The 49,125-nt window shown below is 63.9% G+C and carries 44 protein-coding genes, 1 tRNA gene and 1 pseudogene; 26 read left to right on the top strand and 20 right to left on the bottom strand.

Annotation, left to right across the window (positions count from 1 at the left end):
* Together G3O00_RS11165 and G3O00_RS11160 are read right to left on the bottom strand one after the other, a co-directional pair.
* The coding region (locus G3O00_RS11165; RefSeq protein ID WP_206142985.1) for a protein kinase at positions 1-1,291 on the bottom strand (1,291 nt) is incomplete at its 3' end.
* A 20-nt stretch (positions 1,292-1,311) separates the two neighbouring features.
* On the bottom strand, positions 1,312-2,313 hold the full coding sequence (locus G3O00_RS11160; RefSeq protein WP_174929730.1) for an FHA domain-containing protein: 1,002 nt from the start codon (positions 2,311-2,313) through the stop codon (positions 1,312-1,314).
* Positions 2,314-3,128: 815 nt separating this feature from the next.
* Here G3O00_RS11160 and G3O00_RS11155 point away from each other — a divergent pair.
* The 3 genes from G3O00_RS11155 (at position 3,129) to G3O00_RS11145 (ending at position 5,096) form a co-directional block, all read left to right on the top strand.
* Positions 3,129-3,839: a PadR family transcriptional regulator gene (locus G3O00_RS11155; protein WP_011356750.1), complete on the top strand. Its 711-nt coding sequence runs from the start codon at positions 3,129-3,131 to the stop codon at positions 3,837-3,839.
* A 37-nt stretch (positions 3,840-3,876) separates the two neighbouring features.
* Positions 3,877-4,698, top strand: a complete 822-nt coding sequence (locus tag G3O00_RS11150; RefSeq protein ID WP_206142984.1) for a siderophore-interacting protein — start codon at positions 3,877-3,879, stop codon at positions 4,696-4,698.
* A 173-nt stretch (positions 4,699-4,871) separates the two neighbouring features.
* A complete protein-coding gene (locus G3O00_RS11145) occupies positions 4,872-5,096 on the top strand; it encodes a hypothetical protein (protein ID WP_011356752.1) in 225 nt (74 codons plus the stop codon).
* A gap of 26 nt (positions 5,097-5,122) precedes the next feature.
* Here the strand turns inward: G3O00_RS11145 and G3O00_RS11140 are convergent, their stop codons facing one another.
* On the bottom strand, positions 5,123-5,704 hold the full coding sequence (locus tag G3O00_RS11140) for an undecaprenyl-diphosphatase (RefSeq protein ID WP_206142983.1): 582 nt from the start codon (positions 5,702-5,704) through the stop codon (positions 5,123-5,125).
* A gap of 442 nt (positions 5,705-6,146) precedes the next feature.
* Between G3O00_RS11140 and G3O00_RS11135 the strand changes: the two genes are divergently transcribed.
* Both G3O00_RS11135 and G3O00_RS11130 read left to right on the top strand, forming a co-directional pair.
* Complete coding sequence (locus G3O00_RS11135) at positions 6,147-6,887, top strand: acetoacetate decarboxylase (protein ID WP_009687317.1); 741 nt, start codon at positions 6,147-6,149, stop codon at positions 6,885-6,887.
* 52 nt (positions 6,888-6,939) lie between these two features.
* Positions 6,940-7,725, top strand: a complete 786-nt coding sequence (locus tag G3O00_RS11130) for a 3-hydroxybutyrate dehydrogenase (protein ID WP_206142982.1) — start codon at positions 6,940-6,942, stop codon at positions 7,723-7,725.
* Positions 7,726-7,844: 119 nt separating this feature from the next.
* Here the strand turns inward: G3O00_RS11130 and G3O00_RS11125 are convergent, their stop codons facing one another.
* Complete coding sequence (locus G3O00_RS11125; protein ID WP_174936132.1) at positions 7,845-9,044, bottom strand: amino acid aminotransferase; 1,200 nt, start codon at positions 9,042-9,044, stop codon at positions 7,845-7,847.
* Between the two features lie 263 nt (positions 9,045-9,307).
* On the opposite strand from G3O00_RS11125, the gene uvrB reads away from it, so the two are divergent.
* The 5 genes from uvrB (at position 9,308) to G3O00_RS11100 (ending at position 14,853) form a co-directional block, all read left to right on the top strand.
* Positions 9,308-11,398, top strand: a complete 2,091-nt coding sequence (uvrB, locus tag G3O00_RS11120; protein ID WP_206142981.1) for an excinuclease ABC subunit UvrB — start codon at positions 9,308-9,310, stop codon at positions 11,396-11,398.
* 220 nt (positions 11,399-11,618) lie between these two features.
* Positions 11,619-12,170, top strand: a complete 552-nt coding sequence (locus G3O00_RS11115) for an iron transporter (RefSeq protein ID WP_011352665.1) — start codon at positions 11,619-11,621, stop codon at positions 12,168-12,170.
* 55 nt (positions 12,171-12,225) lie between these two features.
* A complete protein-coding gene (locus G3O00_RS11110) occupies positions 12,226-12,558 on the top strand; it encodes a cupredoxin domain-containing protein (RefSeq protein ID WP_174941706.1) in 333 nt (110 codons plus the stop codon).
* Between the two features lie 58 nt (positions 12,559-12,616).
* Positions 12,617-13,459: an FTR1 family protein gene (locus G3O00_RS11105; RefSeq protein WP_011352663.1), complete on the top strand. Its 843-nt coding sequence runs from the start codon at positions 12,617-12,619 to the stop codon at positions 13,457-13,459.
* Positions 13,456-14,853: a 4Fe-4S binding protein gene (locus G3O00_RS11100; RefSeq protein ID WP_174936136.1), complete on the top strand. Its 1,398-nt coding sequence runs from the start codon at positions 13,456-13,458 to the stop codon at positions 14,851-14,853. The genes G3O00_RS11105 and G3O00_RS11100 overlap by 4 nt, the downstream gene beginning before the upstream one ends.
* Positions 14,854-15,126: 273 nt before the next feature.
* Here the strand turns inward: G3O00_RS11100 and G3O00_RS11095 are convergent, their stop codons facing one another.
* The 3 genes from G3O00_RS11095 to G3O00_RS11085 form a co-directional block, all read right to left on the bottom strand.
* Positions 15,127-15,378 carry a hemin uptake protein HemP gene (locus tag G3O00_RS11095; RefSeq protein ID WP_175045429.1) on the bottom strand — a complete coding sequence of 84 codons (252 nt, stop codon included), beginning with the start codon at positions 15,376-15,378 and terminating at the stop codon, positions 15,127-15,129.
* 138 nt (positions 15,379-15,516) lie between these two features.
* Positions 15,517-15,999 (bottom strand): SRPBCC family protein, encoded by a 483-nt coding sequence (locus tag G3O00_RS11090; RefSeq protein WP_206142980.1) that lies wholly within the window; start codon positions 15,997-15,999, stop codon positions 15,517-15,519.
* Between the two features lie 99 nt (positions 16,000-16,098).
* A complete protein-coding gene (locus G3O00_RS11085; protein ID WP_206142979.1) occupies positions 16,099-16,971 on the bottom strand; it encodes a pirin family protein in 873 nt (290 codons plus the stop codon).
* A 122-nt stretch (positions 16,972-17,093) separates the two neighbouring features.
* Between G3O00_RS11085 and G3O00_RS11080 the strand changes: the two genes are divergently transcribed.
* Positions 17,094-18,068, top strand: coding sequence for a LysR family transcriptional regulator (locus G3O00_RS11080; RefSeq protein ID WP_206142978.1), 975 nt, complete (start codon positions 17,094-17,096; stop codon positions 18,066-18,068).
* 396 nt (positions 18,069-18,464) lie between these two features.
* On the opposite strand, the gene G3O00_RS11075 is transcribed toward G3O00_RS11080, so the two are convergent.
* The 9 genes from G3O00_RS11075 to G3O00_RS11035 form a co-directional block, all read right to left on the bottom strand.
* Positions 18,465-18,893: a biopolymer transporter ExbD gene (locus tag G3O00_RS11075; RefSeq protein WP_021163407.1), complete on the bottom strand. Its 429-nt coding sequence runs from the start codon at positions 18,891-18,893 to the stop codon at positions 18,465-18,467.
* A gap of 13 nt (positions 18,894-18,906) precedes the next feature.
* Positions 18,907-19,638 carry a MotA/TolQ/ExbB proton channel family protein gene (locus G3O00_RS11070; protein ID WP_011352656.1) on the bottom strand — a complete coding sequence of 244 codons (732 nt, stop codon included), beginning with the start codon at positions 19,636-19,638 and terminating at the stop codon, positions 18,907-18,909.
* Positions 19,639-19,674: 36 nt separating this feature from the next.
* On the bottom strand, positions 19,675-20,406 hold the full coding sequence (locus G3O00_RS11065; RefSeq protein ID WP_206142977.1) for an energy transducer TonB: 732 nt from the start codon (positions 20,404-20,406) through the stop codon (positions 19,675-19,677).
* A gap of 218 nt (positions 20,407-20,624) precedes the next feature.
* A complete protein-coding gene (locus tag G3O00_RS11060; RefSeq protein WP_011352654.1) occupies positions 20,625-20,861 on the bottom strand; it encodes a (2Fe-2S)-binding protein in 237 nt (78 codons plus the stop codon).
* Positions 20,862-21,010: 149 nt separating this feature from the next.
* Positions 21,011-21,871, bottom strand: coding sequence for a glutamate racemase (gene murI / locus G3O00_RS11055; protein ID WP_011352653.1), 861 nt, complete (start codon positions 21,869-21,871; stop codon positions 21,011-21,013).
* 39 nt (positions 21,872-21,910) lie between these two features.
* Positions 21,911-22,387: a bacterioferritin gene (gene bfr, locus G3O00_RS11050; RefSeq protein ID WP_011352652.1), complete on the bottom strand. Its 477-nt coding sequence runs from the start codon at positions 22,385-22,387 to the stop codon at positions 21,911-21,913.
* Positions 22,388-22,581: 194 nt separating this feature from the next.
* Positions 22,582-24,105, bottom strand: coding sequence for a fumarate hydratase (locus tag G3O00_RS11045; protein ID WP_011352651.1), 1,524 nt, complete (start codon positions 24,103-24,105; stop codon positions 22,582-22,584).
* A 34-nt stretch (positions 24,106-24,139) separates the two neighbouring features.
* Positions 24,140-24,772 carry a TIGR00645 family protein gene (locus G3O00_RS11040; protein WP_206142976.1) on the bottom strand — a complete coding sequence of 211 codons (633 nt, stop codon included), beginning with the start codon at positions 24,770-24,772 and terminating at the stop codon, positions 24,140-24,142.
* A 113-nt stretch (positions 24,773-24,885) separates the two neighbouring features.
* Positions 24,886-25,779, bottom strand: coding sequence for a DMT family transporter (locus tag G3O00_RS11035; protein ID WP_011352649.1), 894 nt, complete (start codon positions 25,777-25,779; stop codon positions 24,886-24,888).
* A 313-nt stretch (positions 25,780-26,092) separates the two neighbouring features.
* Between G3O00_RS11035 and acs the strand changes: the two are divergent.
* From acs to G3O00_RS11020, 3 genes and pseudogenes are all read left to right on the top strand, one after another.
* Positions 26,093-28,076, top strand: a pseudogene (gene acs, locus G3O00_RS11030) (acetate--CoA ligase).
* 84 nt (positions 28,077-28,160) lie between these two features.
* Positions 28,161-28,505, top strand: a complete 345-nt coding sequence (locus tag G3O00_RS11025; RefSeq protein ID WP_011352647.1) for a DUF4212 domain-containing protein — start codon at positions 28,161-28,163, stop codon at positions 28,503-28,505.
* A gap of 3 nt (positions 28,506-28,508) precedes the next feature.
* On the top strand, positions 28,509-30,524 hold the full coding sequence (locus G3O00_RS11020; RefSeq protein ID WP_206142975.1) for a sodium:solute symporter family protein: 2,016 nt from the start codon (positions 28,509-28,511) through the stop codon (positions 30,522-30,524).
* A 65-nt stretch (positions 30,525-30,589) separates the two neighbouring features.
* Here the strand turns inward: G3O00_RS11020 and G3O00_RS11015 are convergent, their stop codons facing one another.
* Together G3O00_RS11015 and G3O00_RS11010 are read right to left on the bottom strand one after the other, a co-directional pair.
* Positions 30,590-31,192, bottom strand: a complete 603-nt coding sequence (locus tag G3O00_RS11015) for a hypothetical protein (protein WP_206142974.1) — start codon at positions 31,190-31,192, stop codon at positions 30,590-30,592.
* Positions 31,193-31,340: 148 nt separating this feature from the next.
* Positions 31,341-31,949: a DUF2939 domain-containing protein gene (locus G3O00_RS11010; protein ID WP_206142973.1), complete on the bottom strand. Its 609-nt coding sequence runs from the start codon at positions 31,947-31,949 to the stop codon at positions 31,341-31,343.
* 183 nt (positions 31,950-32,132) lie between these two features.
* Here G3O00_RS11010 and G3O00_RS11005 point away from each other — a divergent pair, with 183 nt between their 5' ends.
* Positions 32,133-32,291: a hypothetical protein gene (locus G3O00_RS11005; RefSeq protein WP_206142972.1), complete on the top strand. Its 159-nt coding sequence runs from the start codon at positions 32,133-32,135 to the stop codon at positions 32,289-32,291.
* A gap of 337 nt (positions 32,292-32,628) precedes the next feature.
* Here G3O00_RS11005 and G3O00_RS11000 read toward each other — a convergent pair.
* Both G3O00_RS11000 and G3O00_RS10995 read right to left on the bottom strand, forming a co-directional pair.
* A tRNA-Ser gene (locus tag G3O00_RS11000) sits at positions 32,629-32,719 on the bottom strand.
* 57 nt (positions 32,720-32,776) lie between these two features.
* Positions 32,777-34,957 carry a TonB-dependent siderophore receptor gene (locus G3O00_RS10995; RefSeq protein ID WP_206142971.1) on the bottom strand — a complete coding sequence of 727 codons (2,181 nt, stop codon included), beginning with the start codon at positions 34,955-34,957 and terminating at the stop codon, positions 32,777-32,779.
* A 347-nt stretch (positions 34,958-35,304) separates the two neighbouring features.
* On the opposite strand from G3O00_RS10995, the gene G3O00_RS10990 reads away from it, so the two are divergent.
* The 11 genes from G3O00_RS10990 to G3O00_RS10940 all read left to right on the top strand — a co-directional run bounded on the left by G3O00_RS10990 (position 35,305) and on the right by G3O00_RS10940 (position 49,003).
* Positions 35,305-35,934 carry a LysE family translocator gene (locus tag G3O00_RS10990; RefSeq protein ID WP_206142970.1) on the top strand — a complete coding sequence of 210 codons (630 nt, stop codon included), beginning with the start codon at positions 35,305-35,307 and terminating at the stop codon, positions 35,932-35,934.
* 45 nt (positions 35,935-35,979) lie between these two features.
* Positions 35,980-36,405 carry a hypothetical protein gene (locus G3O00_RS10985; RefSeq protein ID WP_206142969.1) on the top strand — a complete coding sequence of 142 codons (426 nt, stop codon included), beginning with the start codon at positions 35,980-35,982 and terminating at the stop codon, positions 36,403-36,405.
* 231 nt (positions 36,406-36,636) lie between these two features.
* A complete protein-coding gene (locus G3O00_RS10980) occupies positions 36,637-39,414 on the top strand; it encodes a type VI secretion system tip protein VgrG (protein ID WP_206142968.1) in 2,778 nt (925 codons plus the stop codon).
* A 23-nt stretch (positions 39,415-39,437) separates the two neighbouring features.
* The gene (locus tag G3O00_RS10975; RefSeq protein ID WP_206142967.1) at positions 39,438-41,702 is read left to right on the top strand and encodes a hypothetical protein; all 2,265 of its coding nucleotides are present in this window, start codon (positions 39,438-39,440) and stop codon (positions 41,700-41,702) included.
* A complete protein-coding gene (locus G3O00_RS10970) occupies positions 41,699-43,180 on the top strand; it encodes a virulence factor (RefSeq protein WP_206142966.1) in 1,482 nt (493 codons plus the stop codon). The genes G3O00_RS10975 and G3O00_RS10970 overlap by 4 nt, the downstream gene beginning before the upstream one ends.
* Positions 43,181-43,189: 9 nt before the next feature.
* Positions 43,190-43,453, top strand: coding sequence for a PAAR domain-containing protein (locus G3O00_RS10965; protein ID WP_174936169.1), 264 nt, complete (start codon positions 43,190-43,192; stop codon positions 43,451-43,453).
* Between the two features lie 128 nt (positions 43,454-43,581).
* Positions 43,582-44,913 carry a virulence factor gene (locus G3O00_RS10960; protein WP_206142965.1) on the top strand — a complete coding sequence of 444 codons (1,332 nt, stop codon included), beginning with the start codon at positions 43,582-43,584 and terminating at the stop codon, positions 44,911-44,913.
* Positions 44,914-45,326: 413 nt separating this feature from the next.
* Positions 45,327-46,418, top strand: a complete 1,092-nt coding sequence (locus G3O00_RS10955; RefSeq protein ID WP_206142964.1) for a toxic anion resistance protein — start codon at positions 45,327-45,329, stop codon at positions 46,416-46,418.
* A gap of 20 nt (positions 46,419-46,438) precedes the next feature.
* Positions 46,439-47,185: a VWA domain-containing protein gene (locus tag G3O00_RS10950; RefSeq protein ID WP_206142963.1), complete on the top strand. Its 747-nt coding sequence runs from the start codon at positions 46,439-46,441 to the stop codon at positions 47,183-47,185.
* A gap of 44 nt (positions 47,186-47,229) precedes the next feature.
* Positions 47,230-48,246, top strand: coding sequence for a DUF475 domain-containing protein (locus tag G3O00_RS10945; RefSeq protein ID WP_174936177.1), 1,017 nt, complete (start codon positions 47,230-47,232; stop codon positions 48,244-48,246).
* Between the two features lie 100 nt (positions 48,247-48,346).
* Positions 48,347-49,003: a TerD family protein gene (locus G3O00_RS10940; RefSeq protein ID WP_206142962.1), complete on the top strand. Its 657-nt coding sequence runs from the start codon at positions 48,347-48,349 to the stop codon at positions 49,001-49,003.
* Positions 49,004-49,125: the final 122 nt, after the last annotated feature.

Below are 49,125 nucleotides of genomic sequence, written 5' to 3'. Positions count from 1 at the left end.
GCCGTGCGCGCCCGGCCACCCGCACCATGTCGAGTGCCGCACGCGCCGCGCGGCGCGCGGGCCGGTCGATATCGCCTTGCAGGCCGAAATGGAACAGCAGCGTGTCGCCGAGCCGCTCATCGACCTGCGCGCCATAGCCGACGGCGATATCCGTGCACTTCGTCAGCCATTGCGCCTCGTAGCGGTCGAGCAGGGCGCCGTGATCGGTTCCCGCATGGCGTTGCCGGCCGTCTCCGGTGATCGTCACGCAACAGCACAGCGTGGTGACCTGCCGGTATTCGCCAGCCGTTGCGACTGCCTCGCTGCGCGGTGTGAACGGGTGCGGCTGCATGCGCCGGCTTGCACGGCCGGCATCGAACGGGCCGACGAGCGCAGCGAAATTGATCGCGCGAAACTGCGCCGCGAGTTCGTCGGCCGAGGCGGCACGCTGCGCCGGATTCTTGCTCAACGCATGCCGCAGCACCGAGCCGAGCGGATGCGACGCGACCGACGGCGGAAGCGCGACATCCACCGGGCTGAGCTGCTGATACAGAATGTCGGCCACGCTTGCGCCCTGCATCACGACTTCGCCCGTCAGGCATTCGATCACGACCAGGCCCCACGCATACAGGTCGCTTCCGGGCGTCGGCGGTTCGTTGCGCAATTGCTCGGGCGCGCAATATGACGGCGAGCCGAGCACCTCGACCGCGAGCGTCGCGGCCTGCGGCGCGATATCTGCCGTGCCGGGCAACAGCGCACCGATCCCGAAATCGAGCAGCTTCGCGTGCGGCCCGTCGTCGGCCATCGCGATCACGATGTTGTGCGGCGTCAGATCCCGGTGCACGATGCCGCGGCGATGCGCAGCGGCGAGTGCAGCGAGCACCTCCGTCATCAGTCGCCCCGTGTCGACGGCCGACAGCGGCCCCTCCATCGCAAGCCGGTCGCGCAGGGTCCGGCCCTGCACCCGTTCGAATACGGCGAACAACCGCCCGTCGGGTGCCTCGCCCTTGTCCAGCAACGCCACGATGTTCGGGTGACGTAGCGCCTCGCACAGGCCTGTCTCGTACCGGAAGCGCATGCGCTGGCGCGCGCGCTCGGTTGCAGTCCGCGCGACATCGCCTCGCATCAGCTTGATCGCGACGTCTTGCCCCGTCTCGCAGCAGGTCGCGCGGAACACCACGCCGCTGCCGCCTTCACCGAGCAACGCACCGAGCCGGTAATGCCGCTTGCCGGCCAACGTCGCGAAAGGCGCGGCGGGCTGCCGCGATTCACGCGTATGCGGCCCGACGCGTGCGCGTGACGCCGTCGGCAACCCGGGTTGTCGTTCCGTGCTCACGAGCAGTAGACGACCGGATCCGGCACCGGACGATGCATGCCGATACGCGGCTCGACGCGCGGCACCGACTGGCACTCGAGGCGCTCGCCGCGCATGACGCGGAACGGGAAATCGCCGAAGCGGACGCTGCCGCGCCGCCGCTCGACGAGCTGGCTCGCGTCCAGCCCCGGCAGCGCCGCGAACTGGCTCCGCGCGCGATGAATCTGCACGTTGAGATGGGACGTATCGATACCGAGCATGCGTGCCAGCCGGTCGAGTTCGATCCAGCCTTGCGTGGCGGCGTCGTAGCCGGCCTGCATGTCGGCCGAGCGTGCGCGGGCAAGCGTGACGAGGCTGTAGTGATGCGCGCGCTCGCCGAGATCGACCACACCGCCGCGAATGTGCAGCAGCGCACGCGCGTGCTCTTCGTCCCGGCTGACGAAGAATTCGAGCAGTCGGGACGGCGCGGCCGGATCGGCAGGCGCGCGCAGCGTCATGGTCGAGCCATGGCGCACGAGCGCCACGCGCCACGTGAAGCCACCCGTCGACACTTCATCGCCGTCATGGAGCGCGCGCGGCGGCAACGTGTCGTCGCACAGCCATTCGCCGGCCGGCGACTGGACGATCGTGACCGGCTGCGCGGCGTGGGCGGCCAGGATCTGGCGCGGCGTGAGCACGATCGGATGCACGGCGCCCCGTACCGGCCACAGCGTATCGGCCGGATCGTCGAGCGCATCGACGCGCCAGGGAGCGACACCCGCCGTGCCAAACCGGATGACGTCGCCTCGCTGCAGCACCGCGTGCTCGCCGTCGCGCAACGGCACGCCCGATACCGACGTGCCGTTGCTGCTGTGATCGTGGAGCTCCCATAGCCCGCCGGCCCAGCGGATATGGGCATGGACACGGGATACCGACGCGTCGCGGATGACCGTATCGCAGCGCGCGGTATCGCGACCGAACACGTGATACGCGCGGAGCAGGCACGCTTCCCCGGAAGAATCGTTCTTGAGTATCGCCATGGCTGCCTCGTGTCGGATTCGCCCGGGTCGCTCGAGTGACGCGTCGACGCCCGGGAAAGCGATTGATTCAATGATCGCGAACGATGTCGACCGTTCGCCGCCTCGTTACCAGTTCCTTCGTCAGCTTCCTTTCGAATCGTTGCTCATCCGGCACGTGTTATTGCGGCTGATTGAATGGCCTGCCGTTTTGTTTTTTTAATTCGAGCAACTTGATGAAAATCCTGCCAAACAAAATCATGCGTCGCAATCGAAATGCTCAAATACCGTTTTGATATTGCAATGCTTTACATTTTCGGCGAAGCTTCAGTTCAAATATAAAGGGTCGAAATTCTTCATTGCCCAGCGACCCATGACAGGCTTGAGTTGAGCAGAGGCACCTCATTGGATGACGGGACGCATTTAAATACCTTTGCCGGCGCGGAAATTTTGTTTGATCAAAAGAAAATAAATTAAATAGTTCAAACGATTTAAATAATGACCGCCGGTGTTTTAGTAGATTGCATTACATGAATTACTGCGCAGTTCTGGTGCGTCACGGCCAATGTCTCGCAGTGTCATCGGCAAGCGGATACGTGTCGGCACGCCGTTACGTCACGATCAATTGCCGGCAAAGGCTGCAGATGCCGGCAACGCGTCGACCGTCCGATCGTCGTAACCGACTCGCCAACGAACGAGCTGGAACGCGTCGACGGCAATCTCCGCCGCACGCTGCCAGCCCCATCCTCACCCCACCATCCAGCCCCAATAAATCTCCTTGACGACCTATCTTTCGATATATATCTTTAGATATGTTTTTCGACATATAGGACTCGATCATGCGACACAACCCTTCCCGCGGCCATGCCCGATGCGACGGTCATGGTGCGCATGGCCGCCCTGACTGGTTCGCCGGTCTCTGGTACGCGATCGGCCGCCACCGTCGCGGCCACGATCCGTTTGGCGGCGGCCCGTTCGGTGGCCGTGGCGGGCGCGGCGGCTTTGGCGATTTCGGCGACGACGGCATGCCGCGCGGCCGCCAGTTCAGCTCCGACGATCTCCAGCTGCTGTTGCTTGCACTGGTCGCCGAGCAACCGAGCCACGGCTACGAGCTGATCAAGGCGCTCGACACGCGTTCGAACGGTTTCTACAGCCCGAGCCCCGGCATGGTGTATCCGGCGCTCACGTATCTCGAAGAAGTCGGCTTCGTCGCGTCCCAGGCGGAAGGCAACCGCAAGCGCTATGCGCTGACCGACGCCGGCCGCGCGCATCTCGACGCTCAGCGCGAACGCGTCGACACGCTGTTCGCACGCCTCACGCACCTCGCGCGCAAGATGGAGTTCATGCGCCGCGCGTTCGCCGGGGAATCGGCGGGCAATGAAACGCAGGACGACGCGCAAGCTGGCTGGCTGCCGGAATTCGTCGAGGCTCGCCTCGCACTCAAGCGCGCGCTGCTGCACAAGAGCGCCGCCGACGCCGACGAACAGCGCCGCATCGCGGCCATCATGCGCCGCGCGACGGCCGAAATCGAAGGCGGCACCGGCGCGTGATCCGCGCCGCCCGTCAAACCCTAAGGAGAACGGATTGATGCAGAACACATCCGACCGCACCGTGACCCGCGTGCGCCACACCCTCAAGTTCCGCTTGCTGCAAGTCTTGCGCGTGCACGCCGTGACGCCGCACCTGCTGCGCGTCACGCTCGGCGGCCCCGATCTCGCGGATTTCGAATCCGCGTCGTTCGACGATCACGTGAAGGTATTTTTCCCGCCGCCCGGCGCTGAACGGCCCGCGCTGCCGACGCTCGGCGCTAATGGTCCCGAGTTTCCGGAAGGCGAGCCGAAGCCAGTCGCGCGCGACTTCACGCCGCGCCGCTTCGACCGCGCCGCCGGCGAACTCGATCTGGAATTCGTGCTGAACCACCCGGGCCCTGCGTCGCAGTGGGCCGCCCAGGCACGCGTCGGCCAATGGCTCGGCATCGGCGGCCCGCGCGGTTCGTTCGTCGTCCCGACCGGTTTCGACTGGCACCTGCTGATCGGCGACGATACGGCACTGCCGGCGGTCGCGCGGCGTCTCGAGGAATTGCCGGCCGGTGCGCGCGTGGCCGTCGTGATGGAAGTCGCGGATCGCACCGCGCAGATCGCGTTCGACACCCGCGCCGACGTGCATGAAATCTGGCGCTTCCGCGCCGAAGCCGACGCGGCGGACAGCGACGTGCTGCTGAATGCCGTGCGCGACCTGCCGCTGCCGCCGTCCGGCGACGGCTACGTGTGGGCGGCGGGCGAAGCGCTGTCGATGCGTGCGGTACGCCAGCATTTGACCGGCGAGCGCGGCGTCGACAAGTCGCGCATCCGCGCGGCGGCCTACTGGAAGCGCGGCGCGGCGGCCGTGCACGAAACGCTGGAAGACTGACGGGAGCGGGTACCCGGTCAAGGGGTACCCGATTGAGGTTGACCGGCCGATGTCACAATCGTGGCGTCGGCGCACCAGCGGGCTTGGCACCGCGATCGCGACTGGTATATATCTGTGGGTGCGACGCCGCTGTCGGGCGACAGCCGCCGCAGCCCGCCCAGGAGCGCCCGGTCATGACAAAAGAAAGCCACGCGTCGCCGTTCCTTCGCAACCTGAAGATCGCCGGCTATTGCGGCCTTGCCGCGGTGGTACTCGCGCTGTTCGTCGCGATGTGCGCGATCCTGAAGGAAAGCGCACTCGACCGCGACGCCACGCAACACCCGGCCGATACCCCTGAACTACACGATGCGGGCGGCGGCCCGTCCGCATCGGCCGAATCGGCCAAGACGCCCGGCTGACGGCGTCCTGCCCGATCTCCTGCCGCTTACGGCGCGTGCCGGCGGCCCATCACGACGGCATGCACCGAATCGCCAAGCCGTTCGAGCAGCGCGGTCACGCGTTGCCCGTACAGGTGCGCAGCCAGCGCGCCTGCCGTGCCGACCAGCACGCCGCCCGCCATGTCGAACGGCCAGTGCACGCCCGCATAGATCCGCCCCCATGCAATCGCCACCGCCATCGCGGCCATCACGAACCCGGTGAGCCGGGTCGTGCCGCCGAGCATCAGCCCGACCGCCATGCTCCACGCGAACGTCATGTGATCGCTCGGAAACGAGCTGTCCGGCGCGTGCGGAATCAGTTGCGTGCCGACGCCGGCCATGAACGGGCGCGGCGAGAACCAGAAATGTCCGATGATCTGTGCGAGCACGATCGCCACGCACACGCCGACGCCGGCTTCGATCGCCTGGCGCCGCGTATGGCGCGCGCCGAAGATCCAGGTCAGCAGCAGCATCGCGGGCAACGCATAGACGAGCCAGTCGGCGGCGAAGATGGCGAGACGGGCAACGCCCGGCTGCGGCGCAACCCCGGCGTTGATGGCGGAAAAGAGGGTGAGATTGAGGGTCTGCATGAATCCGGTTGCGTGGGGCGTAAAAAATCGGCCGGTTGCCCGGCCTGATACGAACGATGCTAAGGCGCACCCGCTTAAGCGATGCTTAATGGGCGGCCGCACGCGACGAAGCCCGCGGCGGCGAACGCACTTAGAGCCTGCACTGCAACACAAGTTCACGAAATTGTCATATTCCCGCGCGACCGTCTCCCGTAAAGGCTCACCCAGCCTCCCGTAAAGACTCACCTTTTTCACATCGTGGCGTCATCGACGTGTGCAAACATCGGGACGCCGCGTGTCGTCCAGGCCGTTTGCGTCATTCATCTCAATATTTACGCTGCGAATGCTTCGAAATCGGCAACAATTAATTCCAAATGCGGCATCGCACAACGGTAACGCACAGGCATAGGATTACGAGCTTACGAGCACTCATCCACGAAGCGATCAACAACAAGGAGTCCGCATGAAACCCAGCGATGTCCGATCGAAAGCGTTTGCGATGCCGTTGACCAGCCCTGCCTTCCCGATGGGCCCGTACCGTTTCGTCGATCGTGAGTTTCTGATCATCACGTATCGCACCGATCCGGACCGTCTCCGCGAAATCGTCCCCGAGCCGCTGCAGGTCACCGAGCCGCTCGTGCATTACGAATTCATTCGCATGGCCGATTCGACCGGCTTCGGCGACTACACCGAAAGCGGTCAGGTGATTCCCGTCGAATACAACGGCCAGCCGGGCGGCTATACGCTCGCGATGTATCTCGACGATCACCCGCCGATCGCCGGCGGCCGCGAGCTGTGGGGCTTCCCGAAGAAGCTCGCGTCGCCCACGCTGCACGTGAACACCGACCACATCCTCGGCACGCTCGACTACGGCAAGGTGCGCGTCGCCACCGGCACGATGGGCTACAAGCACAAGGAACTGGACATCGACGAGCAGACCAAGCGTCTCGCCGGCCCCAATTTCCTGCTGAAGATCATCCCGCACGTCGACGGCACCGCGCGCGTCTGCGAACTGGTGCGCTACTACATGCAGGACATCAAGATGAAGGGCGCGTGGACGGGCCCCGCATCGCTCGAGCTGGCGCCGCACGCGCTCGCGCCCGTGGCCGACCTGCCGGTGCTCGAAATCGTCGAAGCCCGCCACCTGGTCGCAGATTTGACACTGGGTCTCGGCGAAGTCGTCTACGATTACCTGGCTCAGTAACACGTCCGCAGTCCTTTCTCCCTGTCAATCCTTTCACCACGGGAATTCGAACATGAGCAACCTGAATGGCAAGACCGCAGTCGTCACGGGCGCCGCGAGCGGCATCGGCAAGGAAATCGCACTCGAGCTCGCGAAAGCGGGCGCGGCCGTTGCGATCGCCGACCTGAACCAGGACGGCGCGAACGCCGTTGCCGACGAGATCGTCAAGGCGGGCGGCAAGGCGATCGGCGTCGCGATGGACGTGACGAACGAGGAAGCCGTGAACAGCGGTATCGACAAGGTGGCCGCAACGTTCGGCTCGGTCGACATCCTCGTGTCGAATGCGGGCATCCAGATCGTCAACCCGATCGAGAATTACTCGTTCTCCGACTGGAAGAAGATGCAGGCGATCCACGTCGACGGCGCGTTCCTGACGACCAAGGCCGCACTCAAGCACATGTACAAGGACGATCGCGGCGGTGTCGTGATCTACATGGGCTCGGTGCACTCGCACGAAGCGTCGCCGCTGAAGTCGGCGTACGTGACCGCCAAGCACGGCCTGCTCGGTCTGGCCCGCGTGCTGGCGAAGGAAGGCGCGAAGCACAACGTGCGCTCGCACGTCGTGTGTCCGGGCTTCGTGCGCACGCCGCTGGTCGACAAGCAGATTCCGGAGCAGGCGAAGGAGCTCGGCATCAGCGAAGAGGAAGTGGTGAAGAAGGTGATGCTCGGCAACACGGTTGACGGCGTGTTCACGACCGTCCAGGACGTCGCGCAGACGGTGCTGTTCCTGTCGACATTCCCGAGCGCCGCGCTCACGGGCCAGTCGGTCGTCGTCAGCCACGGCTGGTTCATGCAGTGATGCGGGCGTGGGCGGGGTAGTTGCCCGCCGGCGAATGGCATAAAAAAACGCGCTCCGTAGAGCGCGTTTCTATTTTGGCAGGGCGGGGCCGATGACGGCTGCCACCCGCTCAAGCCGCGTTACTTCAGGACGGCTGCGACCGCATTGGCGACCGCGTCGAGGTTGCGCGTGTTCAGTGCTGCGACGCAGATCCGGCCCGTGCCGACTGCGTAGATGCCGAACTCGTCGCGCAGGCGATCGACTTGCGCCGAGGTCAGGCCCGAATACGAGAACATCCCGCGCTGCTCGTTGATGAAGCTGAAGTCGCGATCGACGCCGCTTGCCTTCAGGCGCTCGACGAGACCATTGCGCATCGAGCGGATACGATCGCGCATTTCACCGAGTTCCTGCACCCACGAAGCGTGCAGTTCCGGCGATGCGAGCACCGCTGCGACCACGGCGCCGCCATGGGTCGGCGGGTTCGAGTAGTTCGTGCGGATCACGCGCTTCAGTTGCGACAGCACGCGCGTCGCTTCTTCCTTGCTCGACGTGATGATCGACAGTGCGCCGACGCGCTCGCCGTACAGCGAGAACGACTTCGAGAACGACGACGACACGAATGCGTTCAGGTCAGCCGCGGCAAACAGGCGCACGGCGGCAGCATCGGCCTCGATGTTCTCGCCGAAGCCCTGGTAGGCGATGTCGAGGAACGGCACGAGGTTGCGCGCCTTCACGACGTCGACGACCTGTTGCCATTGCGCTTCGGTCAGGTCCACGCCGGTCGGGTTGTGGCAGCACGCGTGCAGCACGACGACCGTACCTGCCGCGTAGCTATTCAGTGCCGACAGCATGCCTTCGAAGTTCACGCCATTGGTGGCAGCGTCGTAATACGGGTACGCAACGACTTCGAAACCGGCTGCTTCGAACAGCGCGCGGTGGTTTTCCCAGCTCGGATCGCTAATCGCGACCTTCACGTTCGGGTTCACGGTGCGCAGGAAATCGGCGCCGATCTTCAGTGCGCCCGTGCCGCCCAGTGCCTGGGCCGTGACCACGCGACCTGCTGCGATCAGCGGCGAGTCGTTGCCGAGCAGCAACTTCTGCACGGCCGCGTCGTAGGCAGCGATGCCGTCGATCGGCAGGTAGCCGCGGGGCAGGCCGGCGTCGACACGCACCTTCTCTGCTTCGCGAACCGCGCGCAGCAGCGGAATCTTGCCCTCTTCGTTCGTGTACACACCGACGCCGAGGTTGACCTTGGTCGGACGCGCATCGGCGTTGAAGGCTTCGTTCAGGCCCAGGATCGGGTCGCGGGGAGCAAGCTGGACAGCGGAGAAGAGCGACATGATGATTCTGCAGTAGTGAAAAGAGGGTCAGGCTTTCAACAGGCGGCGCGATCGCGGTGGACCGCGCGCGGGCAGGCACGACGCCGGAAAGCGCAGCAGCCTGACATTGTAGCGAATTCGTGCAGGCGGGGGCGGCGAATCGGTGGCGAAATTCGGCGGCAAATCGGGATGCCGGGCGGCCGCCGCGCGTCAGGAGCCGACAGCAGTTCGCGACGCCGCGAAGCGCTAGAATGCTTTCTTTGCCCTCGCTCCGGCCGCATTCCATGTCCGAACATAAAGCCGAAACCGGCGACGCGCTCGACGAATCGAAATTCGTGACCTTCGAAGGGTCGCCGTTCCAGCTGTATCAACCGTATCCGCCCGCAGGCGACCAGCCGACCGCGATCGAGACGCTCGTCGAAGGGGTCGAGGACGGTCTCTCGTTCCAGACGCTGCTCGGCGTGACGGGCTCGGGCAAGACCTTCACGATGGCGAACACGATCGCGCGGCTCGGCCGCCCGGCGATCGTGTTCGCGCCGAACAAGACGCTCGCCGCGCAGCTCTACTCGGAATTTCGCGAGTTCTTCCCGCGCAACGCGGTCGAGTACTTCGTCTCGTACTACGACTATTACCAGCCTGAAGCGTACGTGCCGCAGCGCGACCTGTTCATCGAGAAGGACTCGTCGATCAACGAGCACATCGAGCAGATGCGGCTGTCGGCGACGAAGAGCCTGATGGAGCGTCGCGATGTCGTGATCGTCGCGACGGTGTCGGCGATCTACGGTATCGGCAACCCGTCCGAATACCACCAGATGATCCTGACGCTGCGCGCCGGCGACAAGCTCGGCCAGCGCGACGTGATCGCGCGGCTGATCGCGATGCAGTACACACGCAACGAGCAGGATTTCCAGCGCGGCACGTTCCGCGTGCGCGGCGACACGATCGACATCTTCCCGGCCGAACATGCGGAGCTGGCCGTGCGCGTCGAATTGTTCGACGACGAGGTGGAGACGCTGCAGCTGTTCGACCCGCTGACCGGGCGCGTACGGCAGAAGATCCCGCGCTTCACCGTGTATCCGTCGTCGCACTACGTGACGCCGCGCGACACCGTGATGCGCGCGGTCGAGACGATCAAGGACGAACTGCGTGAGCGGCTCGAGTTCTTTCACAGCGACGGCAAGCTCGTCGAGGCGCAGCGCCTCGAGCAGCGCACGCGCTTCGATCTCGAGATGCTGCAGGAGCTCGGCTTCTGCAAGGGCATCGAGAACTACTCGCGGCATTTCTCGGGCGCGTCGCCCGGCGATCCGCCGCCGACCCTCGTCGACTACCTGCCGCCCGATGCGCTGATGCTGCTCGACGAATCGCACGTGCTGATCGGCCAGTTGAACGGCATGTACAACGGCGATCGCGCGCGCAAGGAAAACCTCGTCAACTACGGGTTCCGGTTGCCGTCGGCGCTGGACAACCGGCCGCTCAAGTTCCCGGAGTTCGAACGCAAGATGCGCCAGGTCGTGTTCGTGTCGGCTACGCCGGCCGACTACGAGAAGCGCGTGACCGGGCAGATCGCCGAACAGGTCGTGCGGCCGACGGGCCTTGTCGATCCGGAAATCGAAGTACGGCCGGCGAGCTCGCAGGTCGACGACGTGCTGACCGAGATCAATGCGCGCGTGAAGGCCGAGGAGCGTGTGCTGATCACCGTGCTGACGAAGCGCATGGCCGAGCAGCTCACCGAGTTTCTCGCCGATCACGGGGTCAAGGTGCGTTACCTGCACAGCGACATCGACACGGTCGAGCGCGTCGAGATCATCCGCGACCTGCGGCTCGGCACGTTCGACGTGCTGGTCGGGATCAACCTGCTGCGGGAAGGGCTCGATATTCCCGAGGTGTCGCTCGTCGCGATCCTCGATGCGGACAAGGAAGGCTTCCTGCGTGCCGAGCGCTCGCTGATCCAGACGATCGGCCGTGCGGCCCGGAACGTGAACGGCAAGGCGATCCTCTACGCGGACAACATGACCGAGTCGATGAAGCGCGCGATCGGCGAGACCGAGCGGCGCCGTGCGAAGCAGATCGCGCACAACGAAAAGATGGGCATCACGCCGCGCGGTGTCGTGAAGCGCATCAAGGACATCATCGACGGCGTCTACAACGCGGACGAGGCACGCGCCGAGCTGAAGGAAGCGCAGCAGCGCGCCAAATTCGAGGACATGTCGGAAAAGCAGCTCGCCAAGGAAATCAAGCGCCTCGAGAAGCAGATGGCCGACTACGCGAAGAATCTCGAGTTCGAGAAGGCAGCCTCGACTCGCGACCAGCTTGCGCTGCTTCGTGAGCGCGTGTTCGGTGCGAACGTTGGCGATCACATCAACGGCGGCCGGTAATTCTTTCCAAGCGTCACCGAAACCCGGAGGTAACGAGCCTGTAAGCCTTGTCGGATCAGGGGTTTACACGGCTCCCCGTTTGTTCCGAAACCGGTTCAGTGCTAAACTTCGCAATTATTGAGAATTGTTCGCATTAACGTTCTTCGTCGCGTTAGTGTTTTCAGTGGGCCGGCCAGGCGGTCGGTCCACATGGTTCCAGATCAAATAACAAGGAGTGTCCATGTTGGGTTCTTCGTTCATCCGCACGACGGTTGCGGTAGCGGCGGCGCTTGCCGCGATGTCGGCCTCGGCTGCCGAATATCCGATCGGCAAGCAGCAGATCCAGGGCGGCATGGAAATCGGCGCGGTGTACCTGCAGCCGATCACGATGGACCCGGAAGGGATGATGCGCAAGGCGTCGGATTCCGACATCCACCTCGAGGCCGACATCCATGCGGTCAAGAACAACCCGACGGGTTTCGCGGAAGGCGACTGGATGCCGTACCTGCAGGTCACGTACAAGCTGACGAAGCAGGGTGACGCGAAGTGGAAGGCTGAAGGCGACCTGATGGGCATGGTCGCGAGCGACGGCCCGCACTACGGCGACAACGTGAAGCTGAACGGCCCGGGCAAGTATCACCTGACGATGGTCGTCAAGCCGCCGATGCAGACGGGCCACATGGCGTTCGGCCGTCACATCGACAAGGAAACGGGCGTGGGCGCATGGTTCAAGCCCGTTACCCTCGAGTACGACTTCCCGTTCGCCGGTATCGGCAAGAAGGGCGGTTACTGATCGGTGGCATCACGGACGGCGCGCTTCGGCGCGCCGTCGGCGTAGAGAACCCAGAATGAAAATTCCCCAGAAAGTCTTTGCCGCAGCCGCTGCGTTGTGGCTTGCCGGCGCAGCGTACGCTGCCGATCTGCCGACGTTCAAGCTCGAAATGACGGACGGCAAGCTGAATCCCGCCCGCATCGAAGTGCCGGCCGGTCAGCGTTTCAAGATCGAGATCAAGAACACCGGCAAGGGCGCCGCCGAATTCGAGAGCGTGCAACTGCGCAAGGAGAAGGTGCTCGCTCCGGGCGCCGATTCGTTCGTGGTCGTCGCACCGTTGTCACCGGGTGAATACAAGTTTTTCGACGATTTCCACCAGCAGGCGCAGGGCGTGATCGTCGCGAAGTAACGCGTTTTATCTGCGCGCGGGCACGCCTGCCCGGTGTACTGCGCGTCAGGAGGTATCGATGGGTCAGATCTTGTTCATCGTCTGGCGGGAGAGCGTCGAAGCGCTGCTCGTCGTCGGCATTCTCTATGCATGGCTGAAAAACGGCGACGACGACGCGCGCCGCGGCCTGCCTTTTCTCTGGACCGGCGTCGGTGTCGGCCTGCTGATGGCCGTCGGCCTCGGTGCCGCACTGGTCGGTTTCACCGAAGTGCTGTCCGGCGACGCGCAGGACTACTTCCAGACCGCCATGGTGCTGATCGCATGCGTGCTGATCGTGCAGATGGTGCTGTGGATGCGCCGGCACGGCCGCACGCTGAAGCGCGACATGGAGCAATCGCTGCAGCAGAGCACGCGCGATTCGAACTGGTGGGGCGTCGCGGTGCTGGTCGCGCTGGCGATCGCGCGCGAAGGCAGCGAAACGGTGATCTTCCTGTACGGTCTCGGTTTCGGCCAGTCGGGTCACGTCGACGGCAGCCAGATGCTTGCGGTCGTGATCGGTCTCGGCCTCGCATTCCTCACGTTCTATCTGCTGCAGCTCGGCGGCAAGTACTTCTCGTGGCGGCATTTCTTCCGCGTCACCGAAGTGATGCTGCTGTTCCTCGGCGCGGGCCTGTTCCAGACTGGCGTCGACAAGCTGATCGACAAGGAAATCCTGCCGCTCGGCATTTCGCAGGTGTGGGACACGTCCGCGATCCTCGATGATTCGAGCACATTCGGCTCGCTCGTCGCAACGCTGACCGGCTATCGTGCGCACCCGGCACTGACCAACCTGGTTGCCTACGCGGTGTACTGGGCGGTGGTCTGGCTGCTGATGAAGCGCGCGAGCCGTCGTCCGGCCGTCGCGGCAGGTCGCGCGGCATGAGCGTTGTCGCCGCAGCCAAGCAGGGCTGGCTCGCGCAGGCCGGCCAGTGGATGCAGCGCCACGGTGCGCTGATCCGCGGCATCCAGTGGGTCGTCGTCGCCGTCTATGCGTTCCTGATCATCGTGCCGGCGGTGTTGCCGCTGCCGGACGACACCGCGCACCTGTGGAGCAACCTCACGCTGATCGCGCAATTCACGTTCTGGGGCATCTGGTGGCCGTTCGTGCTGCTGTCGATGGTGATGCTCGGCCGTGTCTGGTGCGGCGTGCTGTGTCCGGAAGGTGCGCTCACCGAGTTCGCGAGCAAGTTCGGCCGTGGCGGCCCGATTCCGCGCTGGATCCGGTGGGGCGGCTGGCCGTTCGTCGCGTTCGGGCTCACGACGATCTACGGGCAGATGGTGAGCGTGTACCAGTACCCGCTCGCGGTGCTGTTCGTGCTCGGCGGTTCGACCGTCGGCGCGATCGTGATCGGCGTGCTGTACGGCCGCGAGAAGCGCGTGTGGTGCAAGTACCTGTGTCCGGTCAACGGCGTGTTCGGGCTGCTCGCGCGACTCGCGCCGATGCGCTACAAGGTCGATGAGGATGCATGGCGCCGTTCGTACAAGAACGGCGAGCATGGCCATCGCGTGATTCCGATCAACTGCGCGCCGCTCGTGCCGTTGCGCAACATGAAGGGCGCGGCGGACTGCCACATGTGCGGCCGCTGCAGCGGGCACCGCGATGCGATCTCGCTGTCGTTGCGCTCGCCGTCCGACGAAGTCGTGAACCTCGGCGCGCAGCAGGCGAACCCGTGGGACACCGCGCTGATCCTTTACGGCCTGCTCGGCGTCGCGATCGGCGCGTTCCACTGGACCGTCAGCCCGTGGTTCGTGCAGATCAAGCAATGGCTCGCGGGCTGGCTGATCGACCATGACATCACGTGGCCGCTCGAGACCAACGCGCCGTGGTTCCTGCTCACGCACTATCCGGATCGCAACGACGTGTTCTCGTGGCTCGACGGCGGGCTGGTCATCAGCTACATCGTCGGCACGGGGCTCGTGTACGGCACGGCGCTGCTGGTGCTGCTGGCCGGCGCCACGCTGATGCTCGGCCGCTTCGATCGCGTGCGGCTGCATCATCTTGCGCAGGCGTTGATTCCGATTGCAGGCGCGGGTGTGTTCCTTGGCTTGTCGGCCACGACACTGTCGCTGCTGCGTGCCGAGCATGTACCGCTCGGCTGGGCGACCGATGTGCGCATCGCGATCCTGGTCGGCGCCAACGCATGGAGCGCGTGGCTCGCATGGAAAGTGACGGGGCGCTATGCGGGCTGGCTGCGCCGGCTTGCGGCATTCGCGTGGTTTGCCGCCGGGCTTGCCGTCATCGACAGCGCATGGTGGTTGATGTTCTGGGGTTTCTGAAGCGGATCGCGCGCCGCTTCGGCGGTCACGCAGCGACGCGATAACGAACCCGGGCGGCGTGCTTCACGCATTGGCCGCCCAAACAAAAAAGCGACACGTCGAAGGACGTGTCGCTTTTTTTCTTCCTTGTGCGAGAACCAAAAAAGTGGCTTGGCTTGCTGCAACGGCTGCTTGAGTGTGTTTGCACGAAGGGGTCTAGATCTCGCGTGCAAGCCGTTACGCTGGCTACTGCCCAACACCTCTCAGGGAGGTGGTCCCCACAATACTCTGTCGTTACTTCGTCAGGATCAGTTTGCCGAGCCGTGTGGCGCGCAACTGATAGGTCTCTCCGTTATGCGCGATGCTGACGTGGCTTTGGCCTTGCAGCAGCGCATCGCTGCTGACGACCCGCGTGCCTGCTTCGCGGTTGCCGGCGGGTTTCGCCGGCGTGGTGACCGCTGCCGTCTTCTGACGGCTGCTGCCTGCAGGGCCGGTCGTGCGGCGCAAGGTCAGCGTGGTCGGGGTCGGGCGCATGGTGTCGGTCATTCGTTTGATCGGTGACTGTCGATACGATGGAATGAATTCTAAATGATAACTATTCCCATTTACAAAAACTCTTTATCGATCGAAATCGCGAACCTGATAGCTTGAATCAAAGAGGCGGCCCGCAGGCCGCCATCGGGTTCAGTGCAGCGGATCGGGGTCCTTGCGGCCCTGTGCGTACTCGCGGATCAGGCGGACCGTGTCGATATCCGACGTGCGGTACGCCTCCTTGACGATCCCGTGCGTCTGCCGCGCGTCTTCGCTGTCGTCCGTGACGACCAGCGTCGTGCGGTATTCGAAACGCAGGAACAGCTCGTGGTCGTCGCGTTCCTCGATCGTCATCGTCAGCGAGCCGCCGATCTCGCCGCCGGCGGCGAGGATGTCGTAGCGGACCTGCTGGTTCGGCGTGAACGTGACGTGATCGCGCACGGTCGCGTGACCGTAGTGCAGTTCGCGTTCGAGCGTCGTATTCGTGCGCTCGTGGACGACGCAGCTGTCGAGACCGAGCACGAACAGTTGCGGCTGTTCGGCGCGAAGCACGAGACCTTCCCAGAGCTGGTCGCGGGTGAGGGTCGGCACGGCCGGATCGTCGGAATTGATCTGGATCAGATGTTCGAAGTTCAAGGGGACGGGTTCCTTCTGGTGGCGGGCGGCCACATGGTTCAAGAAGTCATTGTGACGCAAAACGGGCAGTTTCGCGGCACCTGCGCGCCCGTCCGGACGTCACGCTTCGATGCGACCCATGCGACCGGTCTGGTAGTCGACGACCGCCTGCCGGATCTCTTCCTCGGTGTTCATCACGAACGGGCCGTAGCGGACGATCGGCTCGTTGAGCGGTACGCCGCCGATCAGCAGCAGGTCGAGCGGCGTGTCGCCGGCGGAGAACGTGACCGTGTCGCCGTCGTCGCAGTACACGACCATGTGCCTTGCGTCGACCACCTGCCTGGCGGGCCCGTAGAGGCCCGTTCCGTCGATCGGATAGGCGAACACACGATAGCCTGCCGGGACGGTCTGCGTGACCGTTGCGCCGGGCTGCAGCGTGAAATGCTGGTAGAGGATCGGTGTGCGCGTTTCGATCGCGGCGCGGACGCCGAACGCTTCGCCGGCGATCACGCGTACGCGCGCGCGGCCGTCCGGCGACGTCGCGGTCGGGATGCGGTCGGCAGGGATCTCCTGGTAGCGCGGCGCGATCAGCTTGTCACGGCGCGGCAGGTTGACCCACAGCTGGAAGCCGTGGGAGCGGCCGCCCGTCTGCGCGAATTCAGGATCCGGCATTTCGCTGTGCACGACGCCGGCGCCCGCCGTCATCCATTGCACGTCGCCCGGGCCGAGCGTGCCGGCATGGCCGGACGAGTCGCGATGGCGGAAGCGCCCGTCGAGTGCGTAGGTCACGGTCTCGAAGCCGCGATGCGGATGGTCGGGGGCGCCCTTGGCTTCGCCGGGCGCGTAGTCGACGGGGCCCATTTCGTCGAGCAGCAGGAACGGATCGAAATCCATCAGGAGCCGGGTCGGGAACGGGCGGTGAACCACGAAGCCGCCGCCTTCGGTCGTGCGAAGTGCGGGGTACGTGCGGTCAAGCGAGCGAGCGGTCGTCATGCGGATACCCTCGAAATGATCGGAATAGCGTTATTTTTGAAACATAGCGCTATTATATTGGGCGTTTTACCGTTCGATTCGCGACGGTTCGCAATGGATTGTTCTGAAAATGGAACGATGAGATGAATATCGATGCACATAACCTGAACGACCTCATGTACTTTTCGCAGGTCGTCGAACATGGCGGTTTCTCGGCCGCGGAGCGCGTGCTGGGCATCTCGAAATCTCGCCTGTCGCGGCGCCTGACCGAACTCGAGGCGGCGCTCGGCGTGCGCCTGCTGCAGCGCTCCACACGCAAGCTCGCGTTGACCGAGGCGGGGGAGCTGTTCTACCAGCATTGCCAGGCGATGCTGGCCGAAGCGCAGGCGGCGATGAACGCAGTCCAGCAGCTGCGCTCGTCGCCGCGCGGCTCGGTGCGCGTCAGCGTGCCCGTGACGCTGTCGCAGACGATGCTGTCGCGCATCCTGCCCGAATTCCTGCGTCGCTATCCCGAGGTGAAGGTGCACGTCCGCGTGACGAATCGCGTGATCGACCTGTTCGAGGATTCGATCGACGTCGCGCTGCGCGTGCGCTCGGAGCCGCCGCAGAACGCGAACATCGTCGTGCGGCCGCTGTGGCGCACCGAGCAGATGCTGGTCGGTGCACCGAGCCTGCTGAGCCAGAATGCGCCGCCGCTGGTACCGGACGACCTGAGCGGATTCGAAACGCTCGATACGCCGAGCGTCGACGGGCGGCACGTGTTCAACCTGATCGCGCCGGACGGCACACGTCACGTGCACGAGCACGACCCGCGGCTCGTGACGGCCGACCTGATGACGATCCGTGAAGCCGTGCTCGATGGCCTTGGCATCGCGGCATTGCCGGAGATGATGTACGGCAACGCGCTGCGCGCGGGGCAACTGTCGCCGGTGATGCCGGGCTGGACGCTGCCGGTGCCGCAACTGTACGCGGTGTTCGTGTCGCGGCAGGGGATGCCGCCCGCGGTGCGTGCGTTCGTCGACTATCTGGTCGAGAAGCTCGACCACGGCGCCTACAAGGATCCGGGGTGCCCGGAACGGGCGAAGAAGGACGCGGCGGCCGATGTTTCGGCAACCTGAACACGACGCGCACGGCGAGGCAAATTTGTTTTGTCATTGAAGCGTCGCCTGCAATCGCAAGTTTCAATCGCCGGAACCTTGAATGCGCGTGCGCGCGGGCCTATATTGAAATCCCATTTCGTGAAGGAAGTTCTGAGCGAAATCAGGTGGCCGCATATATTGTGAGCCAGATAGGGCAGAACGCGCAGTCCGTGCAGACCACGGCAGAGTCGCATTTGCGTTGCTCGAGGCGCAACCGATACCGCCAAAGAGCCCGCCGCCCGAAGGCGCCCGCGTGCGCATGAAAAAAGGCCTTCATCTGGCGATGAAGGCCTTTTACTTTGTGTGCGGCCGGCTAGGTGCGGCCGGCTAGGCGTGGCCGACTAGGTGAGGCCTGCGCATCGAATAGCGCGTGCGTTACTTCGCTTTCGCGGTCGGCTCCGTCACGAAGCCGAGCTTCGTCAGGCCGCCAGCCTGCGCATCCGACATCACTTCCGCGACGTGTTCGTACGCGACCTTGCGGTCCGCACGCAGGTGCAACTCCGGTTGCGGCGTGCGTTTGGCCGCTTCCGCGATGCGTTCCTGCAATTGTTCGCGCGTGACCGTGTGGTCGTCCCACAGGATCGTGCCGTCACCCTGGATCGCGACGTCGACCGTCTGCGGCTTCTCGTCGACGGGCTGGCTGCTGGCGTGCGGCAGGTCGATCTTCACCGCATGCTGCATCGCCGGGATCGTCACGAGGAAAATGATCAGGAGTACGAGCATGACGTCGACGAGCGGCGTCATGTTGATCTCGCTCATCACTGCATCGTCGTCATCGTCGCTGAAACCGGTGTTCATTGCCATGGTTCACCCCGCCTCAGCTGGCGCGCGTCGCGAGACGCAGGCCGTCGCGCGTCGACGACGAGGCAAGGCTCGCGCCCGTCACGAAGTACGCATGCAGACCGTGCGCGAAGCGGCGCAGCTTGCTGACGATGCCCTTGTTCGCGCGGGTGAGTGCGTTGTAGCCGAGCACGGCCGGGATCGCAACGAACAGGCCGAACGCGGTCATGATCAGCGATTCGCCGACCGGGCCCGCGACCTGGTCGATCGACGTCTGGCCGGATGCGCCGATCGCGAGCAGGGCGTGGTAGATCCCCCAGACCGTACCGAACAGGCCGACGAACGGCGCCGTGCTGCCGATCGACGCGAGGATCGCGAGACCGCTCTGCATGCGCGAGATGCCTTCGTCCATCGTGTCCTTCAGGCAGCGCGTGACCCAGTCCGACACGTCCATGCGGTCGTGCAGGTGCGGTTGCGTCTGGTGGTGGTGATCGGCGGCTTCCTTGCCCGACAGCGCGAGCGCGAGGAACGGGTTGTCGTTCGGCGTCGATGCGGCGAGGCCGAGCTTCTTGATGCCGTCGTCGAAATCGTCCGAATGCCAGAATGCCTGTTCGGCGTTCTTCGTCAGGCGGTTCAGGCGGATCACGTTCCAGCCCTTGATGACGATCACGATCCACGACAGGACCGACATCACGAGCAGCGTGATCGCGATGGCGCGCGTGACGAAATCACCTTGCGCCCAGACGTGCGCGATACCGTAGCTTTGCATTTTCTTGTTTCCTTTGAATCTACCGAATATGACGGGTTAGTCGTCAAGCGTGAAGTTGAAGGGCAGCGTATGGGCGGCGCGGATCGCCTGGCCGTTCTCGAGATACGGCGGGCAGGTGCTGGCGCGCGTCGCCTCGAGTGCGGCTTCATCGAGACGCGGGTAGCCGCTACTCTTTTGAAGCTGGACGCTTTCGATCTTGCCCGTCACGCCGATGATGAAGTGAACATAGGCCGTGCCCGTTTCGCCGCGACGGCGCGACATCGACGGATAGGTCGGCTTGACGAAGTTGCAGGTGAGCGCCGACACGTTCTTCGGCGCGCTGACCTGCATCGTCTCGCGAGCCCGGCCGGGGGCTGCAGCCGGTGCAGCAGGCGCCGGCGCAGCGGGGGCCGGTGTCGGAGCGGCAACTGCCGGCGCGGGCGTCGGCGACGGTGCCTGCGAGACCGGCTGAGGCGTCGGGACCGCTTTCTGCACCGGCTTCGGCTCGACCTTCGGCTTCACGTGCGGCGTGGGCTTGGGCGGCGTAGGCTGCCGCGCGGCTGACTGGACCGCGACGGGCTGGGCAGGGGGCGCAGGCGGAATGAGCTGCGCGGTGATCGACTGAACCTCGATCTCCTTCGGCGGCGGCGGCGCGTTGCGATGGAGCCAGGCGGCCGTCAGCATGATCGCGTGTGCGGCAAGCACACCGACCGCGACGACGATCACTCGGGGATTCATACGTGGTGCAGCCGGCACGGCGCCGGCAGGAGCGAGATGCGAAGCCTGCATGTTAGCTTGAAAGAACGATGTCGCACCCGGGGCGCGGCGGGTGAATCGGCATCACTTGCGGAAGATCAGCAGCGAGATGCAAACGGTGGTCACAAATCCGATCAGCAATTCCATGACAGGCTCCTTGGCAGGTAAGCCGCTGGCTCGCGCAGACGGTGGCTTGCTGACGGTCAAAACAAAAAATGCGGCCTGGGCCGCATGCGGACACTCGGCGCCGGTCAGGCGGCCTTGCGTTCGTAGAACGTGACCGGGATCGGGTGAGCATGATGCTCGACACCGCACTGGCTCGCGCAGACGCCTTGTTCGGCCATGAGGTCGCGTACGGACTCCTCGCACTTGCCGCAGCACGTGGCCACGCCGAGCTCGAACTGGAGTTCATCGAAAGAGTTCACGCCCTCTGCGAGGGACGCGCGAATCTTGCGATCGGAAACAGACTTGCACACGCAGACGATCATGATGAGTTGCGATAGCTAACGGTAATGCGAATTATTATCATTAAATTTGCGGACGTTGACAAGCCTGGGGCGGGCTTTTTTTAAGGTCATCGGACCCTTAAACGTCTAGGGGGTGGATCGGCACGCGGAGCAGGGCGTGCCGGCCCGTGTCAGGCGGTCGCGCAGGCGCGCGCGTTCGGCGAGGAAATGGTGACGGATTCGACCGGCGCAGCGAGGCCGAGCAGCGTCGATGCGAGTGCCTGCAGTTGGCGGCCGTCGCTGGTCGAGCAGAAGCGGGGCGGCGCCGCGCGCGTGCCGGCCGGTGCGCGCAGGTGGCGCTCGTCGAGCACCCGCACGAGCTGGCGCGCGATCGCGTCGCTGGTGTCGACGAGCGTCAGGCGATCGCCCACAAGGTCACGAATCGTTTCCGTGAAGAACGGGTAATGCGTGCAGCCGAGTACCAGCGTATCGGCGCCGTCGTCGAGCATCGGTTGCAGGTAGCTGTCGAGCAACGCGCGCAAGGCGGGCGAATTCGTGTCGCCGCGCTCGATGGCCTCGACGAGCCCGTGGCCGGGCTGGCAGATGAAGCGGCGGCCGGCGCCGTAGCGGTCGAGCAGCGCCTGGAAGCGCGGACTGTTCAGCGTCGACTGCGTGGCCAGGACGCCCGCGACGCCGCTCGCGGACACGGCGGCGGCCGGCTTGATGCCCGGCTCGACGCCGACGAGCGGCATCGACAGGTGTTCGCGGGTCGCGGCGATCGCGCGTGCGGTCGCGGTATTGCAGGCGATGACGAGTGCTTTCGCCCCTTCGCGGGCCAGCCACTCGCCGATTGCCAGCGTGCGTTCCGTAATGAACGCCTCATCGCGCGGACCATACGGCGCATGGTGCGAATCGGCGACGTAGATGAACGATTCGTCGGGCAGCTGCGCGCGCACGGCGCGCAGCACCGACAAGCCGCCCAGCCCTGAATCGAAGATGCCGATGGGGGCGACGGTCGAAGCCGTCGCTGCAATAACGGAAGATGTCGACATGAACGGGCTGGGGGCGATAACGGGAAGCGTGGAGTGAGTTTACTCCGGCGACCCCATCATCGTTTGCTGGTAGTTCTGCAGGCCGACCTTGCCGATCAGGTCGATCTGCGTTTCCAGCCAGTCGATGTGCTCTTCGGTGTCGTCGAGGATCTTTTCGAAGATCTCGCGCGACACGTAGTCACGAACCGATTCGCAGTAGGCGATCGCTTCCTTGCAGGTGGACTGCGAGATCTGCTCGAGCTTCAGGTCGCACTTCAGGATCTCTTCGGTTTCCTCGCCGACGAGCAGCTTGTGCAGATCCTGCAGGTTCGGCAGGCCGTCGAGCATGAAGACGCGCTCGATGAGCCAGTCGGCGTGCTTCATTTCGCCGATCGACTCGTCGTACTCGTGCTTGCCGAGCTTCTCGAGGCCCCAGTGCTTGTACATGCGCGCATGCAGGAAGTACTGGTTGATCGCCGTGAGTTCATTCTTCAACTGGGCGTTCAGATATTCGATGACTTTCTTGTCGCCTTGCATGGCTTGTTCCTTGTTCAGTGGGGCTTCAGAAACCGAAAGATAATCGCTCGAACGAGAAAAGCCAAGCCTCAAAACCTTGTCGGGCCTGCTTTTTGCGTGTAATGAGAATCAGCCTTGAATGACCGACGAAACACGAAAATGAGAATGAGAAGTAAAAAGGCCGGACTTGCGTCCGGCCTTTCGTTCGATCGCGCTTAAGCGGCTGCGACCGGGATCTTGCCGATCTTCGCCTGCCACTCCTTCGGACCGGTCTGGTGCACCGACGTGCCCGACGAATCGACGGCCACCGTCACCGGCATGTCCTGCACGTCGAACTCGTAGATCGCTTCCATGCCGAGGTCTTCGAATGCGAGCACCTTCGCGCCGCGGATCGCCTTCGACACGAGGTAAGCCGCACCGCCGACCGCCATCAGGTAGGCCGCCTTGTGCTTCTTGATCGCTTCGATCGCGACCGGGCCGCGCTCGGCCTTGCCGACCATCGAGATCAGGCCGGTTTGCGCGAGCATCGTCTCGGTGAACTTGTCCATGCGCGTGGCCGTCGTCGGGCCTGCCGGGCCGACCACTTCGTCGCGGACCGGATCGACCGGGCCGACGTAGTAGATCACGCGGTTCGTGAAGTCGACCGGCAGCTTCTCGCCCTTCGCGAGCATGTCGGCGATGCGCTTGTGCGCGGCGTCGCGGCCGGTGAGCATCTTGCCCGACAGCAGCAGCGTCTGGCCCGGCGCCCAGCTCGCAACTTCCTCCGGCGTCAACGTGTTCAGGTCGACGCGCTTGCTGGTTTCGGTATTCGGTTCCCAGTTGACCTTCGGCCACGCGTCGAGCGACGGTGCTTCAAGCTTGGCCGGGCCCGAGCCGTCGAGCACGAAGTGCGCGTGGCGCGTCGCCGCGCAGTTCGGGATCAGCGCGACCGGCTTCGACGCCGCGTGCGTCGGTGCTGCCATGATCTTCACGTCGAGCACGGTTGCCAGGCCGCCGAGGCCCTGTGCGCCGATGCCGAGCGCGTTGACCTTCTCGTGCAGTTCGACGCGCAGTTCCTCGACCCAGTCCTTCGGACCGCGTGCGATGATTTCCTGGATGTCGATCGGCTCCATCAGCGACTCCTTCGCCATCAGCATCGCCTTTTCAGCGGTGCCGCCGATGCCGATCCCGAGCATGCCGGGCGGGCACCAGCCCGCACCCATCGTCGGGACCGTCTTCAGCACCCAGTCGACGATCGAGTCGGACGGGTTCAGCATCACGAACTTCGACTTGTTCTCCGAGCCGCCGCCCTTGGCCGCAACCTGCACGTCGACCTTGTCGCCCGGCACGATCTCGTAGTGGATCACGGCCGGCGTGTTGTCCTTCGTGTTCTTGCGGGCGCCTTCCGGCGGATTGACGATCGACGCGCGCAGCACGTTGTCCGGGTGCGTGTAACCGCGACGCACGCCTTCGTTGATCATGTCGGTGAGGCCCATCGTCGCGCCGTCCCAGCGCACGTCCATGCCGACCTTCACGAAGATCGTGACGATGCCGGTGTCCTGGCAGATCGGGCGCTTGCCTTCCGCGCACATGCGGCTGTTCGTGAGGATCTGCGCAATCGCATCCTTCGCGGCCGGGCTTTCTTCCAGCTCGTACGCGCGGCCGAGGGCCTGGATGTAGTCGAGCGGATGGTAGTAGCTGATGTACTGCAGCGAATCCGCGATGCTCTGGATCAGGTCTTCCTGTTTGATGACGGTCATGGCTGAGACTCTGTGGGGACTGTGGGGAATGCGTTTATGCGTTGACGGCTGCTTCGGCCGGCTTGCGTGGCTCGTTCGCCGCAGGCGCGTGCGCGTCGCGGGCGTGCTGCTCATGGAAATGGGCCGGGTGCGTGTGCGTCGTCAGGCGGTCGACCCACGCCATCACGAGCGCCGACACCAGGAACGACACGTGGATGATCACCTGCCACATGATCGCGTGCATCGTGTGCTGGTCGGGGTTGATGAACGTCTTCAGCAGGTGGATCGACGAAATGCTGATCAGCGCCATCGACAGCTTGACCTTCAGCACGCCCGCGTTCACGTGGTCGAGCCATTCGGGCTCGTCGGGATGGCCCTCGATGCCGAGGCGCGACACGAACGTTTCGTATCCGCCTACGATCACCATGATCAGCAGGTTCGAGATCATCACCACGTCGATCAGGCCGAGCACCGCGAGCATCACGCTGATTTCGTCGAGGCTCGTCGCATGCGACAGCAGGTGCCAGACTTCCTTCAGGAACAGGAATACATAGACGGCCTGCGCGACGATCAGGCCGAGGTAAAGCGGAACCTGGAGCCAGCGGCTCATGAAAATCAGCGCGGGAAGCGGGCGAAGCGGGCGAAGCGGGCGACGCGCGGGGCGGCCGGGCGAATGCGGGGCAGACATGGTGAAAAGTCGGGCGCGGTGCGCAGGTATCGGGGGTAATCTTGAAAAGGCGCGCTATTGTAACGCGTCGGCCAGCGCGACTGCAGTGACGCGCCGGCCCTGCCAGGGACGGATCAGGAGGCGGCAGCCGGCACGCGTTTCACGCGCAGGCTCGCGAGCACGATGCCGGTGACGACGCACGCGAGCGCGATGCCGTGGGCGAGCGTCGGGCGCTCGCCGAGGAATGCGATGCCATACGCGGCGGCCGCGACCGGCAGCACCGCGCTGAACACGCCGGCGAGGCTGCCCGGCACGTGCCGGATGCCTTTCATCCACAGCCAGAACGAGAAGATGCTGGCCGACAGGCCATACCAGACGACGAGCGCCCAGGTGCCGGCCGGCACGCTCGCGTAATCGAAATGCCACATGGCCGTCGCGCCGAGCGGCAGCATCAGGCACAGGCCGAACAGGTGCGTGTACGCGCAGATGTCGATCGGCGCGAGCGTCTGCGTGAGGCGGCGCGACAGGATCACGTAGATCGATTCGCAGCACACCGCGCCGAGGATCAGCAGGTTGCCGGTCAGCGACGACGCGCCGTGCCCGGCCGCGCTGCCGTTCGCGAGGTTGATCGTCACGACGCCGGCGATCGCAAGTGCAATCGACACGAGCGCACGGCCGTTCGGTTTTTCACGCAGGATCAGCCACGCGAACAGCGCGACGATCGCCGGGATCGTGCTGGTGATCACGCCGGCTGCGACCGCGCTCGTGCGCTGCACGCCGTTCAGCATCAGCAGCGTAAACATGAAGGTGCCGAAGAACGCCTGCAGGAACAGGTTCAACCATTCGCCGCGCTTGACCGTGCGCATCTTCACCGGGCTGAACAGCGGCCACAGCACGGCAATCGCGATCACGAAGCGCAGCGTGGCGAGGATGGCGACGGGAACGAAGACAACGATCGATTTACCGATACCGACATTGCTGCCGACGAACAGCATCGACAGCACGAGAAAGAAAGCGTAGCGATTCAAGCTGGAATCCGGAAGGCGAGTTCAGTTAGGATTGTAGGGTCGCGCTCGTTACAGCGTAAAGCTACAAGCGGGCGCCGCCCGACGGGCGAATCGGCCGTGCCGCGTAAGTGACGGGTAAGTTCAAGCGCTTATCGTGGAAACTGTCGGGTCGCCCGGTCGCCTTCGTGCGACGTGGTGCGGCGCAGCATCGTGCAGCAGCCTTCGGGCCGTGCGCGGGTGGTAGGAGACAGCGGCGCGCTTGCGCCGGCCAAGACGCGCGGCGCGCACGATCGCGCCGCCATGCAGAGGATTCATGTTCACCAAGGGGTAGTCGATGTCTGCGATTGAATCGGTTCTTCACGAAACCCGTCAGTTTGCGCCGCCCGCGGCGCTCGAACAGGCGGCGACCATTTCCGGCATGCCGGCCTACCGTGCGCTCGCCGCCGAGGCCGAGAACGATTACGAAGGATTCTGGGCGCGTCTCGCGCGCGAGGGTCTTGCGTGGCACAAGCCGTTCACGAAAGTGCTCGACGAGTCCAACGCACCGTTCTACAAGTGGTTCGAGGACGGCGAGCTGAACGCGTCGTACAACTGCCTCGACCGTCACGTCGAAGCCGGCAACGGCGAGCGCGTCGCGGTGATCTTCGAAGCCGACGACGGCACCGTCACGCGCGTCACCTATGCGGATCTCCTCGCGCGCGTATCGCGTTTCGCGAATGCACTGAAGAAGCGCGGGATCGGCAAGGGCGACCGCGTCGTCATCTATATCCCGATGTCGATCGAAGGCATCGTCGCGATGCAGGCCTGCGCGCGCATCGGCGCGACGCACTCGGTCGTGTTCGGCGGCTTCTCCGCGAAGTCGTTGAACGAGCGGCTCGTCGACGTCGGCGCGACGGCGCTCATCACGGCCGACGAACAGGCGCGCGGCGGCAAGACGCTGCCGCTGAAGAGCATCGCGGATGAAGCGATCGCGCTGGGCGGCTGCGAGGCCGTGAAGAGCGTGATCGTCTATCGCCGCACCGGTGGCAAGATCGACTGGCACGCCGAGCGCGACCTGTGGATGCACGAACTGACGGCGGGCGAATCCGACCAGTGCGAGCCGGAATGGGTCGGCGCCGAGCATCCGCTGTTCATCCTGTATACGTCGGGCTCGACCGGCAAGCCGAAGGGCGTGCAGCACAGCACGGGCGGCTACCTGCTGTGGGCCGCGCAGACGATGAAGTGGACCTTCGACTGGAAACCCACCGACGTGTTCTGGTGCACGGCCGACATCGGCTGGGTCACGGGCCACACGTACATCACCTACGGCCCGCTCGCATGCGGCGGCACGCAGGTCGTATTCGAAGGCGTGCCGACCTACCCGGACGCCGGCCGCTTCTGGAAGATGATCGGCGACCACAAGGTCACCGTGTTCTACACCGCGCCGACCGCGATCCGTTCGCTGATCAAGGCAGCCGAAGCCGACGACAAGGTGCATCCGAAGAGCTACGACCTGTCGAGCCTGCGCATCATCGGCACCGTCGGCGAGCCGATCAATCCGGAAGCCTGGATGTGGTATCACAAGCACGTCGGCCAGGAGCGCTGCCCGATCGTCGACACGTGGTGGCAGACCGAAACGGGCGGCCACATGATCACGCCGCTGCCGGGCGCGACGCCGACCGTCCCCGGTTCGTGCACGCTGCCGCTGCCGGGCATCATGGCCGCGGTGGTCGACGAAACCGGCCAGGACGTGCCGAACGGGCAGGGCGGCATCCTCGTCGTCAAGCGCCCGTGGCCCGCGATGATCCGCACGATCTGGGGCGACCCGGAGCGTTTCAAGAAGAGCTACTACCCCGAGGAACTCGGCGGGCGGCTGTATCTGGCCGGCGACGGCACCGTGCGCGACAAGGACACCGGCTACTTCACGATCATGGGCCGGATCGACGACGTGCTGAACGTGTCGGGCCACCGGCTCGGCACGATGGAAAATCGAATCGGCGCTGGTCTCGCACGAACTTGTGGCCGAGGCGGCCGTGGTCGGCCGTCCGGACGATACGACGGGCGAGGCGGTGGTCGCGTTCGTGGTGCTGAAGCGTTCGCGTCCGGAAGGCGAGGAAGCCGCGGCGCTGGCGAAGACGCTGCGCGACTGGGTCGGCAAGCAGATCGGGCCGATCGCGAAGCCGAAGGACATCCGCTTCGGCGACAACCTGCCGAAGACCCGCTCGGGCAAGATCATGCGGCGCCTGCTGCGTTCGCTCGCGAAGGGTGAAGCGATCACGCAGGACACGTCCACGCTCGAGAACCCGGCCATCCTCGATCAGCTCGCCGAAGTGCGCTGATCGGTACCGGTTGCGCATCTCGCGCACGAGCCCCTGCGCGGCAATCCCGATTGCCCGCGCAGGGGCTTTTTGTTACATAACGGCATGACCGTTCCGACCCGTCCCGCGCCTGCCGCACCGCCGCCCGTTCCCGAGCCGCTCGCGCGTGCCCACGCCCGCTACTGGCGCTTCAACGTCGCGCTGATCGCGGTGCTGATGGTGATCGGCTTTTCGGTGTCGTTCATCGTGCCGTTCTTCGCACCTGCGCTCGCAGGGATCCGCTTCGCCGGGTTCAGCCTGCCGTTCTACGTCGGTGCGCAGGGCGCGATTCTCGTGTATCTCGTGCTGATCGTCGTCTACATCGGCTTGATGCAACGCGCGGACCGGACGTTGCGCCGCGCATACGACGACCATGCGGCGCTTGCCGGCAACGCACGCGGCGGGCCCTGATTCATGCTGACGCATCGACTGATCCGCGCATACGCGCTCTACACGCTGGGGTTTCTCGGGTTCGTGCTGCTGATGTGGCGGATCGAGCGTGCCACCGGCTCCGGCGTCTGGATCGGCTACGTGTTCCTGTTCGTGCCGATTGCCGTGTATGCGGTGATCGGGCTGCTGTCGCGCACGTCCGATCTCGTCGAGTACTACGTGGCCGGGCGGCGCGTGCCGTCTGCGTTCAACGGAATGGCGACGGCGGCCGACTGGCTGTCGGCCGCATCGTTCATTGGCCTGGCCGGATCGCTCTACTCGACCGGCTACGATGCACTCGCGTACTTGATGGGCTGGACGGGCGGGTTCTGCCTCGTCGCGTTCCTGCTCGCGCCTTATGTGCGCAAGCTCGCGCGCTACACGATTCCCGATTTTCTCGGTACGCGCTTTTCGAGCACGGCCGTGCGCGCGCTGGCGGCCGGTGCGGCGATCCTGTGTTCGTTCGTGTACCTGGTCGCGCAGATCCAGGGGATCGGCCTGATCGCGACACGCTTCATCGGCGTCGATTTCGCGATCGGGATCTTCTGCGGGCTCGCGGGCATTCTCGTGTGCTCGTTTCTTGGCGGGATGCGCGCGGTCACGTGGACGCAGGTCGCGCAGTACATCATCCTGATCAGTGCGATCCTGATTCCGGTGTCGCTGATCGCGATGAAGAACGGGCTCGGCCCCGTGCCGCAATTCAACTACGGCAAGCTGATGGAGCGGGTCGCGGCGCGTGAGGCGCAGGTGCGCGATGCATTCGACGAGCAGCAGGTGCGCGACGCGTATCGGCGGCAAGCCGCGGATATCCAGACGCGGCTCGACCGGCTGCCGGCATCCTATGCGGACGCACGCCGCCATCTCACCGACCAGCTTGCCGACCTGCGGCGCCACAACGGGCCGCTGCGCGAGATCAGCCAGCGCGAGCGCGAGCTGGCCGACTTCCCGCGCGATCCGGCGGCGGCGCGCGTCGCGTGGACGCAGGCGCGCGACGATCTGCTGGCCCGTGCCGAGCCGCCCGTGCCGATGCACGAGCCGTTTCCCGCCGCGAGCGACGACGAACGCAAGCCGCGCGAGCGGAATTTCCTTGCACTACTGCTGTGCCTGTCGCTCGGCACCGCGAGCCTGCCGCACATCCTGACGCGCTACAACACGACCACGTCGGTTGCGTCGGCGCGGCGCTCGGTCGGGTGGACCTTGTTCTTCATCGCGCTGTTCTACCTGAGCGTGCCGGTGCTCGCGGTGCTGATCAAGTACGAGATCCTCGCGAATCTCGTCGGGCGGCCGTTCGCCGAATTGCCGGCGTGGGTCACGCAATGGCATCACTTCGAACCCGACCTGATCAGCGTCGTCGAAGTGATTCGCGACGGCATCGTGCACTGGTCGGAAATCCAGATGCAGCCGGACATGGTCGTGCTGGCCGCGCCGGAGATCGCCGGGCTGCCGTATGTCGTGTCGGGACTGATCGCGGCCGGTGCGCTTGCCGCGGCGCTGTCGACCGCGGACGGGCTGCTGCTGACGATCGCGAATGCGTTGTCGCACGACGTCTATTACTGCATGGTCGCGCCCGATGCATCGAGCCAGCGGCGCGTGACGATCTCGAAGGTGCTGCTGCTCGGCGTCGCCTTGTTCGCGTCGTATGTCGCGTCGCTCAATACCGGGAAGATCCTGTTTCTCGTCGGCGCGGCGTTCTCGCTGGCCGCCTCGAGCTTCTTTCCGGTGCTCGTGCTCGGCGTGTTCTGGAAGCGCACGACGACGCGCGGTGCAATCGCCGGGATGGTGACGGGGCTCGCGGTGTGCGTGTACTACATCGTGTCGACCTATCCGTTCTTCACGCAGCTGACGGGGTTCGCGGGGCGCACGTGGTTCGGGATCGAATCGATCAGTTCGGGGGTGTTCGGGGTGCCGGCGGGGTTCGCGGTGGCGATCGTCGTGAGTCTGCTTGATCGAAAGCCGGATGAATATACGCGGGCGCTGGTGGATTACATCCGGCATCCGTGACGCGGGTGTCTTCCGGCACGGCTCAAGTGTCGGGACGCGTTCGTGTCGGCGCCGCGGCGGGTGGGTCAGAGCGCGGAAATCCCGAGCTCGGCTCCCTTGGTCATCTGCACCCGGCTGAAATCACAGCTTCCGTCCGTCACGCCTTTGGCGTTCGGTATGGCGACGCAGACATAGGCACGGATGCCATGCGGCAAGGCCACGTGGCGGAACTCGCCAATCTTGATCGTCGCGGCCCGATCGACGGCAAATTGATCGTTGATCGGCGTCACGCCCGACGGGATCGACATGGTCACTTCCGACGCGGCGTTCCCGGTTTGCGATTTCAGCGTCTGGCTGCTGCCGATCTCTCCGTTGACCGAGAAGCGTATCGCTGCCTGTCCTTCGGACACGCGCTGGACCGTGACCGCGAGCGTCGGCTTGGCGATTCCCGCCGCGCATTTGGCGGCAGCGCATTCGCGAACGGAAAGAAGCGTGCGGAATTGCGATGCAGGCTGACCGATGACCGACAGGTCGGTCGACGATCCACCGTCGCGCAGCGATTTCTCGAGCGGCGGGGGAGAGGTCACCGCGACGGTGGTGCTGATCGACGCGGGCGAAAATGCCGTTGTGCAGGCTGACAGCATCGTCGCCGCGACAGCCAGCATGGCGAACCGTGGACTCAATCGCATGGATCTGACTCGCGGTGATGAAACCCTGGATATCGTCAGGAGAATACACATCTTTAGCGTGCGGTGTTCGGGAGTTGCGGTGCGCCGCACGCTCGACCCAAACGAGGAAGCGGATGGACCGCGCAGGGTCCCGTCCGTTTCCCGGCAATCAGTTTGAACCGAATTTGTCGATCGGCAGATTGACTGCGCTCAGCTTCCAGGACCACAGGCCGTCACGCTTGAAGACAAACGTTACCTCGTCGTCGGTTCCTTTTCGAGAAGTTGCGGTGACAGTGGACCAGTTCTTGTAGCCGATCGAATAGTCGGCCTTCGGCTTGCCCCCCGATGTTTGCGGCGCGGCGTTACCGCCGGAGCCAGCGTGGGCTGTTTCCGATGGTTCGGGAGCGGATGCAGGCTCGCTGGCGTGCGCGGGCCTGGCGGGTCCCTGGGCCATCATGGCCATGACACCCGCTGGTGTAACCATCGTGTCGATGGCTTGATTCACGACGCCCACCGCCATCATCATTCCCAGGTCGGCGAGTGAATTGCCGTTCATCTCGGGGGAATTCGCCAATTTCGCGTGCATCATGGTCATGAATTGCGCACGCAGGCTTTCTCGCATCGATGGATAGTCGACATAGGAAGAAAACGAGTCGGCATCGTTGTCGACCAGGGCCGATCGCATCTGATACAGGGTGATGTACGGGCTCGCATAACTGGACGCCACGCCCGCGGCTATTGCGATTCCGGCGATCGCCATCAGTTTTTTATTTTTCATGGTCTCTACGCGCGTTCATATTGTTTATCGGGACGTCATTTTAACGGCCGCATGCCGGAATATTTGAGTCGCCGACAATCTGCGACGCGGATATGTGATCGCTATTCCATTTCGAATGACGGATTGAATGGGGTGTTTTCAGGCTGAGCAAGACATGCGAGCGATAAAAACGCTTTGAATTGCATGACCCGCGTCCGCGCGCCCGCTCGATGCCCGGTGGCGGAAATCGATGCGAAGCGTGCGATGGCGGGCGAGTTTGCGCTGGGCGATGGGGCGACGCTGCAAGAGCGCATCATGGGCGCCGCCAACGGTTGCGGCACCGGCGATCGACGGGCGCTTTGACGTGCAGAAATGAAAAACGGGCCGAGCGCCCGTTTTTGCCGATGTCCTGGCGGAGAGAGGGGGATTCGCCCACACGAGCGCAGGCCGCGGATTCGCTTGCAAGCGAATCCCTTCGAATCCCCCGCGCAAGCCGAACTGTCGGCTTGCTTCTCTCCGGAAACGAAAATGCCCGCTTGCGCGGGCATTCAAATCTGGCGGAGAGAGGGGGATTCGCCCACACGAGCGCGGGCCGCGGATTCGCTTGCAAGCGAATCCCTTCGAATCCCCCACGCAAGCCGAACTGTCGGCTTGCTTCTCTCCGGAAACGAAAATGCCCGCTTGCGCGGGCATCGAAATCTGGCGGAGAGAGGGGGATTCGAACCCCCGATAGGCGATTAACCTATACACGCTTTCCAGGCGTGCGACTTAAACCACTCATCCATCTCTCCGGAAGACCGAGAGTATAGCAAACTCTGGGGGCCGCCCGCCACTCCCTTCCGCAATCGTCAAAAATCCGTCGTCATCGACAGCCACACCGAGCGCGGATCGCCCTGCGTCAGGTACCCGCCGGTCGTCGACGACCAGTACGACTTGTTCGTGACATTGCGCACGGTCGCACGGAACGTCGTCTTCCGGCCGAACAGCGCCGTCGCGTAGCGCGCACCGAGGTCGTAGCGGTCCCACGCCTGGATCGACGCCGTATTCGCGACGTCCACGTACTGCGGGCCCGTGTGGATCCAGCGTGCGGTCAGCGTGAGGCCGCGCAGCATCGGCACGTCGTATTCGGCGCCCGCGTTGAGCAGGAACGACGGCACGCCGATCGGCCGGTTGCCGTCGTTCGCGCCCCCCGCCGTGTTCTGCAGCGTCGCGTTGATGTACGTCGCGCCCGCGATCAGCCGGACGCCTTTCCACGGTTCGCCGTACACGGCCGTTTCCACGCCGCGGTGTCGTTGCGTGCCATTGGCGCCGAACAGGTTCGACGTCGGATCGGTGTACGCCATCGGCTTCTCGATCTGGAACAGCGCGAGCGACGCACCGTACTTGCTGGTGTCGTAGCGGATGCCGGCCTCGACCTGCTTCGACCGGAACGGCGACAGCGACTGGCCCGCATTGCGCGCGGTGTTCGGCGCGATTTCGCCCTGCGCGAGTGCCTCGCTGCGATTCGCGTAGATCGATACGTTCTGCCACGGTTTGACGACGAGACCGAACACGGGCGTCGTGATCGCGTCGCTGTACGTCGACGACACCGCGCCCGTGTAGTCGAAATTGTCGACGGAGATCGACTGGCGGCGCGCACCGATCGTGAACAGCACGCGGTCGCCGAGGAAGCCGAGCGTGTCGGACACCGCGACGCTGCGCAGCCAGGTCTTGGTGACCGTGCCCGGATCGCTCATGTCGCCGCCCGCGTAGGCGGTCGGCGGGAACGCGACCGGTGCCGGATCGTAGAGCGTCGTCGGGAACGCACTCGACATCGTGTACGCAGACTGGCTGTCGATGCGGATGAACGACGCGCCGGCCGTCACGAAGTGCGACACGGGGCCGGTCGTGAAGCGGCCGCGCACGCCGGCTTCGGCCGATTGGGCATCCTCCTTGTGCGGCACGCTCAGGCGCGAGCCGGTCGTGCCGGACGACGAGTAGGTCGGCGTGTAGTAGTCGCCGTGCTCGTTCGTATGTCGGGCGCCGGCCGACACATAGGCCGTCCACGCAGGCAGGAAATCGTATTCGGCGCGCACGATCCCGACCGTATCCTCCAGTTCGCTGAAGCTCCACGACTGCGCGTAGTTGTGCGTCGCGGACGGCACGGCCGGCACCTGGTTGCCGCTGACCAGCACGACGGGGCGGCCGTTGTCGATCCGTTCGCGCTGATACAGGAAGTCGCCGTACAGGCGCAGCTTGTCGCCGCGCCAGTCGAGCGACACGGCCGTCACGTTGTTGCGGTGGCGCTCGTCGCTGACGGCCGTGTCGCCGCCGCTGATCGACTGGTTCACACGCACACCGAACTGGCCCTCGCTGCCGAAGCGGCGGCCGACGTCGACGTGGGTGCCGATCGAGCCGGACACCGAGCCGTCGACGGTGACACGCGTGAGCGGTTTGTCGTCTGCGCGCTTCAACTGCAGGTTCACGCCGCCGCCAACCGCGGAGCCGTTTGGTGACGCGCCGCTCAGGAATGCATTCGCGCCCTTGAGCACGTCGACGCGTTCGACCGCATCGGTCTGGACGAGCTGTCGCGGCGTGACGCCGTACAGGCCGTTCAGCGAGACGTCGTCGCCGGCGAGCTGGAAGCCGCGGATGATGAATACCTGCGAGAAGTTGCCGTAGCCGGTCGCGCTACGCACGGCCGGATCGTTGTCGAGCACGTCGGCGAGGGTGCGTGCCTGCTGGTCTTCGATCAGCTTCGACGTGTAGGTGGTCATGCTGAACGGCACGTCGCTCGCCTTTTGCCGGCCGAGTACGCCGTAATCCGCACCGCGCGCGACCTGGCCGCCCGCGTAGGTCGGCGCGAGGTCGCCGGGCAGCGGCTCGGCGGCGCCCGTGACGTTGATCGACGGCAGCACGGACGTGTTGGGCGCGACAGTGGCGGCGGACGCGGCCTGCTGGGCCTGCGCCGAGGTCGCGAGCGCGCAGGTCAGCGCAATGCCGAAGGCAATCGGCGTAAGACGCCGGGCGGGTAACGAAAGTGTCGACATGGGACGCAAATCGGGTGTGGTCGGTAATCCATCCCAGGGCGGCAAGTCGGAATCCGGGCGGTGTGATGCGTCCGTGCAGTCGCGGACGGTTTTTTATTGAGCGGCGGAGTCTAACGTAAACGAGAATCATTGTCGTTTACGAAAATAATCGCTCACTATTTGGGATGGCGGGGGAGCGCCGTGCAGGATCGACGTCGCATGGCCGCCGAGTGCACATCGGGACGAACGTGCGATCATGAGTCGCTCGAATTCGTCGTAACGATGCGTGCGTGCCGGCAGCGGCCCGCATGGCCGAAGACGGCGACGTCACCCCGTACGCAAGCTCCCTTCAGAAGGAACGCCACGCCATGTCGCTGTCCGCCTTGCTCGCTTTTGCCCTGATCCTGTCCGTCGGCGTTGCGACGCCCGGCCCGACGGTGTTGCTCGCAATGAGCAACGGCTCGCGGTACGGATTGCGTCACGCGATGGTCGGCATGCTCGGCGCCGTCACGGCCGATGTCGTGCTCGTTGCGCTGGTCGGGTTCGGTCTCGGGATGCTGCTCGACGCGTCGGAAACGGCATTCGTCACGCTGAAGCTGGCCGGTGCCGCGTGGCTCGCCTATGTCGGCGTGCGGATGCTGCTGTCGTCCGGCGGTTCTGCCGCTGCGCCGTCGCTCGTTCACGCGACGCCCGATCGCCGGGCCGCGTTCCTGAAGAGCTTCTTCGTTGCAATGAGCAACCCGAAGTACTACCTGTTCATGTCCGCGCTGCTGCCGCAGTTCGTCGACCGGTCGCACGCGATCGCGCCGCAGTACGCGATCCTCGCGGCGACGATCGTCGCGATCGATGTCGCCGGGATGACCGGCTATGCGCTGCTCGGCGTGCATTCGGTGCGTGTGTGGAAAGCGGCGGGGGAGAAGTGGCTGAACCGCGTCAGCGGGTCGTTGCTGCTGATGCTCGCGGGGTACGTCGCGCTGTATCGCAAGGCCGCGAACTGACGCGGCGATGCGTCGGGAGCAAGCCCCTCGCCAACCGGCGCGGCGATGAAGCCGATCGAGCGCTTCACGCTCGAAACGCACGACGGTCCGTATGAAACGTGGCCGTCACGCACCCGTGTGCTCGTGAATGGCGAGCGTTCCGGCCTCACCGTTTCCGGCTTTGTCCTGCTTCGCCAGTTCGAGACGCCGGACGCCTATCTGCTCGTCACCGACTACGACTGCCCGTTCGAGGAGGCCGTCACGTTCACGCTCGTGGCGAAGGATCCGTTGAAGGAACTCGCGCGGCGCACGGTGGGCGCGATGTACGCGTCGTGCCATCTGGACGACATGACCTGGGCCGACGACCGGCATTTCAGCGCGACGTTCGTGGACATTGAAGGACGGTGGGATTTCACGATTCGTGACCGATCGGTGCCGTTCGTGTTGCCGCGGCTAGGGATGCGGCAAGTGCCTGCCGGCGCGACGCCATGACGACGATCGGGTGCCGCCGGACGAGGCGCTATCCCTTTGAAAGATTGTGAAGTTTTAAATCTGGTCAGAAGCATTACACAAAGCGCTCTAAATCCTTTCAAAATATCGTCACCTGCCTGACAAATTTGATATGCTCGCCAAAAAACCAGGCGGGCAGCACTCCCAGGACGGACCATCGGGCGTGATTGCCCGATGAACAACGAAGTAAAACAAAATCCTGAGAGTCATGCTGTGAATACAGCCGAATTGCTACGCACATTTGCGTCCGGGGTGGTCGATCAGAACAATCGACCGGTTCGCATGAACTGGGGGCCTGCTCAGAAAACGCTCGAGCAGGTGCTCGCGCTCCAGTATGCGGACATCCGCGAAGGGTTGATGACGGGCATCGAGGGACATCTGACCTGCGTGTCCGCGCGGGCCGACCTCCCGATCCGCAGCTTTATCGGGCTACCGGTTTCCGTCGAGATGACGACCGATCGCGGGCGTCTCCATACCATCAACGGCATCGTTACCGACGTCCGTACCGGACAGTCGGACGGTTCGCTGACCTGCTACCAGTTGACGGTTCGCGACGTGCTGTCGGTCATGGAGCGGCGAACCAATTCGCGACTGTTCCGCACCAAGAACCTGCCCGACATCCTCGGCGTGCTGCTGCAGGAGTGGCGCCAGCGTAGCTCGGCGCTGGCGGGCGCATTTGAATTCGACCTGTCCGGCCTGCAAGGCGAACGTTACCCGGCGCGCGAACTCACGCGACAGGTCAACGAGTCGGACGCGCACTTCATCCGGCGGCTGCTGCGGCGCGACGGTGCGACCGTCTTCGTCAAGGCAGGCAAGGCCGGCGAGCGGGCGAACGGCAACGCGAACGACACGCCGGTTCATACGCTGGTCTTTGCCGACGATTCGATGAAGTTGCCCGAGACGCTTGCCGGTACCGTGCGCTATCACCGCGACGCCGCTACCGAAGAGCGCGACTCGATCACGCTGTGGGCGACGAGCCGCAGCCTGATCCCGGGCAAGATCGTCCGGCCGACGTGGGACTACAAGACCGGCCGGATGTCGCAAACCGAACAGGCGACGATCGTCGACCAGGGCGACGGCGGCAACGATCTCGGGCATTTGCTGGCCGACAGCGTCATCGATATTCCGCACGCGGGGAATTCGTCGTCCGATCTCGACCGGATCGGCAAGGACCGCATGCTCGCGCACGAACTGCGCGCGGAATCCGTCGACGGCGTGAGCAACGTGCGCGATCTGGCCGTCGGCCACTGGTTTGCGCTCGCCGAGCATCCGCAGCTCGACACATTGCCGGCCGAGCAGCGGCAGTTCGTCGTCACGTCGCTTCATCACCGGGTACGGAACAACCTGCCGAAGGAGCTGAACGAGCGCGCGCAGTCGCTGTTCGCGGCAAGCCGCGTGCTGTTCAACGCGGTGCCGACCGACGTGAACAGCAAGCCAGGCGATGAAAACGACCGGCGCTACGAGAACACGTTCTCGTGCGTGCGACGCGGCGTGCCGCTGACCCCGGCCTACGATCCCCATGTCGACCTGCCGGCCGTGCATCCGATGACGGCCGTCGTCGTCGGACCCGACGGGGAAGAGGTGTTCTGCGATGAAATGGGCCGCATCCGGGTGCAGATCCAGGGGCTGAATGCGGACGATCACACGCATGCGCAGGGCGCCGGCACGAGCGGCACGCCGACCGACAGCGCGCCGGTGCGAGTCGCCTGCGCGCTCGCCGGGCCGAGCTTCGGCGCGAATACCTTGCCGCGTGTCGGCATGGAGGTGCTGATCGGCCATATCGGCGGCGATCCGGACCGGCTCGTCGTGATGGGCGTGCTGGCCAACGGGCCGAACATGCCGGCGACCTTCAGCCATACCGGCGCGCTGCCGGGCAACCGTTACCTGTCCGGCACGAAGACGAAGGAAATCAAGGGGCAGCGGTACAACCAGATCCGCTTCGACGATACGCCGGGGCAGATCAGCAGCCAGCTGGCGAGCGAGCATGCGCATAGCCAGCTGAACCTCGGTTATCTGACGCAGCCGCGCGACAACGGCCAGGGCGCGGCGCGCGGCGAGGGCGCCGAGTTGCGCAGCGATGCGCATGTGGCGATCCGCAGCGGCAAGGCGATGCTGATTTCGGCCTGGGAACGGCTGCGCGCGAGCGACGGCCACCTGGCGCGCGACGAGTATCTGCAACTGATGCAGGAATGCGTCGAGCTGTTCAAGAGTCTCGGCGACTATGCGGGCCAGCATCAGGGCGTGGTGCCCGATACGCAGCCGCACGACGCGCTGATGACCACGGTGAAAGGCTGGCCGAACGGGGAAGCCGCCGGTGGCGGCGAGTCGTCGGGCGCGTCGATGGCGGCGATCGGCATCACCGCGCCGGCCGGGATCAGCATCGCGACGCCGAAGACCGTCGCGACCCATGCGGGCGGCAACGTCGATATCGTCGCGCAGAACCATTTGCAGTACACGAGCGGGCAGCGGATCAACCTGCAGGCCGGCCATGGCGTGGCGATGTTCGCGCACAGCGAAGGGGTCTCGGCGATCGCCAACCAGGGGAAGGTGACGCTGCAGAGCCAGAACGACGACACGCAGATCGATTCCGCGAAAAACATCCAGATGACGGCGGGGGGCGGAAAGCTCGCGGGCATGGCCAGCGAGCAAGTCGTGTTCGTGACGTCGGGCGGCGCGTATCTGAAGCTGCAGGGCGGGGATATCGAGCTCGGGTGTCCGGGGAGTTTCATCGTCAAGTCCGCGTCGCATACGTGGGCCGGGCCGGCGAGCATGAGCGCCGATTTCCCGAAGTTCGACCAGGGCTCGCTGGGACGGGTGCCGAAACTGGTTCGGGCGACCGACGGGCAGCCGGTCGAAGGGATGGAAGCCGAGGTGCGCAAGGCATCGGGCGAATTGATCAAGGGGAAGACCGACGCGGAAGGCAAGCTGGCGCCGGTCAGCAGCGATCAGTTCGAACAACTGGCGGTGCGCTTCTTCAAGTCGAGAACCTGAGCTGAGTCTTTAAGAAAAACAACATGTTCAACTACAACTTTTCGCAGAACCCGGGCGGACAGCCGTCGACGGACGACCCGTCGCAGACGTCGGTGGGTGGTGGAGCGGGGACGACGCTGTTCAACCGCAACGACCTCCAGTGCGTGATGCAGATGCCGCTGCCGGGTGTCGTCATTTTCGTTCACGGGGTGAATTCGGAGGGCGAATGGTTCAAGGACGCCGAGGAAGGGCTGTGCGCTGGATTGAACCGGCGCATGGGGCGGTATGACGATCAACTGTTCCAGTGTGGGCCGGTGGCCGGGCAGATGACGCCGGTCAGTTATATCGACAGCCTCACCCCTGACGGCTTCCTGAATCCGGAGATGTCGTCGCAGACGTACATCAAGTCCGATCCGTCCTTTTCGCCCGTCATTCATTTCCGGTGGGGCTACTCAGCGAATGCCGACGAGCTGAAGAAGTATGGCGACAAGATCATGCTCAACGAGAACAATTACTGGGGCGGCGGGCCATTCGCGGGCGGCTGTTCGAGTCTGCCTGATCTGTGGAACGACGGGTTGCACGACCGGCTTTTTCTGTGGCTGACCGTCCAGCACATGAATTCGATCGGCAATCGCAAGATCTACTCGACGCCGTCGCGCACCTATGGCGTGCTGGGTGCGCTGCGACTTGCGCGCCTGGTCGAATCGATCCGCAAGCGGCAGGCCGACGTGCCGATCACGATCGTGTGCCACAGCCAGGGAAACATGATCGGGCTCGCCGCTGCATTCCTTGGCGACCGGTTGCCCGAGGTGACGGATCAGTGGGGCAAGAAAGGACGCTGCGTCGCAGACACTTACGTTCTTGCCAATCCCCCGTACAGCCTCGTGGAGAGCAACTTCACCGATACCTGGGCACAGCGCGGGGTACGCGACAAGAACGGGCATGTGGGGCGCGAGACCTATGTTGCACGCAAGGAAACGCTGAGGGAGTACTTCGATATCCTGCGCGCTCGGGCCGATCTGGAGATGCCAGCGGAGGATCTCGATCGCGCAATGGAAAACGCAAGACCGTCGAAGTGCGGGGGGAAGCCGTATAGCGCAGCCAAGGACCGGGAGGCGCATGGGTTGTACGGCACAAACACCTACGGAAGAGTGACGCTGTACTGCTGCCCGCATGATCAAGTCATTTCAGCTCTAACTGTTCAAGGGATCGGCTGGCGCGGCATGAGTATTGAAGAGATCAGTGCGACGAACGCGTGGGGTGTTTTCTCGCAACGTGTGTTTGCGTCGAATTTCGAAGTCGGCGGTGACAAAAAGATATACCAGTATTGGGAGAATGACTGGCGTAGCCCCAAGAACAAAACGGAGGGGTTTTGGTATCCGCCGTCACCGCCCGCGCGGTACGGTTTTGCGCGAGGCATGCATTCCAATGAAGGGTGGATCGCGAAGTTTTTCACGTTTGTAACGAGCCCGGCCCTTTACCTGTTCAACTTGTCGGACATGGAGGTCAACGCCCTGCCGCCGGAAAAATGGGAAATCCCGATTACCGCACCGATGCTCGACAAGGAAACGCGCTTCTTTCCCAAGGCGTTGCGCTATAACGAGCCATCGGGTGCGCGCGATGCAAACGGGACACTGCTCGAAGAAGGAGCCTTCAACGAGGGCTACGATCCGCCGTCAGCTGGACTCGATGCCAACAAGGAGAACAAGCGGGATGACGATCCATACGACAACTTCGACAAACAGTCAGAAAAATTCGCGACGCCTGAGGGCGTCGCGCTGAAAGCGAAGGGCAACGCAGCATCCGAGGCCGCGCAGCGATACGAGGATCACTCCATTCTCCGGATGGAAGCGCGGAGATCAGGGAATCGCCGCTGGGTCAACGAGGCAGGAAAAGTGATCGGAGAGGACAATCCGGACGCAGCGAGCGCTGACTACACCGAATGGAGAAACAAGGAGATCTTCGCGATCCTGAACGGAGGGGACAAGAACAACCCCACCAACCATTCGACCATCATGACCAACAAGGACCATGCCGAAATGGCACTGGCCTATGATGTGGCGGTTGGCCTTTGCTATCTGACCGCAGATGACTTTGAGAATGCAAGAATTCAGGCTGACTGGCGATTCGCCAGCGATGCAGCGAAGGGTGATCCGAATTTCAAGTTGGCTGATTATATAAACAACGGAAAGTATGGGGATTTATTTTTGCATGAATGGGCAAAGAATGATGAGCATGCAAAGATGCCGCCAAAGATATATGACGAGCGAGATGGCGGATTTTTCCTGAAGCTGGGGGGAGTTTTATGAGAGCGGTCATTGCCACTTGGCCGCGTCGGGTCGGGGTTGCTGGTCTTGCATTGTTCCTTGCTTTAGGGGCATCGTTTTTGATATTGATTTCGTCCGGCAAGCCGGCGGGAGAGTTATTGAGCATGGGTAATCTGATGAAACGACTGGTGCTGGTCCCTGGCCTCGTGGCAGTCATGGTGTTTGCATTTGCAACGGTGATGGCAACTCCACGGGCAGTCGCGGCATCGTCGATCGATAAGGCAACCCCGATTGCTGGAGCGGGTTCATCTCAACCCTTCGTTGCTCAGGTCGTAGGGCTTGGCTGGATGAATCCGCTTCAACGCAAGGATTACCCCACTGAGTGGCAAATATTGTGGACACTCGGCCTGGTCAAGCCGAACGTCAACGATGATATGGTTCGAACAAATCCGAATAAATATTCGACGTTGCAGCCAATTTCCATTGTTGCGGATGGTCGTCGGGGGCGCGAATCTTTTTCTGGTTTTTATGAGAAATATGTCGATAAGCTGCTGCTGCTCTTCCGTGTGCCGTATTTTACTGGCGAAGGCTATTTTTATACCGTCAGCCCGAGCGAGCAACGAAAGTGGCGAGAGTTGGCAGGCATGCATGTCGAGCTGGCAGTTCCTTCTGGCCGAATTGATCCTGCGTTGGCCGGCTCCTATCTGCGTGATCGGATCATCAACATCTTCGAAATCGGTAATCCGTCCGCGAAAAATCTTTGGACCCGTGATGCACCACCCGATGTACACGTGACGGCGGGGCAAGGGAATGCGGGCTTTACGTCATTGAACGCCGCGCTGGACTATCTGGCTGCACATCCGGACAAAAGCGCGTGGGTAATGAATTGGGATGCGCCGAACTTTCCGCCGCAAGATGGAAAGACCAACGAGAACATGGTGGTGCTGTTTCTGGCTGGCCCTGATATGAAGACCGAGCGTGAGCCGCTTGCCTGGATCGGCAAGGCTGCACGAGGCAACGTCAAGGATTTCGAGGCGAAGCAAGGCGCCAGCCGCGCGGTACAGGCATGGAAGTCGACGATCGATACGGCGGTGAGCAATGCGGGCGTGTCAGTCTCGTCATTGAATTACGTCGTGCACGACGCGGGCAAGGGCAGCGATGCTGCGTCGACACGCATCGCCTCGCTGTCGCAAACGCTGACGGAAGTGCTACCGGAATACGACTTCCGTACACAGACTTTCAACACGTCAGCGTTGCTCGGCGACATGGGCGCCGGCGCGGCGCTGACGGATGTCGTACTCGCGATCGGCCGAGCGAATCATCTCGGCGGAAACGTGCTCGTAGCAGGAACGACCGACAGCGAGCATCCGACTGCGGTGGTTGTCGTCGCACCTTCGAAATTGACGCCGATAGACACGAACAAGAACTGGTTCCGCGCACGTGGCGCAAACAATGCGTATTTGCCTTGGTGGGGGCGTCGTCACGATTCTAGCTCGACGACACAGGGCTATTCGGAATAAGGAGCCCGCATGCGCGGAATCATTCGAGTCGGCGACGCGACGAGCCACGGCGGCCAGGTCGTGACCGGCAGCGCGGTCAGTGAAGTGATGGGCCGGCCGGTCGCCCGGCTTGGTGACGCGTGCGTCTGCCCGATCTCGGGGCATCAGGCTTGCTTTATCGCCGAAGGCGATCCGCAGGTGATCGTCGACGGAAAACCCGCGGCGTTCGATGGTCACAAAACTTCGTGTGGCGCGACGCTAATTTCGAGTCTGGCGTCGTCAGGGCGGGAATGAGTCGTTGGGACGCTTGTCACGACGTACACGCCATTGGGAATGAAGACGGGGGTGCCGGTTTCAACCGGCCTCCGGTGCAGACTGGTCGGCAGTCAACGCTTTGCTGACCGGTTCGATTAGGAATACTAATGTCCTGCTTCACTCTTGTCAGACATGTCGGGTCCGTGGTGATCGCGGCGGCGACAATCCTGTTGGTCTTGCCGGTGCGCGCGGAGATGAACACCGCATCGGCGCAGGCCGTCGAGGAGGCATCCGCAGTGCCGTTCGTTGCCCAGGTCGTTGGACTTGCATGGCTCAATCCACTGCAGCGTCGTGATTATCCGACCGAGTGGCAATTGCTGTGGACGCTCGGGCTGGTCAAGCCGAACAGCAACGACGATATGGTGCGGGCCAACCCCGCGAAATACACGACCTTGCAACCGATATCCATCGTCGCGGATGGTAACCGGGGCCGTGAGTCGTTTTCCGGGTTCTATAAAAAGTATGTCAACGAGCTCCTGGTACTGTTTCGCACGCGCTATGTCATGAACAGCGACTACTTCTATACCGTCAGCTCGCGCTGGCGGTGGAATTGGAGAGAGCTGGCTGGCATACACGTCGAGTTGGCCATTCCCCGCGATCGACTGAAACCTAAGCGGGCCGCGTCATATTTGCGTGACGAGATTGCAAGCATGTTCGAAATCGGCAACCCGTCCGCAAAAGACCTATGGAGCCGCGATACGCCGCCCGATGTGCACGTGACGCCAGGTCAAGGCAACGCCGGTTTCACGTCGCTGAACGCCGCGCTGGACTATCTGGCCGCGCACCCCGACAAAAGCGTCTGGGTGATGAACTGGGACGCGCCGAGTTTTCCGCCGCAGGACGAACAGATCAACGAGAACATGGTGCTGCTGTTCCTTGCCGGCCCGAATCTGAAGACCGAGCGCGAACCGCTGGCATGGATCGGCAAGGCTGCACGAAGCAACGTCGACGATTTCGAGGCGAAGCAAGGCGCGAGCCGCGTGGTGCGGGCATCGACGATCGACGCAGCGGCGAGCAATGCCGGCGTCACGGTCTCGTCACTGAACTACGTCATTCACGACGCAGGCAAGGGCAGCGATGCCGCGTCGACTGGGGCTGCCGCGCTGTCGCAATCACTGACAGAGGTGCTGCCGGAATACGACCTCCATGCACAGACCTTCAATACGTCGGCATTGCTCGGTGACATGGGTGCCGGCGCGGCGTTGACCGATGTCGCGTTGGCGATCGGCCGAGCGAAGCACCTCGGCGGAAACGTGCTCGTGGCGGGAACGACCGACACCGAGCATCCGACGGCAGTGGTGGTGGTCGCACCGTCGAAGCTGACGCCGATCGACACCAGCAAGAACTGGTTTCGTGCACGCGGTGAAAACAACGCGTACTTGCCGTGGTGGGGCCGTCGTCACGATGCACGCCCGGCGTCGCAGGGGTATTCGGAGTAGAACCCGCCACAGGATGATTGCGACATGACGGGCTTCCGCACATTCACCGCCGCATGATGCGTCGCGACAATGGCGCTCGTCGTATTAAGCAATCTGTAACAATCAGCGGAATAGCAAAAGACCAATTCTTTCAAAATACTTTCTATTATTCGCTGCCCACGTGTCCCGAGAAATCCGGATTCACGCTCCATCAAGGCATGTGTCCTCACGTCACCCGGAGCCGTATCGAGATTTCCATCGCATACATTACAAGACGTATGGAAATTGAAAGATTTACATCTCTTGACGCACCGCGTCGTCGCCCTTTATTGTCCGTCTGCCGCTCGTGAGAGAGCACGGCGGCAATCGCGGATGCGCGCCTCGCGCGCATGACAACACGCAGCAGAAAGCAGAAAAGGAAACGTGGTAGCCACATGAAGCCGCTATTCGATGACAAGAACTCCGATGCGGTCAGCGATCGTCCTTCCACCCCGTCTTCGTCCCCCGTCGTCATGCCTGCCGCCGCCGTTGCCGTGCCGGCCGCACGCCCGGCGGAGAATGTCCGCCTGATCACCGTCGACGAGATCGACCAGCTCGGCGCGACGCAGGGCACGCGGATCGCGGCCTTCTCCCAGCAGATTCTCGCAAGCGTCCGCGCGTCGGATGCCGACCAGTTCGGCGACAAGCTCAACGAACTGATCGCGACCGCGAAGGGGCTTGACCCGCGCGGCGCCGACAAGGGCGGGCTGCTCACGCAGGTCACGCGGCTGTTCCGCTCGACCAAGGAGAAGCTGCTGTCGCAGTACGAGTCGGTGAGCAAGCGGATGGACACGCTCGTCGTCGAACTCGAGAACCATGCGCAGCGCCAGAAGGCCGGCATCGACGAGCTCGAGCGGATGTACAACGACAACTACGCGCTGCACCAGGAGCTCGCGCAGTCGAAGGCGCACGGCGAAACGGCGCTCGCGACGCTGCGCGCGCATCTCGCGGCCGGCCAGCAGCCGGCGGACGATGCGTTCGCCGCACAGCGCCTGCTCGACGTGAAGCGCAAGGTCGACGCACTCGAAAGCAAGCTCGACGACCTCGATCGCGCAATGCTGATGTCGAAGCAGCTCGCGCCGCAGATCCGGATGGAGCAGGACCAGAAACGCACGCTGACGTCGAAGTTCATGACGATCAAGACCGTGCTGATCCCCGCGTGGACCAACGCGTTCGCGCTCTACCTCGAGCAGCTCAGCACGAAGCGCGCGGCGGCGCTCGCGAACGCGACGTACGACGCGGCCGACGAGGCGATCCGCGCGCAGGCCGACCTGAACCGCCAGAACGCGCAGGAAGTCGCGAAGCTCGGCCAGCGCCCGGTGATCTCGACCGATACGTTCGAATACGCGCAGCAGCAGCTGTTCGGCGCATTCGACGACGTCACGCAGATCATCGCCGACGGCAAGCGCCAGCGCGAGCAGGACGCGCCGCGCCTGCGCCAGATCGAACAGGACCTGATCACCCGATTCGCTCCGAAGCACAACTGAGAGAACTGAGAGAACACCGCATGATTACGCTTGAGAAACGCGCGGCGAAGGTCGCGATCGTCCTCGAAAAACGCCAGATCCTGAAGCCGCCTGTCGTACGCGTCGGCGCGGCGCTCGACATCTCCGGCTCCGCGAAGCCGCTGTACCAGTCGGGCGTGATCCAGGAGACGCATGACCGGATCCTCGGCATCGCACTGAAGTTCGACGACAACGGCGAAGTCGACACGTGGACCTTCACCGAAGGCTACGACCGCCTGCCGACCGCCACGCCGGACAACTACGGCTCGTACATCTCCGACTACGTGCTCGAAGCGCGGATCGACAAGTGGGGCGGCACGCAGTACGCGCCGGTAATGAACGACATCGTCGACTTCTTCTTCCGCGCGCCGGAGCCGTCGCCGAAGCGCGAAGAGAAGCGCGGCTTCCTGAGCCGGCTGTTCGGCGGCGCGGACGAGACGCCGGCACCGGCCGCTTCCGCGCCGGTGAACGGCCATCTGCCCGCATGGGTGCTGTTCGTCACCGACGGCCAGAACCCGAAGAACGATCGCAAGCGCGTGCGCCAGCTACTGGCCGAGTCGCAGCACTACCCGCTGTACTGGTCGCTCGTCGGTGTCGGCGATCCGAGCGAATTCGGCTTCCTCGCGGAAATCGCGGACGAGATGCCGAACGTCGGCTTCCTGCATCTCGAATCGCTCGACGTCAGCGACGAACATATCTACGAACAGCTGATCACGCAGGAATTCTGCGACTGGGTGCGCGCGAAGTAAGCGCGGCCCGCACGCCTTTTATCCAGAACTCGATTACCCCCATCATGTTGAAAGACTTCAAGATCCCGTTGTCGCTTACGGTGCTCGCGCTGATCGCGGCCTATCTCCTCGGCGGCGTGAAGGACATGCTGATCGTCGCGGTCCTGTCGGTGCTCGAAATCTCGCTGTCGCTCGACAACGCGGTCGTCAACGCATCGGTGCTCAAGAACTGGTCGGAGAAGTGGCGCAACCGCTTCATGGTGTTCGGCCTGCCGGTCGCCGTGTTCGGCATGCGGCTCGTGTTCCCGCTGCTGATCGTCGCGGTGATCGGACACATCGGCATGTGGGACGCGCTGAAGCTCGCGATCGAGTCGCCGGAGCAGTACGCGTCGATCCTCACGTCCGCACATCACCAGGTATCCGCATTCGGCGGCGCGTTCCTGCTGATGGTGTTCTTCAAGTTCATGCTCGACACCGAGAAGGACGAGCACTGGATCGGCTTCCTGGAAGGCCCGATGAGCCACCTCGGCCGCATCACGGCGCTGGAAGTGGCGCTGACGCTCGCGATCATCATCATTGCGTCGCTCTACGTGCCGGCAGCCGAGCAGGTGGCTTTCCTGCTCGCGGGTGCATTCGGCGTGATCAGCTTCGTGATCGCGCACGGCATCGGCGACCTGATCGGCGGCGAGGAGACGGGTACGCGCGTGGTGCGCGAAGGCGTCGCGGGTTTCATGTATCTCGAAGTGCTCGATTCGTCGTTCAGCTTCGACGGCGTGATTGGTGCATTCGCGCTGTCGAACAACATCTTCCTGATCGCGCTCGGCCTTGGCGTCGGCGCGGCCTATATCCGGGAGATGACGCTCGTGCTGCTGAAGAAGGGCACGCTCGCGCAATACCGTTATCTCGAACACGGCGCTTTCTGGGCAATCGGTGCGCTCGCAACGATCATGTTCCTCGGCGTGAAGTTCGAGGTGCCCGAGGTCATCACGGGCCTGGTCGGCGCGGCGATGATCGCCGCGGCCGTGTGGTCGTCGATCGTCGTGCAGCGCAAGGAAGACCGGACGGCCGTGGCGGGCGAGTAATCGCGCGTCACGCGCGGGTTGAACACCATCAACGAGGGGCCGCGCAGGGCGGCCCGGCATTGCCGCCGGCACAACGGCGGTTCCAGCAGAAGAGGTTCAGATGATCAATTTGTCGAAAGGCGGTCGCGTCAACCTGTCGAAGGAAGCGCCCGGCACGCAGAAGTTCCGCATCGGTCTCGGTTGGGACGCGAACTCGACGGACACGGGTACGGATTTCGATCTCGACGTGTCGGTGTTCCTGTGCAAATACGACGCGCAGAGCAATCCGAAGCTGATCTCGGATCAGCACTTCGTGTTCTACAACAGCGAAGTGCGCACGATGGAGCGCAAGGACACCTTCATCCAGCCGGGCGACGATTTCCCGAAGCGCGGGATGCCCGCGTCGAAGTGCCTGGGTGTCGTGCATAGCGGCGACAACCGCACGGGCAGCGGCGACGGCGACGACGAGGTGATCTTCATCGACATGACGAAGCTTGCCGCGGACATCGAGGAAATCTCGGTGGTCGTGACGATCGACCAGGCCGAAGCGCGTCGGCAGAATTTCGGCCAGGTGCGCAACAGCTACATCCAGATCGCCGACGAAGTGTCGGGCGCGGTGATCGCGAAGTACGCGCTCGAGGAAGACTTCTCGATGGAGACGTCGGTGCAGGTCGGCAGCTTCTATCGCCGCGACAGCCACTTCATGTTCAAGGCAGTCGGCGCCGGCTACAACCGCGGCCTGGGCGACTTCGTGCGCGCTTATGGCGGCGCGGTCTGACTGGCGGCAGCCCGGCCGGCGGGACACCGCCGCGCCGGGCAGGAAGCAGCGATGACGAATCCGTCCGACGAGCCGAAGCGGCTCGAGTTCGATACGACGCCCGAGCGCACGCCCGGGCGTCA

This window comes from Burkholderia sp. Ac-20384 (assembly GCF_017104605.1).
GTDB classification, from domain to species: Bacteria; Pseudomonadota; Gammaproteobacteria; order Burkholderiales; family Burkholderiaceae; genus Burkholderia; species Burkholderia lata.
Note: the sequence above shows the minus strand (reverse complement) of the source record. Positions and strands in the feature narration are given on the sequence as shown.

Excerpts from the sequence above, each read along its gene's own strand:
- G3O00_RS11160 (WP_174929730.1), bottom strand. The coding sequence starts at position 2,313 with ATGGCGATACTCAAGAACGATTCTTCCGGGGAAGCGTGCCTGCTCCGC.
- G3O00_RS11155 (WP_011356750.1), top strand. The coding sequence starts at position 3,129 with ATGCGACACAACCCTTCCCGCGGCCATGCCCGATGCGACGGTCATGGT.
- G3O00_RS11150 (WP_206142984.1), top strand. The coding sequence starts at position 3,877 with ATGCAGAACACATCCGACCGCACCGTGACCCGCGTGCGCCACACCCTC.
- G3O00_RS11145 (WP_011356752.1), top strand. The coding sequence starts at position 4,872 with ATGACAAAAGAAAGCCACGCGTCGCCGTTCCTTCGCAACCTGAAGATC.
- G3O00_RS11140 (WP_206142983.1), bottom strand. The coding sequence starts at position 5,704 with ATGCAGACCCTCAATCTCACCCTCTTTTCCGCCATCAACGCCGGGGTT.
- G3O00_RS11135 (WP_009687317.1), top strand. The coding sequence starts at position 6,147 with ATGAAACCCAGCGATGTCCGATCGAAAGCGTTTGCGATGCCGTTGACC.
- G3O00_RS11130 (WP_206142982.1), top strand. The coding sequence starts at position 6,940 with ATGAGCAACCTGAATGGCAAGACCGCAGTCGTCACGGGCGCCGCGAGC.
- G3O00_RS11125 (WP_174936132.1), bottom strand. The coding sequence starts at position 9,044 with ATGTCGCTCTTCTCCGCTGTCCAGCTTGCTCCCCGCGACCCGATCCTG.
- uvrB (WP_206142981.1), top strand. The coding sequence starts at position 9,308 with ATGTCCGAACATAAAGCCGAAACCGGCGACGCGCTCGACGAATCGAAA.
- G3O00_RS11115 (WP_011352665.1), top strand. The coding sequence starts at position 11,619 with ATGTTGGGTTCTTCGTTCATCCGCACGACGGTTGCGGTAGCGGCGGCG.
- G3O00_RS11110 (WP_174941706.1), top strand. The coding sequence starts at position 12,226 with ATGAAAATTCCCCAGAAAGTCTTTGCCGCAGCCGCTGCGTTGTGGCTT.
- G3O00_RS11105 (WP_011352663.1), top strand. The coding sequence starts at position 12,617 with ATGGGTCAGATCTTGTTCATCGTCTGGCGGGAGAGCGTCGAAGCGCTG.
- G3O00_RS11100 (WP_174936136.1), top strand. The coding sequence starts at position 13,456 with ATGAGCGTTGTCGCCGCAGCCAAGCAGGGCTGGCTCGCGCAGGCCGGC.
- G3O00_RS11095 (WP_175045429.1), bottom strand. The coding sequence starts at position 15,378 with ATGACCGACACCATGCGCCCGACCCCGACCACGCTGACCTTGCGCCGC.
- G3O00_RS11085 (WP_206142979.1), bottom strand. The coding sequence starts at position 16,971 with ATGACGACCGCTCGCTCGCTTGACCGCACGTACCCCGCACTTCGCACG.
- G3O00_RS11080 (WP_206142978.1), top strand. The coding sequence starts at position 17,094 with ATGAATATCGATGCACATAACCTGAACGACCTCATGTACTTTTCGCAG.
- G3O00_RS11075 (WP_021163407.1), bottom strand. The coding sequence starts at position 18,893 with ATGGCAATGAACACCGGTTTCAGCGACGATGACGACGATGCAGTGATG.
- G3O00_RS11070 (WP_011352656.1), bottom strand. The coding sequence starts at position 19,638 with ATGCAAAGCTACGGTATCGCGCACGTCTGGGCGCAAGGTGATTTCGTC.
- G3O00_RS11065 (WP_206142977.1), bottom strand. The coding sequence starts at position 20,406 with ATGCAGGCTTCGCATCTCGCTCCTGCCGGCGCCGTGCCGGCTGCACCA.
- G3O00_RS11060 (WP_011352654.1), bottom strand. The coding sequence starts at position 20,861 with ATGATCGTCTGCGTGTGCAAGTCTGTTTCCGATCGCAAGATTCGCGCG.
- murI (WP_011352653.1), bottom strand. The coding sequence starts at position 21,871 with ATGTCGACATCTTCCGTTATTGCAGCGACGGCTTCGACCGTCGCCCCC.
- bfr (WP_011352652.1), bottom strand. The coding sequence starts at position 22,387 with ATGCAAGGCGACAAGAAAGTCATCGAATATCTGAACGCCCAGTTGAAG.
- G3O00_RS11045 (WP_011352651.1), bottom strand. The coding sequence starts at position 24,105 with ATGACCGTCATCAAACAGGAAGACCTGATCCAGAGCATCGCGGATTCG.
- G3O00_RS11040 (WP_206142976.1), bottom strand. The coding sequence starts at position 24,772 with ATGTCTGCCCCGCATTCGCCCGGCCGCCCCGCGCGTCGCCCGCTTCGC.
- G3O00_RS11025 (WP_011352647.1), top strand. The coding sequence starts at position 28,161 with ATGACCGTTCCGACCCGTCCCGCGCCTGCCGCACCGCCGCCCGTTCCC.
- G3O00_RS11020 (WP_206142975.1), top strand. The coding sequence starts at position 28,509 with ATGCTGACGCATCGACTGATCCGCGCATACGCGCTCTACACGCTGGGG.
- G3O00_RS11015 (WP_206142974.1), bottom strand. The coding sequence starts at position 31,192 with ATGCGATTGAGTCCACGGTTCGCCATGCTGGCTGTCGCGGCGACGATG.
- G3O00_RS11010 (WP_206142973.1), bottom strand. The coding sequence starts at position 31,949 with ATGAAAAATAAAAAACTGATGGCGATCGCCGGAATCGCAATAGCCGCG.
- G3O00_RS11005 (WP_206142972.1), top strand. The coding sequence starts at position 32,133 with ATGACCCGCGTCCGCGCGCCCGCTCGATGCCCGGTGGCGGAAATCGAT.
- G3O00_RS10995 (WP_206142971.1), bottom strand. The coding sequence starts at position 34,957 with ATGTCGACACTTTCGTTACCCGCCCGGCGTCTTACGCCGATTGCCTTC.
- G3O00_RS10990 (WP_206142970.1), top strand. The coding sequence starts at position 35,305 with ATGTCGCTGTCCGCCTTGCTCGCTTTTGCCCTGATCCTGTCCGTCGGC.
- G3O00_RS10985 (WP_206142969.1), top strand. The coding sequence starts at position 35,980 with ATGAAGCCGATCGAGCGCTTCACGCTCGAAACGCACGACGGTCCGTAT.
- G3O00_RS10975 (WP_206142967.1), top strand. The coding sequence starts at position 39,438 with ATGTTCAACTACAACTTTTCGCAGAACCCGGGCGGACAGCCGTCGACG.
- G3O00_RS10970 (WP_206142966.1), top strand. The coding sequence starts at position 41,699 with ATGAGAGCGGTCATTGCCACTTGGCCGCGTCGGGTCGGGGTTGCTGGT.
- G3O00_RS10965 (WP_174936169.1), top strand. The coding sequence starts at position 43,190 with ATGCGCGGAATCATTCGAGTCGGCGACGCGACGAGCCACGGCGGCCAG.
- G3O00_RS10960 (WP_206142965.1), top strand. The coding sequence starts at position 43,582 with ATGTCCTGCTTCACTCTTGTCAGACATGTCGGGTCCGTGGTGATCGCG.
- G3O00_RS10955 (WP_206142964.1), top strand. The coding sequence starts at position 45,327 with ATGAAGCCGCTATTCGATGACAAGAACTCCGATGCGGTCAGCGATCGT.
- G3O00_RS10950 (WP_206142963.1), top strand. The coding sequence starts at position 46,439 with ATGATTACGCTTGAGAAACGCGCGGCGAAGGTCGCGATCGTCCTCGAA.
- G3O00_RS10945 (WP_174936177.1), top strand. The coding sequence starts at position 47,230 with ATGTTGAAAGACTTCAAGATCCCGTTGTCGCTTACGGTGCTCGCGCTG.
- G3O00_RS10940 (WP_206142962.1), top strand. The coding sequence starts at position 48,347 with ATGATCAATTTGTCGAAAGGCGGTCGCGTCAACCTGTCGAAGGAAGCG.